The sequence below is a fragment of the Paraburkholderia diazotrophica genome (assembly GCF_038900755.1).
Lineage (GTDB): Bacteria > Pseudomonadota > Gammaproteobacteria > Burkholderiales > Burkholderiaceae > Paraburkholderia > Paraburkholderia diazotrophica_A.
The window spans coordinates 56,541-114,211 of record NZ_JBBPEN010000016.1; the positions used below are offsets into that span (position 1 = coordinate 56,541).

A 57,671-nucleotide genomic window follows, 5' to 3' on the forward strand; every position below is an offset into this window, starting at 1 on the left:
TGACATGAGCTGAACCGCCCACCTGTCCCAACGCAGCGGCGCGCCGGCGAGCGAGGCGAGCCGCACCTGAAACTTTCGTCGCGCGCCGTCCGATATCATCAGCGCGCCAAACCAACAATTCCGACGCCCGTTTCTTCCGTGCTTTCATTTCTGCTCAGACTGCGCACGCGCGCAGCCAACCTGTTCCGTCTGTCCGATGCGCACACGATGCTGGTGTGGTCGGTGATCGTCGGCATCGCGGGCGCTTTCGCGACGATCGCGTTTCGCGAAGGCATTGCGCTATTGCAGCGCGTGTTTACGGGGCAGGACGGCAGCCTCGTCGAAATGGCACGGCGTCTGCCTGTCGCGATGCGTATCGCGCTGCCCGCGTTCGGCGGCCTGATCGCGGGCGGGCTGCTGTTGCTCGCGCAACGCGGCGTCGACAAGAAGCTGCATACCGATTACATGGAAGCCGTCGTGATCGGCGATGGCATCGTGCCCGTGCGCGTGAGCTTGTGGCGCAGCGTGTCGTCGCTGTTCACGATTTCGAGCGGCGGCTCGATCGGCCGCGAGGGCCCAATGGTGCAACTCTCGGCGCTCGGCGCATCGTTGATCGGCCGCCTCGTGCACTTCGATCCGCCGCGTCTGCGCCTGCTCGTCGCGTGCGGCGCGGCGGCGGGTATCACGTCGGCGTATAGCGCGCCTATCGCGGGCGCGTTCTTCGTCACCGAGATCGTGCTCGGCTCGATCGCGATGGAAAGCTTCGGGCCCGTCGTCGTGTCGTCGGTGGTCGCGAACATCATGATGCGCGAGTTCGCCGGCTACAAGCCGCCTTACGAGATGCCCGTGTTTCCGCCCGTTGCGGGCGTCGAAGTGCTGCTCTTCGTCGCGCTCGGCCTGCTGTGCGGCGCGGCCGCGCCGCAGTTTCTGCGTCTCATCGACACCAGCAAATCCGCGTTCCGGCGCCTGCCCGTGCCATTGCCCATCCGCCTCGCGCTCGGCGGTCTGATCGTCGGCGTTCTGTCGACGTGGACGCCCGAAGTGTGGGGCAACGGCTATAGCGTCGTGAACTCGATCCTGCATTCGCCATGGACGTGGACGGCGCTCGTCGTCGTGCTCGCGTTCAAGGTGATCGCGACGGCGGCGACCGTCGGCTCGGGCGCTGTCGGCGGCGTGTTCACGCCGACACTCTTCGTCGGCGCGACGCTCGGCTCGCTGTTCGGACTGGGCATGAACGCGCTCTGGCCGCATGCGACATCCGCGCCGTTCGCGTACGCGATGGTCGGCATGGGCGCGTTCCTCGCGGGCGCGACGCAGGCGCCGCTGATGGCGATCCTGATGATCTTCGAAATGACGTTGAGCTATCAGGTCGTGCTGCCGCTGATGGTGTCGTGCGTGGTCGCGTACTTCGCGGCGCGCGCGATCGGCAAGACGTCGATGTATGAGATCACGCTGCACCGCAATCGCGAGGAACAGGAACGCATGCGTCTGCGCTCGACGCAGATGCGCGAGCTGATCCGCCCGCCGCAAACCGTCGTGCGGCCCAACGCGACGGTGCACGACATGACGCGCGTGTTCCTCGAGTACCCGGTCAAGTATCTGTACGTGACGGACGAAAGCGGCTGCTTTCTGGGTGTCGTCGCGCTGAAGGACATCACGTCGGATCTTCTGGACCGGACCGACACGTCCGCCAGGACGGCCGCCGACTATCTGCAGCCGCACTTCGACGTGCTCACGCCCGACATGCCGCTCGGCGTCGCGCTTCAGCACTTCATGGCGTTCCAGGGCGAACGGCTGCCCGTCGTCGAAAGCACCGCGCGGCCGACGCTCGCGGGCGTCGTCTACAAGACGTCGCTGCTCGATGCGTATTTCCGCATGAACCCCGCGCGTTAGACGTCTATCCGATTGCGCCTCGCTGCGCTTGTCTGCGCTTATCTGCGTTTTCCCGCCTGCGCATCGCCCGTTCGGCGCATGGCAAAGCGCGGCAATTTCTCTACAATGAATTGACCATAGACGAGCCGCAGGCCGCATCCCGGATACACGGCGCTGAGCAACGCCGGCGGCGATGCCGCGCGCTACGAACGGGAGCGAAGATGAGCGAACCGTCCATCGATGCCGTGCGCCGCGATCATGCAGGCTGGATCTTCGTGCACATCGAAGGCGAGCCGTACGACCGTGGCGAGCAGCACGGCCAGTTGCTCGCCGCCGAAATCCAGAACGCGATCCGCACTGCGCGCTATCTCGCGAAATGGGACACGGGCGAAGATTTCGACACGTTCATCAGCGCCGCCGTCGAGCAGTTCGCGCCGCACCTCGATCATGAATTCGCCGACGAAATCCAGGGCATCGCCGACGGCGCGAAGCTGCCGTTCACCGAAGTGCTCGCGTGGAATGGCTACATGGATCTGCTGCAAAGCTGGTGGCCGCAGCACGCCGCGCAACAGAAACCGCAACTCGGCCTCAAGCCGTGGCGCGGCCGGCGCGGGCATCATTGCAGCGCGTTCATCGCGACGGGCAGCGCGACGCGGGACGGCCGCATCGTGATGGCGCACAACTCATGGGACCGCTACGCGGCAGGCGACGCGTTCAACGTCGTGTTCGACATCGTCCCCGAAACAGGCAACCGCATTCTGATGCAGGGACTGCCCGGCTGCATTTCGAGCCTGACGGATTTCTGGGTCACGTCGGCGGGGCTGATGGTGACGGAAACCACGATCTCGAACTTCGCGGGCTACAACGCGGCGGGCGCGCCGGAGTTCTATCGATCGCGACACGCGACGCAATATGCGAACAGCATCGGCGAATGGTGCGAGATATTCGCGCTCGCGAACAACGGCGGCTACGCGAACAGCTGGCTGCTCGGCGACATCAAGACGGGCGAGATCGCCCGCTATGAACTCGGCCTGCACTATTCCGGGTTCGAAAGCACCAAGGACGGCTTCTACAGCGGCTACAACACGGCGACCGACCTGAAGATCCGCAACCAGGAATGCACGGGCGAAGGCGAGGACTACACCGACGTGCGCAGGAACGGCGCGCGGCGGCTGCGCTTCATGCAGCTGGAAGAAACTCATCGCGGGCGGATCGACGTGGAACTGGCGAAGGCCATGATCGCCGATCATCACGACGTCTACCTCGACCGCCCCGATAACCCGTGCTCGCGGACAATCTGCGGCCACCTCGAACTCGACGACCAGCGCTTCGGCGGCTCGGATCACGGTCCGTTCAATCCCTGGGGCGCGAACGACGGCAAGGTCGTCGACAGCGAGATGGCGCGCGAAATGGCATTCGACGCACGCTGGGGCCACCCGTGCGGGCGCCCGTTCGACGCACAGGCGTTCATGAAACGCCATCCGCAATGGAACTGGCTGAACGGCTATATGCGCGACCGGCCGTCATGGCCGTGGACGCGCTTCGACGTGCTGCGCTGAAGGCCTCCACGCTCACGCCCGTTGAACTGCACGCAACGCGAGGCTACGGGGTTAACGCCAACCGCTTTCTACATACCTGATGCGCGACGCAACGCGCGGCCTTGCGCCCGCTGAATTGGCGGCACGACCGCTCGCGACGAAATCTTCAGAGAAATCAATGTCAGGCCCGCGACGGGCGCCCTGCCTTGATGCGCCATCAGCGCTTGTAAAAATAACTGGCGTAAGATGGGGAAAATGCGCGGCGCTCGCAGACGGCAGCCGCGCCAGGCGGGCGCCAATCCGTCGCCATCGGAATGGCATAACGCTTGCGTGATGTTCCTGCGCTGCCTGGAAAAGGAGGTCGAGCGATGAAAACCTCGACGCTGTTGACCATGGTGACGTTGTCGGCCTCGTGTTTCGCCGCGCCGGTGCATACGGCGACGGACGGCACGTTCGACATAGCCGCCGCCCGCGCCAATGCCGCCCCCGTCGCGCCCGCCGCGCCGGACGTCGCGGCCCAGACCGATATCCGGCCGGAGCGATGGCAACATATCGCGCTGCCCAAATCACGGCATCTGGAGCGCGGCTTCAAGGCGCAGGACGAGCATCTGCAAACGTGACGGTACGTACGGGATCGACAGATCGTCCCCTTCGTGACGATAACTTTCAGAACAATGGAGCGCGAGCATGACGGGATCAGCCATCCCCCGCGAATCGATCGATCTGCAGATCGCCGACGTTCTGCGCGGCGTCAGCTATCCGCTGAACAAGGACGCGCTCGTCGACGCAGCGCGCGACGCGGGCGCAAGCAACGAAGTGCTCGCGATGCTCGACGGCCTGCCCGAGCAGGACTACGCGGATATCGACGCCGTGACGAAGCTGATCGGCAGCAATTTCGGCCCCGGTCTTGGCATCTGACGGGCTGACGATGCGGCACGAGCGAGGCGCGCGCGAGGCGTCCGCGATGCAGGCGTTGTCGCGGCCGGCAGAGCAGCGGCCCGCGCTGGATTTTCACGGCAAGCGCGACTGGATTCGCCGCGCGCCCGCACAGCGCGGCGTCGAGCGCATCGAGGCCTTTTTCCAGCACAACGGCTACGCGCTGCATCGGCACGATACCTATGCGATCGGCCGCACGCTCGCGGGCGTGCAAAGCTTCCACTATCGACGCAGCGTGTGCAACAGCCTCCCGGGCGGCACGATCGTGCTGCACCCGGACGAGGCTCATGACGGCCAGGCCGGCACCGATGAAGGCTTTCGCTACCGGATGGTGTACGTCGCGCCAGCGCTCTTTCAGGCGGCGCTCGGCGGCAAGCCGCTGCCGTTCATCGAAGGCGGGCTGTCGGACGATCCGCGTCTTGCCGCCGCGACGCAGGCGCTGCTGCAACGCATCGACGCTGCGCTGGACCCGCTCGAACAGGACGACGCCCTGTACGATCTCGCGCATGCGCTCGAAGCCGTGTCGGGCGCGCGACCGCTGCGCGCCTCCGCCGACTTCCGCGCGGCGCTGCTCGCGCGCGATTATCTGCACGCGGCGCTCGAGCGTCCCGTCACGCTCGACGAACTGGCTGCTGCAAGTGGCCGGGATCGCTGGAGCCTGTCGCGCGATTTCCGCGCGTTCTTCGGCACGAGCCCGCATCGCTATCTGACGATGCGCCGCCTGGACGCCGTGCGAGAAGCGCTGCCGCGCGGCGAGACGCTCGCGGACGCGGCGGCCGCCGCCGGTTTCGCGGATCAGAGCCATATGACGCGGCACTTCATGGCCGCCTATGGCGTGACGCCGTCGCGCTGGCTGAAGATGCTCGAAAGCCAGTCCCGCTGAAAACGGGTTCGGCACGGGACCAGCGCGGGTTCAGCACTCCGGGCGTGCACAAACGTTCAAGACGCCCGCGAGGGCATCCGCCTACACTGCATCGCGTGGACTTCAACTCAACGGAGCAGACATGCCCGCAACCGATCAGCCAACCCGATTCGAGCCCATCAATTTCGCCGACAAACTCGCCCGCATTCACGAGCAGTGGCAGCCGCGCGTCGTCGCCGAGATGAACGACTACCAGTTCAAGATCGTCAAGATCGAAGGCGATTTCATCTGGCACGACCACGCGGAGACGGACGAAACCTTCATCGTGCTGGAAGGCGATCTGCGCATTGACTTTCGCGACGGCGCCGTGCAGCTGTCGGCGGGAGAAATGTTCGTCGTGCCGAAGGGCAAGGAGCACAAGCCCTACGCGGAAAAAGAGGTGAAACTGCTGTTGATCGAGCCGCGCGGCGTGAAGAACACGGGCGACGAGAGCAGCGACCGGACGGCCGCCAACGACGTGTGGATCTGAAATCGATCTGAGCGCGTCGCGCTGCGCCGGATGAAGCACGGCGCGAGCAGCCGCGCCTCGGCCGCGCTTCAATAGCCGGACCGATGCCGGCCGTCCTCTACCCCATCGTCCTGCCGAACACGACCCGCGCGAAGAAGTTTCCCAGCACCTCTTCCGCGCGCTCACCCGAGATGTTCTGCGGATCGACGGTGAAGAAAAACTGCATGCCGTCGCACAGGCCCATCAGCCCGAGCGCCAGCGTTTCCGCGGGCAACGGCAGCGGCGTGCCGACGCGCACCGAAAACTCGGTGATGTATTCGCTCAGCTGCTCGAGCTTCTCGTGCAGGAACGCGTTGAAGCGCACGCGAAATCGTGCGTCGCGCGCGGCGAGCAGCTTCGCTTCGACCCATAGCAGGAAGTACTTGTTGTCGCGCGGCAGACGGCTGTAGTAACGCAGCACGTTCGCTTCCATTTCTTCGCGCGTCGCGTTTTCTTCGAAGATGCTGTGCAGTTCCGCCTGCATCGACTCATGGTCGCGCCGCAGCAGTTCCAGAAAGAGTTCGGGCTTGCTGCGGAAGTTCGAGTAGAACGCGCCTCGCGTGTAGCCCGCCGCCTCGGCGATGTCTTCGACGCTCGCCGCCGCAAACCCCTTCTTCATGAAAATGGCCTGCGCAGCATCCAGCAGACGCAGGCGCGTCTGGTCTTTGCTCTGTTCTCGCGTAAGTCGTTTGCGTTTCATATTTAACAGTCTAGCATCGATCCGCCCCGAGATTCAGCTTTGCATTCAGATACAGCTATGTATTAGAATGCACGTCACCATCTCAATCAATGAGTGAAATTACGGCCTCGATGCGATGCGAGTTGAATTGCAGCGCTTGCAGGCCGGTTTGCAGCACACTTCACCACACATTCAGCAGCACGTCGTCGGTAGCCTCTGGCCTGCCGTATTCGTTTGCTTCTCCAGCCCGGAGGCATCGTGAATCGTTCCCGTCGTGGCGCGTCGTCTCGCGCGCGCAAGCTGTCCCGCCTCGCTTCATCTCCCTTGTCCCTGCCGTTGCTTCGTCATGCGAAGATCGGCGCGCTCGTCGTCGCAGGCACGCTGACGCTCGCCGCGTGCCACCACAAGGAAGCCGCCGCGCCCGCGCCGCGCCCCGTGGTAGCCGTCGCCGTGCATGCGGACGGACTGCCGCTTGCGGCGTCGCTGCCGGGCGAAGTGCAGGCGCGTTATTCGACGCCGCTGTCGTTCCGGATCGCGGGCAAGATCATCGAGCGCCGCGTGCGTCTTGGCGACGTCGTGCAGAACGGCCAGGTCGTCGCGCGGCTCGATCCCGCCGACGCTCAGAAGAACGCCGCGAGCGCCGCCGCGCAACTCGAAGCCGCGCAGCACCGGCTCGTCTATGCAAAGCAGCAGCTCGACCGCGACCGCGCGCAGGCGCATGAGAACCTGATCGCGACGACACAACTGGAACAGACGGAAGACGCGTATGCGTCGGCGGCCGCGCAGCGCGACCAGGCCGCCCAGCAGGCTGCGCTCGCGAAGGACCAGTTGCAATACGCGACGCTCGCCGCCGATCACGCCGGCGTCATCACGGCCGAACAGGCGGACACGGGACAGAACGTATCGGCGGGACAGGCCGTGTACAACCTCGCATGGTCCGGCGACGTTGACGTGGTCTGCGACGTGCCCGAAGGCGCGCTCGCGTCGCTGCGTGTCGGACAGGCGGCGACCGTCAAGCTGGGCGCGCTGCCCGGCCGCACGTTCAATGCGCGCGTGCGCGAACTGTCGCCCGCTGCCGATCCGCAGAGCCGCACGTATCGCGCGAAGCTCACGCTCGATCATCCGGGCCCGGACGTGCGCCTCGGCATGACGGCCGATATCGACTTCGCCCGCGACCACACAAGCAGCCAGCCCGCGTCGTTCACGCTGCCCTCCACCGCGCTCTTTCATGACGGCACGACGCCCGCTGTGTGGGTCGTGCGCGCGGGCAGCGATCAGCTCGAACTGCGCCGCGTGCGGGTCGCGCACTACACCGAACGGACCATCGCGGTCACGCAAGGCTTGAACGAGGGCGAGCGTGTCGTGTGGCAAGGCGTGCATACGGTAACGGCGGGAGAAAAAGTCCGCGTCGTGCCGCCTTTGCACCCCGAGGATTTCGCGTCATGAGCACAGCGCAGAATGAGGAAGGACGCTTCAACCTGTCCGCATGGGCGCTGCGCCACCAGGCGCTCGTCGTCTTTCTGATCACGCTCGCGACGGCATTCGGCATCCTCGCCTATACGAAGCTCGCGCAATCGGAAGACCCGCCGTTCACGTTCCGCGTGATGGTGATCCGCACCTTCTGGCCCGGCGCGACCGCGCGCCAGGTGCAGGAACAGATCACCGACCGCATCGGCCGCAAGCTGCAGGAAACGCCTGCGATCGATTTTCTGCGCAGCTACTCGCGCCCCGGCGAATCGCTGATCTTCTTCACGATGAAGGACTCCGCGCCCGTCAAGGATGTGCCCGAGACCTGGTATCAGGTGCGCAAGAAAGTCGGCGACATCGCGCAGACATTGCCGCCCGGCATTCAGGGCCCGTTCTTCAACGACGAATTCGGCGACGTGTACACGAACATCTACACGCTCGAAGGCGACGGCTTCTCGGCGGCGCAACTGCACGACTACGCGGACGAATTGCGCACGGTGCTTTTGCGCGTGCCGGGCGTCGCGAAGGTCGACTATTTCGGCGATCCCGATCAGCACGTCTACGTCGAAATCGCGAACACGCAGCTCACGCGCCTCGGCATTTCGCCGCAACAGCTCGCGCAGGCGATCAACTCGCAGAACAGCGTGTCGCCGTCCGGCACGCTGACGACGCACGACGACCGCGTATTCGTGCGTCCGACGGGGCAATTCAACGATCTGAACGCGCTCGCCGACACGCTGATCCGCATCAACGGCCGCTCGTTCCGGCTCGGCGATATCGCGACGATCAGGCGCGGCTACGACGATCCGCCCGTCACGCAGATGCGCTTCCAGGGCAAGCCCGTGCTCGGCATCGGCGTGACGATGCAGCCGGGCGGCGACGTGATCCAGCTCGGCAAGGCGCTCGACGCGAAGATGACGGAGCTGCAGGCGCATCTGCCTGCGGGACTGAAGCTCGTCGAAGTGTCGAGCATGCCGCACGCGGTCGCGCATTCCGTCGACGATTTTCTCGAAGCCGTCGCCGAAGCCGTCGCGATCGTGCTCGTCGTGAGTCTCGTTTCGTTGGGCGTGCGCACGGGGATGGTCGTCGTGATCTCGATTCCCGTCGTGCTCGCCGTCACCGCGCTGTGCATGTATCTGTTCGATATCGGCTTGCACAAGGTGTCGCTGGGCACGCTCGTGCTCGCGCTCGGCCTGCTCGTCGACGACGCGATCATCGCCGTCGAAATGATGGCCGTGAAGCTCGAGCAGGGCTGGAACCGCACGCGCTCCGCGGCGTTCGCGTACACGAGCACGGCGTTCCCCATGCTGACGGGCACGCTCGTCACCGTGTCGGGCTTTCTGCCCATCGCGCTCGCGAAGTCGAGCACGGGCGAATACACGCGCTCGATTTTCGAAGTGTCGGCGATTGCGCTGATCGCATCGTGGCTCGCCGCCGTCGTGCTGATTCCGATGCTCGGCTATCACATGCTGCCCGAGCGCAAGCGTGAGGCGCACGAGCCCGACGACCACGAGCACGACATCTACGGGACGCGCTTCTATCGGCGGCTGACGGGTTGGATCAGCTGGTGCATCGAGCGGCGCTTCGTCGTGCTCGCGATCACGGTCATTCTGTTCGTCGTGTCGCTGGCGGGCTTCACGCTCGTGCCGCAGCAGTTCTTTCCGAGCTCGGACCGGCCCGAACTGCTCGTCGATGTGCGCCTGCCCGAAGGCGCCTCGTTCGACGCGACGCTGCGCCAGGCGCAGCGGATCGAAAAAGCGCTCGAAGGCAGGCCCGAAATCGATCATTCTGTGGACTTCGTCGGCTCGGGCGCGCCGCGCTTCTATCTGCCGCTCGACCAGCAGTTGCAGACGCCGAACTTCGCGCAGTTCGTGATCACCGCGAAGAGCGTCGAGGATCGCGAGAAGCTCGCGCGCTGGCTCGAACCGAAACTGCGCAACGACTTCCCCGCGATCCGCACGCGCCTGTCGCGCCTCGAAAACGGCCCGCCCGTCGGCTATCCCGTGCAGTTCCGCGTGAGCGGCGACGATATCGCGACGGTGCGCTCGATCGCCGAAAAAGTAGCCGCGACGATGCGCGCGAATCCCGGCACGGCGAACGTGCAGTTCGACTGGGACGAACCGGCCGAGCGCTCGGTGCGCTTCGAAGTCGACCAGAAGAAGGTGCGCGAGCTGGGCATCACGTCAGCGGACGTATCGAGCTTTCTCGCGATGACGCTATCCGGCTACACGGTCACGCAGTACCGCGAGCGCGACAAGCTGATCAGCGTCGATCTGCGCGCGCCGCAGAACGAACGCGTCGACCCGTCGCAGCTGCTGACGCTCGCGATGCCGACGCCCAACGGCTCGGTGCCGCTCGGCACGCTCGGCCGGCTGCGCAGCGATCTCGAATACGGCGTGATCTGGGAGCGCGACCGTCAACCGACGATCACCGTGCAGTCCGACGTGCGCGGCAACGCGCAAGGCATCGACGTCACGCATGCCGTCGACAGACAGCTCGCGCAGATTCGCGCGGCGCTGCCCGTCGGCTACCGGATCGAGATCGGCGGATCGGTCGAGGAAAGCGCGAAGGGACAGACGTCGATCAACGCGCAGATGCCCATCATGATCATCGCGGTGCTGACGCTGCTGATGATCCAGTTGCAGAGCTTCGCGCGCGTGCTGATGGTCGTGCTGACGGCGCCGCTCGGGCTGATCGGCGTGGTCGCGACGCTGCTGCTATTCGGCAAGCCGTTCGGCTTTGTCGCGATGCTCGGCGTGATCGCGATGTTCGGCATCATCATGCGCAACTCGGTGATTCTCGTCGATCAGATCGAGCAGGACATCGCGCAGGGACACAAGCGCTTCGATGCGATCGTCGGTGCGACGGTGCGGCGCTTCCGCCCGATCACGCTGACGGCGGCGGCCGCCGTGCTCGCGCTGATCCCGCTGTTGCGCTCGAACTTCTTCGGCCCGATGGCGACGGCGCTGATGGGCGGCATCACGAGCGCGACGGTGCTCACGCTGTTCTATCTGCCCGCGCTTTACGCCGCGTGGTTCCGCGTGCGCGGCGACGAACGCGATCCGCGGCCCGAGCCGTCCGAACATTCGGGGAATTGATCATGAGCCTCCCTTCGATCACCCGCGGCGCCATCGCGTTGGCCGCAGCTTCGCTGCTCGCCACGGCGTGCTCGTTCGGCCCGAACGGCACGCCGCCTGCGATGCCCGAGCCCGCGCACTACGGCGCCGATGCGCTGCCGACGCAAACGGTGCCCGCGCAGGGCGTCACCCAGCGGTTCGTCGCCGGCGCGAAAGCGGTGCCGCAGTGGTGGCGCACGTTCCAGTCGGACGAACTGAATGCGCTCGTCGATGAAGGCTTGCGCAACAGTCCGACACTCGCCGCCGCCGACAAGAACCTGACGGCCGCGCGCGAGCAGTTGCGCGCGCAGATCGGCAGCAACATGCTGCCGTCCATCGATGCGGGCGGCCAGGTCACGCGGGAACGCGCGCTCGGGATTCCTCAAGCCGGGCCGAACACGTTTCTGTACAACGTGTTCGTCGGCCAGTTGCAGGCGCAGTACACGTTCGACATCTTCGGCGCATCGCGGCTTGCGAATGCGGCGCTCGCATCGCGCGTAAACGTGCAGGCGTATCAGTTCGACGCAGCACGGCGCGCGCTGGCCGCGAACATCGTGACGGCGGCGATTTCTGCGTCGATGCTCGATGCGCAGGTCCAGACGACCGAACGTCTCGTCGCGCTCGCCAACGATCAGGCGCGCGACACGCAACGCCGCTACGAACTGGGCGCGGTGCCGCATGGCGATCTGCTCAACGCGCAGCAAAGCGCGGCGTCGCTTGCCGCGAGCCTGCCCGCCGCGCGCCAGCAGTTGGTGACGACGCGTCACGCGCTCGCGGTGCTGCTCGGCCGCACGCCGGACCAGGCGCCGCCGCCTCTCGATCTCGCGTCGCTGCACGTGCCGGAACAGGTGCCCGTGTCCGTGCCATCCGATCTGCTCCAGGCGCGCCCCGACATCGAGGCCGCTGACGCGACGCTCAAGGCGGCCGCCGCTGAAGTTGGCGTCGCGACGGCGCAGATGTTTCCGAGCCTGACGCTGAACGCGTCGATGGGACAAGGCGGGTTCAGCTGGCCCGTCGCGGTGTCGGGGGCGGGCGCGATCTGGAGCCTCGGCGCATCGCTGACGCAGCCGATCTTCCACGGCGGCGCATTGTTCGCGCAACGGCGCGCCGCCGTCGCATCGTATGAAGCCTCCGTGTCGCAGTACAAGCAAACCGTGCTGACCGCGTTCCAGAACGTCGCCGATACGCTTGCCGCGCTCGAGCACGACGCTCAGTCGCTCGATGCCGCCCATATCGCGGCGCAAACGGCGCAGCGTTCATTCGACGAGACGTCGGCGCGCTATCGCCTTGGCGCCGTGCCCGTGACGGCGGCGAGAGCGAGCGAGCAGCAGTATCGCAATGCGCGGCTCGACGAGATTCGCTACACGGGCGCGCGTTTGAACGACACGGCCGCGCTCTTTCAGGCGATGGGCAATCCGCCCGTCGACGATGCGCATGCGGCGTCGGCATCGACGGGCGCTGCGACGATTGCGCAGTGATCGGGCCGCGTGCAGTTATCCCCAGTTTCTGGGGACGAGTTTGTTGAGAACAGCGGGACAAGCGGCATAAGACATTGACGCGACAGCGGTTTTGTCTCGCGATGCGGATTACGCAGCGCTTGCCCGAAAAGCGCTCAACGGGGCGCTCGCGCCTGTTATTGGCTGTTATCGCTTGTTATCAACAGATTCCGTGCACAGCCTTGTTGATAACACCTGGACAATCGCGCTAACCCGTTGAGCGCGCACCTTAATCCCCCGCTGATCTCCTGCTCGCGCACACGCAAAAAAACGCGCCCGTGATTTTCATCACGGGCGCGTCGTTCATCGAGGCTCAAACGATCAAGGCTTGTTCGACTCGAACAGATCCATGATCTGCTTTCTCTCCGTCGTCGTGACGTTCGGAGGCGGCGGCGCAGGCGGCGTCATGCCCGCCGGACCCACGGTGCCGACGGCATCGCCGCCGCTCGCCAGCGGATTCGCCGAATCCATCCCGATGCTCGCGATGAAGCCGTTGCCCGGCGTCATGTCTGCATAGAACAGCTCGCCATCGACGCTTGTCACGCCTGAGGGCATTTCGGGCTCGGCCTGCGGCACGCCGCGCAGCGCGCGCTGCATGTAGTCGACCCAGATCGGCAGCGCCAGCTGTGCGCCGAATTCGCGGCTGCCGAGCGACTTCGGCTGGTCGTAGCCCATCCATGCGACGGCCACGAGCGATTGCTGATAACCGGCGAACCAGCCGTCCTTCGCATCGTTCGTCGTACCCGTCTTGCCCTGCAGGTCGCTACGATGCAGCACGTTCGTCCCCGCGCCCGTGCCGCCCGTCGCGACCGAGTGCAGCAGGCTGTTCATGATGTACGCGTTGCGCGGGTCGAGCGTGCGCGGCGCGTCGCGGCCCGCCGTCAGCGGCTGCGCGCGAGAAATGGGCTGGCCGTGTGCATCGTCGACTTCGGCGATCAGATACGGATTGATCCGGTAGCCGCCGTTCGCGAACACGCTATACGCGCCCGCCGATTGCAGTGGCGTGACGAGCCCCGCGCCGAGCGCCATGGGGAGATACGGCGGCGTCTTGTCGGCGTCGAAGCCGAAGCGCTGCGTCACGTAGTCCTGCGCGTACTTCGTGCCGATATACGACAGGATGCGGATCGACACGAGGTTCTTCGACTTCTGCAGCGCGACGCGCATCGGCATCGGACCGTCCGGCTGGTCGTCGTCCTTTGGCTCCCACGCGTCGCCGCCCGGCGCGCTCGGCGGGAAATACAGCGGCGCGTCGTTGATGATCGTCGCCGGTCCGAGCCCCTTGTCGAGCGCCGCCGAATAGATGAACGGCTTGAAGCTCGAACCCGGCTGGCGCCACGCCTGCGTGATGTGATTGAACTTGTTCTTGTTGAAGTCGAAGCCGCCGACAAGCGCGCGGATCGCGCCGTCCTGCGGCGTCATCGACACGAGCGCGCCCTCCACCTGCGGCAACTGCGTGATCTGCCAGTTGCCGTTCGCATCCGCGATCAGGCGGATGATCGAGCCCGGGCGCATGCGCTGCGCCTGCGCCGCGCGCGGCGACAGCGAAGCCGCCGCAAAGCGCAGCCCGTCGCCCTTGATGCTCGCCTGGGTGCCGTCGAGCAGTTGCGCCTTCACTTCCTTCGGGGTCGCCGATGTCACGACGGCGGCCACGATCTCGCCGTTGTCGGGGTGATCGTTGAGCGCGTCTTCGATCGCCTCGTCGCGCTCGTCGCCGGCCGCCGGCAACTCGACGAAGCCTTCGGGACCGCGATAGCCGTGACGGCGCTCATAGTCCATCACGCCCTTGCGCACCGCGTGATAGGCGGCTTCCTGGTCGGCGGAATCGATCGTCGTCGTGACGCTGAGGCCGCGCGTATAGGTCTCGTCCTTGTACTGCGCGTACATCATCTGGCGCACCATTTCCGCGATGTACTCGGCGTGCACGCTGTACTCGTTGCCCGCCGTCTTCGTGTGGATCTCCTGCTTGACGGCCTGGTCGTACTGTTCCGGCGTGATGTAGCGCAGATCGAGCATCCGCTTCAGGATGTACTCCTGGCGGATCTTCGCGCGCTTCGGATTGACGACCGGGTTGTACGCGGACGGCGCCTTCGGCAGGCCCGCGAGCATCGCCGCCTCGGCGAGCGAGATGTCCTTCAGGTCCTTGCCGAAGTACACGCGCGCGGCGGCCGCAAATCCGTAAGCGCGCTCGCCCAGATAGATCTGGTTCATGTACAGCTCGAGAATCTGGTCCTTCGTGAGCGCGCGCTCGATCTTGTACGCGAGCAGCATTTCATAGATCTTGCGCGTGTACGTTTTCTCGCTCGACAGGAAGAAGTTGCGCGCGACCTGCATCGTGATCGTGCTCGCGCCCTGCGACGAGCCGCCGTGCATGATGTCCGCGAAGCCCGCGCGCAGGATGCCGATGAAGTCGACGCCGCCGTGCTCATAGAAGCGATAGTCTTCGATCGCGAGCACGGCTTTCTTCTGCACGTCGGGGATGTCCTGGAAGCGCACGAGGCTGCGCCGCTCTTCGCCGAACTCGCCGATCAGCACGTGATCCGCCGTATAGATGCGCAGCGGCACCTTGGGACGGTAATCGGTCAGCGCGTCGAGCGACGGAAGTTGCGGCCCCATCACGACGAGCGCGTAGCCGACGATCAGCGCGCCGACCACCGCCAGCGTCGCGAAGAGTCCGGCGAACCACAGCGCGATCGTGCCGAAGATCGAGCGGCCACCACGCCGGCCGCGGTCGTCGCCGTCGTCTTCTTCTTCGCGCTGCGCGTAGCGATAGTCGCGGCTCGGGTTGTCGTTGTTGCCGAAGGATGGCTCGCGGCCAGGGTGGGACGAATGCGGTCGTTTGATGATTGGCATGACTGGAATGATTGGCGCTTTCCTACACGCCGGCTATGCACGCGCGGTGCGCTCGAATCGTGGTCGTGGCGTGCGTCGCGCGCCCGAATGGACGGCAGCGGCACCGTTGCGCGCCGGAGCGACGTCATCCGCCGACGCGGTGGCCTTCGCGCAGATTCTCGGCGCCACCGGATGCGGCGCTGCCGGCGGCCCTGCAATGATACTTGGCGCGGCGCCCGTTTCTGCCAGGCGACTGCCACCGCGCGGCGCCGCATGTTTTACCCCGTTCCGGCCGGTCGCACGGCGCGCCCTGACAGTTTCCTGGCGCAACGTAACAGCGCATTTTAAAGAAATCAAGCCGCGTGGATCGTGATTTTTTTGTAAGAATTCCCTCATGATCGTGCCCTGAAGTGCAAAAACACCGCGCGGCCCCCGCCGTGGCGCGCTTGTGCGGTTATCAACAGAAATTGTGCAAAGCCCTGTGGACAATATCCCTGCAACCCGGGCAACCCGTTGATGCGACAGCCATTTTGCAGGCCGCCCGATTTGCAGCGGCGCGCCACCGCGCGTCACGATTTAGTCTTATGATGGTTCGACGCGCGCCATGCAGGCCTCGCACCCTGCCCGGATTCCTCCGCAGTTCGACACCAACAAAGAACGCGAGCCGATCTATGAACAAGCCCAGCGAACGCATCGTCGTCTTCGTGACGCCCGCCCAGAAACGCGCCATCTCCGCGACGGCGGACAATCTCGGCATCAGCGTCAGTGAGCTGATGCGTCGCGCGGTGCTCAGCTTCGGCGCGACCAGCGAGCAGGTGAAGGCGGCGAGCATCGTCGACCGGCTGCGCGCGCCGCGCGAACCGGACGCGCTGAACGAAGCGCTGCAACGCGTCGCGCGCTCGAGCAATCGCGCGCGGCAGGCGGCGCCGGCGGCACCCAAGCCTCGCGCCGGGTCGTCTGCTGTGTCATCTGCTGCATCGTCTGGCGTGTTACGTGCCGATGCCTCCGCCGAATCCCCTGCCGACTCTTCCCCCGCGCGCGAGCCGGCCGCATCGCCGGAAAACGATGCCGCGCTCGACGCATCCGGCAAGCTGAGCCAAACACTCCCGCCGCTCGGTCTCGCGCGCCCCGCCGATTGCGCCGCCGTGCTCGCGGCCGTCGGCATGCTCGAAAGCGCGGACGACGATAACGACGCGCAAGTTGCCGCGCGCGTGGCAGCCGCGAAAGCCGCCGCCATCGCGCACGATGCGGATACGGACGATACCCCGGCAACGGGCAGCGACACGCGCACGCCATCCCGGACCGCCACACTGCTGTCGTCGAAACGCAGCGCCGCCAGCAAGCGCCAACGCGAGCATGAAGAGGACGAACCGGACATCGATCCCACCGAAGGCAACGGCCGCTTCGCGTGAACGCCGCGTGTCGATGCTTGCCCATGCGGTGGGCGGGCAGAGCCATGCATCGTCGGCTATCCGAAAGAATTCTCTCATCTGCATTTCGACAATTTTGCGCATCCGTTCGTTCTTCGATTGCGTCGATTGCGCTCGGCGCGCAAGCCGCACGACACTGCGAACGAACCCGCCGAAACGCGCACGAAATCGCGCTTTAAGACCGTTTTAAGGGTACGCGTGGTGTAATATCCGCGAGCTGTTGAATACCCGTTCGCGTCCATCCGCGGGCTGCTTGAAGTGTCCGGCATCGCGCTGCGTCAAGGTTAAATTTTCATGGCGCTATTGCAATCCGTGCAGGCGCCCCGATGTCATCGCGAGCATGCACGCGAACGCGGTCCGCGGTGGCATGCGGCATGATCCGCAGTCTCGCGCAGGGCGGCGTAAACTACGTGCAGTCGACGTGATTACGCACCTATGCAGCGCGCCGGGTATTCAGCGTCGATTTCATCCAATGGAGGTATTCATGTCGCTTTTTGACAGCATCACGCGAACGGTCAAAGGTCTCTTGAACGACGCAGCCGATTCCGTGCAGGACCCGTCGCGTGATGCGCGCCAGATCGTGCGCGAACTCGACGATAGCATCGCCAAAGCAGAGAACTCGCTGGTCGAGATCCAGGCGCAGGTCGCCACGCAGCAGAGCAAGCGCGACGTGGCAGCCGACAAGGCGAAGAAGTACGAGGACGGCGCAAAGCGCGCGCTGCAAGCCGGCGACGAAGCGCTCGCGCGCGAGGCGCTCGGCGCGCAGGCGACGGCCGAAGCGGAGCGCGATGCGCTCGCGAAGGAACTGGCGACGCTCGAACCCTCGGTCGAGCAGTTGAAGAAGCAGATCGACGACATGCGCGAGCGCCGCAACGATCTCAACGCGCGCTCGAACATCCTGCAGGCGAAGCAGCAGATCGCGCAGGCCAAGGACACGGCGGCGACGGCGCTGGGCGGCATCGGCGGCAAGAATCTTGCTGAAGATTTCCAGAAGCTGGAAGACAAAGTGTCGCTGTCGAACGCACGCTCGGACGCGCGCCTGAATTCCGCTGACGAGAAAAGCGGCAAGGCCCTCGACGACAAGCTGGCGGATCTGAATCGCGGTCCGTCTGTCGAAGACCGTCTTGCAGCGCTGAAGAAGCAGCTGGACACGCCTGCGCAGTAACGGCATTGCAGGCGATGTGCCGCGCGGCGTCCGGGCGCATCGACGGGCGCGCGGCACTGCAACTCGATAGCCATGGAGACGGGCGTCAATCCGCCCGGCCCGCATCATGAAAAAATTCCTCGCAGCAGCCTGTGTTTCGCTGATGCTCGTATCGGGCGCCGCTTTCGCGCTGCCGACGGCAACGCAGATCGAAACGTCGATTCAACAAGGTAACTGGCAGCAAGCCGATTCGCAGTTGAACGAAGTGTTGAAGGCGCATCCGAATAACGCTCGCGCGCACTATCTGTACGCGCAGGTGCTCGATCGCGAAGGCCGCTCGGCCGACGCGCTCGCGCAGCTTCAGCAGGCGAAGACGCTCGATCCGCAGGTCCGCTTCACCGATCCCACGCGTTTTGCGCAGACGGAAGCGCGCCTGCGTGCCGACGCCGCGCGTGTCAGCGGGGGCACGGCGGGCAGCCTCGCGGCCAACGGCGGGCATCGCACCGCCAATCCGTTCGCGCAGCAGCAAGCCGCGCCCGTTTCGCCGTCCGCGCTCGAACAGGCGCCGCAACGCCACGGCCCGTCGATGGGCATGTGGATCGGCATCGCCGTGCTGCTCGGCGCGATTGCGCTGATTCTGCGCTGGACGCTGCGCCGCGCGCGCTCGCAGGAAGATACGCGCGCCAACGACGATCGCCGCGTGCAACTCAAGCGCGCCACCGATCTGCTCAACGACGTGCGCTCGCTGAAGCTGGACGTGAAGCTGTCGACGGCGCCCGGACACGAGGCGCTCGAACGCGAAGTCGAAGGCATGGAGACGCAACTGCGTCAACTGGTCGAAGCGCTGTCGAACAGCAAGAACCCCGTGCCGCCGTATCAGGTGGAAGATCTCGAACGGCAGGTGGCGAGCCTGAAGGCGCGCGCCGACGGCCGGCCCGATCCGAACGCCGCGCCCGCGGCATCGACGGGCACGGGCGACTCTCCGTATGCACGCGAAGCGAACGAGGCATTCGGGCGCGGCCAGCAACAGGGTTATCCGCCGGGCTATCCGCCGCAGGCGCCCTACCCGTATCCGCAGCAACAGCAGCCGCCCGTCATCGTGCAGCAAGGCGGCGGTTTCGGCGGTGGCATGGGCGGTCTGCTGACGGGCGTGCTGCTCGGTGAAGCGCTGAGCTCCGGGCGTGACCGCGTGGTCGAGCGCGACGTGATCGTCGACGACGAAGCACGCAAGCGCGCCGGCAATGACGCCGGCTCCGTCGACTTTGGCCAGGGCTCCAACGACTGGAGCGATGGCGGTGGCGACGGCGGCGTCGACATGGGCAGCGACGATTCGGGCGGCTGGAACGACACCTGATAGGCCTTGCTTCGCTACGATCGGCGCGAGCCGTTCGACGAATCTGCGGCTAGCGTAAAGGGCTCCTTCGCGGAGCCCTTTTTCATTGCAACTACGCCGAACCCTGCGCGTCATGCTGCGCGAGCGCGACAGCACCCACGAACAGCCTGGTGACGAAACGTTCCGCATAGTCGATCAGCGCACCACGCTGCGCGGCGTTGCCGATGTATTCATGCGAGAGGTGGAAAAGCTGCAGCACGATCTGCGTGCAGATTTCCTCGACGGTTTCGCGCGACAGCGCGGGCATCAGGTTCAACTGCACGACGTCCTCGGCCATCTCTGCCGATACCTCATGCAGGTTCACACGCACCGCGTCGCGCAACAGCGCCGACGTGCCGTGATATTCGGCCAGCGCACTCAGAAACGCCTCGCGGTTTTCGAGCGCAAACGCGAAGAACGCCGAACATGCGCGGCGCGGCACGCTGTGCGGTTCATCATGCGCCGCCAGCCAACGCTCGCCCCGTAACATCGGACGCAGACGACGGCTAACCCAACCGGCGGCTTCGCGCGCGAGATCGTCGAGCGTATCGAAGTGCCGATAAAACGTGTTGGGATTGAGGTCCGCCTCGCGCGCGAGTTCGCGCAAGCCGAGCGTCGCGAAACTGCGGCCGCCCGCCGTCAGGCGCAACGCGGCCTCGATCAGCTTGCGCTTGCCCGGTGCGAGTTCCGATTCCGTTTTCGATTGCATGAGCGTCTTGTTCGAATGCGTTGAGGCCGACGGGCGTCATGATCCAGGAGTCAGCACTTTACAACGATCTTGACGGGCTGTGTACGGTTGTCTACCCTGCGCTTTAATCGTCACAGACAGACGTAGACAACTCTTCTTTCCTCTTAATTTCGGTCGCGAGCTTTGCTGACTCCGCAGACCTATTCGAGCACTGCGCATATGCCCTCATCCCGTCTTGCCGATTTACGTATCGCCATTGTCGGAAGCGGCTTTGCGGGCATCGGTATGGCCATCCGTCTGAAGCGCCTCGGCTATACGTCGTTCACGATCTACGAGGCGGCGGGCGATCTGGGCGGCACCTGGCGGGACAACACGTATCCGGGTGCCGCGTGCGACGTGCCGTCTCATCTGTATTCGTTCTCGTTCGAAGCAAACCCGTCGTGGTCGCGCGCATTCAGTCATCAGCACGAGATACTCGCGTACCTGAAGCATTGTGCAGTCAAGTACGGGATCTATAGTGCAATGCACTTCAACGCACGCGTGACGGCCGCGCGCTTCGACGAAACGCAACTCGTGTGGCACCTTGATGTCGAGCGCAACGGCCTGCATCAGCCAGTCGAAGCCGATGTCGTGATCGCGGCGAGCGGCCCGTTGTCGCGTCCTGCGATGCCGGAAATCGACGGGCTCGACACATTCGGCGGCAAGATATTTCATTCCGCACGCTGGGATCATGACTATCCACTCGAAGACAAACGCGTCGCCGTGATCGGCACGGGCGCCAGTGCAATCCAGTTCGTGCCGCAAATCCAGCCGCGCGTCGAGAAACTGCTGCTGTTCCAGCGCACCGCGCCGTGGGTCCTGCCGAAGCCCGACAAGCCCGTCAGCGAACGCGCGCGCTGGTTCTTCAGGCATCTCCCCTTTACGCAGCGCTGCGTGCGCAACGCGATCTACTGGCAGATGGAGTCGCGCGGCATCGCGTTCTTCGTCAACCCGAAGCTCATGGAGCCGACGATGAAGTTCGCGCGCGCTTACCTCGAGCGGCGCGTGAAAGATGCTGCATTGCGCGTGAAGCTCACGCCGAACTATCGGCTGGGATGCAAGCGCGTGCTGCTGTCGAGCGACTACTATCCGGCGCTCGGCAAGCCGAACGTCGAAGTCGTGACCGCGCCGATCTGCGCAATCGTGCATGACGGCATCGTGATGTCAGACGGTACGCATCATGCCGTCGACGCGATCATTTGCGGCACGGGATTCCAGGTGAACGACGCGGGCGCGCCATTCGACGTGACAGGCATCGGCGGCGCCGATCTCGGCGCATTGTGGTTGAGCGACGGTCCCGAAGCGTACCTCGGCACGAGCATCGCTGACTTTCCGAATTTCTTCATGATGGCGGGGCCGAACACCGCTCTCGGCCATAACTCGATGATCTACATGATCGAGTCGCAGATGCAATACATTGCCGGCTGCTTGCGCGAACTACAGCGACGCGGCGCACGCACGATGAATCTGCGCCCCGACGTGCAACGCACGTTCAATGCACGTCTGCAACGCAACATGCAGCGATCGGTATGGACGAGCGGCTGCCACAGCTACTACCAGACGAAGAGCGGCAAGGTCACGGCGATCTGGCCTGGCTTCACTTTCAGCTTCCGCCGGCTCACGCGACGCGTTCGTGCAACCGAGTACATCTTTTCGCGCTAGCGAGTGTGCATCGGAAGCGGTTGAACCGACGCGGTACAACATTGGGGCGACAAAACGTCGACACGACGCAGCCTGCGCATGCGCCTCTGCCGCCCTGTTCCCGCTTGCGGCGCAGGTCGGGATCACGATGCGTGCCACCTGATTCGGTTCCACTGCCACGACGGGATGCCCCGCCTCGAGAAAGAGCCGGGCCGAGATGCCTGTGCCCACGCCGATATCGGCAACGCGGGCGCGTTTCGCAAGCCCGCATGTGTCATGCAGGAACGTCACGACATCGCGCGGATAGCTGGGCCGGCACTTCACGTAATCGGTCACGCGGTCGGTGAAGCGCTGAGTGGAATCGTGTGTCATGCGATCGGAGACGCTGGAGAAGTTCGTTACATGAGGTCGCGACAGGCAATGCAATCGGCTTCATACGTTACCGTGGTTTATCTTCTATTCGATGACGATGCACTGAATGGCGCCTCAGCCGCCACCCAGCAGGCGCAACAGATTCCACAGGAACTTGCAGAGCAGCACGATCAATTCCCACAGATACACCAGTTGGTCCCAGCCCGACACGCGCGCGAAGGATTCAATCATCGGTCATTGATTGTTTGATTCGACAGACGCGAACTACGACTCGCGCACGCAGTCGATCCTACCCGAATCGACTGCGGGATAGTCCCTATCAAGCGGCCCCGTAAGGCGCCGTAGAAAAAACGAAGGCGTGTTCGACGTGCAATTCATGTGCCGCAGTTCATCCGCAGAGCCGTTCATCGTCCGATCCGCGACAGATGCACCGCATGTAGCACACGCACACGGCGCATGCACGAACGTGCACATTCAATGGACATTGGGACGACGATGCGAACACAATCGCCGCGCCGTCAGGGAGCTTTCGCGATGACAGGTTTCTTCGCTCGGCGCACGCGCCGCACAGGCAGCGCTTCATCGGTCGTCGGCAATATCGCCGCGCAGGCGGGCAAGCTCGGCATCGAAATCTGCGACGTGTCCGGCCATATCGAAGAGGTCGCGGCGCGCGCGAAGCGACAGGCCGACGTCTGCCAGACGCTTCGCCAGTCGGCTGCCGCAACGCTCGCCGGCAATCACCGGATCGCCGCTGCGGCGCGCGAAATGCACACTGTCACCGCCCAGGCCGCCGACGAAGTCGGGCGCTCACAGCAAACGCTCGAAGCGTCGCTGTCCGATATTCATGGGCTCGTCGAAGGCGTGACCGTAATCGAGAGCCAGATCGGCGCGTTGCGCGCAGCCCTTTCACACGTGAGCCGCGTGTCCGAGGAAATCTCGCTGATCGCCCGGCAGACCCATCTGCTAGCACTGAATGCCGCCATTGAAGCAGCACGCGCAGGCGAATTCGGAAAGAGCTTCGCTGTTGTCGCGGCTGAGGTGAAGATGCTGTCGGCGAAAACGGCGCAGGCCACCGATCAGATCGAGACGACGCTTGCGGAACTCACGGGGCAGACCGAGAAGCTGATTGCCGAGGGCGCCGAAAACACCGCACGTGCGCAACGCGTACGCGAAGGCACGCGGATGATCGGCGACGTCGTGCACTCGACGGGTCATGCAATCATGCAATTGAATGCAGAGGCGAACCAGATTGCGGCGCTCTCCGGTGAAATCGAAGACCAATGCAATGCATTCGAATCGCAGGTGATGGAAATTGCATCGGACGTCGAGCATTCGGGCGAGAACTTCGTGCAGGCGAAGGACCGGCTCGGCCATCTGTTGGGCGTATCGGAGAGCCTGATCGAATTGACTGCGGCCACGGGTGTCGAAACGGCCGATACGCCGTTCATCGACGCCGTCGAGCAGGCCGCTGCCAAAGTCGGCAAGCTGTTCGAGGCTGCCGTCGCACGCGGCGAACTGTCGATGAACGATCTGTTCGACGACCGCTACGTACCCGTACCGGACACGGATCCGCCGCAATTCATCACGCGCTTCACCGGGTTCACCGATCGCATGCTGCCTTTGATTCAGGAGCCGATGCTCGGCCTCGATACACGCGTCGCCTTCTGCGCGGCCGTCGACGTGCGCGGCTACCTGCCGACCCACAACCTCAAGTTCTCGCAGCCGCAGCGCAACGATCCTGTCTGGAATGCAGCAAACTGCCGGAATCGCCGGCTCTTCAATGACCGCACCGGTCTCGCTGCCGGAACGAACACGAAACGCTTCCTGCTGCAGACCTACCGGCGGGACATGGGTGGCGGCGAATACGCGCTGATGAAGGACGCGTCAGCGCCCATCTTCGTGAACGGCAGGCATTGGGGCGGACTCAGAATCGGATATCGGGTCTGACAACGGGTTGTCCGCATAAAGGCGATCACGGTCGATGACGCTCGATCGGTAAGAGCATGCAGCAACAAGACAGAACGGCCGGTGCTCATCGGAAGCACCGGCCGTTCTCTCTTGCGGGTTACGCCTCCCGACGCTTGCGCGACTAGACCGCCATCGCCAGCCGCCGCTTTTCGGCGCGCTGCATGAAGTGGTTGGCCACCACTACGCCAACGGTGACGACTGCAATGAACAGCGTCGCCAGTGCATTCATCTCCGGATTCAGGCCGAGTCGCACGCGCGAGAATACGACCAGCGGCAGCGTCGTCGATCCTGGGCCCGACAGGAACGCGGACAGCACCAGATCGTCGATCGAGAGCGTGAACGACAGCAGCCACCCCGCCACCAGCGCCTGTGAAATCAGCGGCAACGTGATGAAGAAAAATACACGCAGAGGCGTTGCGCCCAGGTCCAGTGCAGCTTCCTCGAGCGACGGATGCAGGTCACGCACGCGCGACTGCACGATAATCGCGACGTAGGAAATACACAGCATCACGTGGCCGATCCAGATCGTGAAGATGCCGCGTCCCGCCGGCCAGCCCAGCCATTTCCCCATTTCGATGAAGAGCAGCAGCAGCGAAATGCCCTGGATCACCTCGGGGATCACGAGCGGCGCGTTGATCATCCCTGTGTACAGCGTGAACCCGCGAAAACGCCCCATCCGCGCGAGCACGAAGCCCGCCCACGTGCCGATGAACACCGACGCGAACGCCGTCAGCAGCGCGACGCGCAGCGACAGCCATGCGGCGTTGATGAGTTCGTCGTCCTGCAACAGAGCGGCATACCAGCGCGTCGAAAATCGCGTCCATACGGTGACGAGTTGCGACTCGTTGAACGAATACACGACCAGGCTGATGATCGGCACATACAGAAACGCGAAGCCGATGGCGAGTGCAATAAATTGCAGAATGCGGTTCGGCTTCATCGTTTCTCCTCCAGTTCCTTCGCCTGCGAGTACTGGAAGAGTGCCATCGGCACGAGCAGCAGCAGCACCATCGCGCATGTGACCGCGGATGCCATCGGCCAGTCCGCGTTGTCGAAGAACTCATTCCACATCACGCGGCCGATCATCAGCGTATTCGCGCCGCCGAGCAGTTCAGGAATCACGTACTCGCCGACGGCGGGAATAAACACCAGCAGGCAGCCCGCGATGATGCCGTTCTTCGACAGCGGCAGCGTGATCTGCCAGAACGCCTTCCACGGCTTCGCGCCGAGATCGTAGGCGGCTTCGAGCAGCGTCAGGTCCATCTTCACGAGGTGTGCGTAGAGAGGCATCACCAGAAACGGCAGATACGAATACACCATGCCGATATAGACGGCCGTGTTCGTGTGATACAGCTCGATGGGCGTGTGGATCAGCCCGATCGACATCAGGAAATTATTCAGCAGGCCGTTGTTCTTCAGGATGCCGATCCACGCGTACACGCGGATCAGAAACGACGTCCAGAACGGCAGCATCACCGCCATCATCAGGAGGTTGCGCGTGGCGGGGTTCGAGCGCGCGATGTAGTACGCCATCGGATAGCCGAGCAGCAGACACAGCAGCGTCGAGATCGCCGCGACGACCACCGAGTTCACGTAGGTCGCGAAGTACAGGCTGTCCGTCAGCAGAAACGCGTAGTGCGACAGGTCGAGCGCGACGTGAACGACGCCGTCCTTGAAGGTCGTCAGTTCCGTGTATGGCGGAATGCCCAGTTGCAAATCCGCGAAACTGATCTTCACGACCAGCAGGAACGGCACGAGGAAGAACAGCAGCAGCCACACGAACGGGCCCGCGACGACGGCCGTGCGCCCCGTCAGATTGAAGCGCCGCACCGGCCATATCATGAGGGATTGCAGCGCGCTCTTCATGACGTCAGCACCACGCCCGCCGATGCGCTCCAGCGCACATAGACTTCGTCGCCCCACGTCGGCGTTTCGATTTCCGTCAGCGCGAGGCTCGACACGTTCGCGATCACCGTCTTGCCCGCGTCGAGCTTCACGTGGTACAGCGAGTAGCCGCCCATGTACGCGATGTTCGTCACGACGCCCTTGCCCCAGTTGAACGCGCCTTCGGGCGGCTTGCGCGTGAGCGCGATGCGCTCGGGCCGTACCGAGATCGTCACGGGCATCCCGAGCGGCCCCGTGATGCCGTGGCTCACGTACATGCGCACAGGCAGGTCGGGCGTTTCGATGTACACGTGATCCGGCTCATCCTCGACGACATTGCCGTCGAACAGATTCGTCGAGCCGATGAACTCCGCCGAGAAGCGGCTGTTCGGATACTCGTAGACTTCGCCCGGCGTGCCGAGCTGGACGATCTCGCCTTCGCTCATCACGGCGAGGCGGCTCGCCATCGTCATCGCTTCTTCCTGATCGTGCGTGACCATGATGCAGGTGACGCCGACCTTGTCGAGAATATTGACGAGCTCGATCTGCGTGCGCTGGCGGATCTGCTTGTCGAGCGCGGACATCGGCTCGTCGAGCAGCAGCAGCTTCGGACGCTTGACCAGCGAGCGCGCGAGCGCGACGCGCTGCTGCTGGCCGCCCGACAGCTGATGCGGCTTGCGCTTCGCGAAGCGGCCCATCTGCACGAGATCGAGCGCGGTCTGCACGCGCTCCTTCAGCTCGGCCTTCGGCACGCCTTCCTGCTTGAGACCGAACGCGACATTCGCTTCGACCGTCATGTGCGGAAAGAGCGCATACGACTGGAACATCATGTTGACGGGCCGCCTGTATGGCGGCATCTGCGCGAGGTCTTCGCCGTCGATCAGAATCCTGCCCGACGTGACCGTCTCGAGGCCCGCGAGCATGCGCAAGAGCGTCGACTTCCCGCAACCGGAACTGCCGAGCAGTGCGAACAGCTCGCCCTTCTTCACCGACAGGTTCACGCCCTTGACGGCAACCGTCTCGCCGAATTTCTTCACGACGTCGACGATCCGCACGAAGTTGTCCGCTGCCTCCTGTGCAGCGGCGGAATTGCCCGAGGACGACAAGCCGGCCCCTGCCAGTGCATTCGACTGGTCACTCATGATCTGCTGCTTCTCTCCCTGCATTTGACGAACAAAGCCCCCGGTTGTGTGCCGAGGGCTTCATGATGATGCATTCCTGCGCAGCCGTCCGGTGCGGACTGGCTTAGCGGCCGGACTTGAACTCGGTCCACAGCCGCGTCTGCAGACGCTGGATTTCAGGCGGCAGCGGCTTCAGCAGGAACAGCGTCTTGACGACGTCCGCCGGCGGATACACGGCGGGATCGTTCGCGACATCCTTGTCCACGTACTTGCGCGCTTCGAGATTCGCGCTCGGATAGTAGACGGCGTTCGTAATGGCCGCGTGGACCTGCGGCGTCTCGATGTAGTTGATCCATTCGAGCGCGGCTTCCTTGTTCTTCGCGTCCTTCGGAATTGCCATCACGTCGAACCACACGGGCGCGCCGCCCTTCGGAATGTAGTAGTCGATCTTGTACGGCTTCTTCGCTTCGAGCGCGCGGTGCTTCGCGATCACGACGTCGCCCGACCAGCCGTATGCGAAGCAGACGTCGCCGCCGACCATGTCGTTGATGTAGCCCGACGAGTTGAACTGCGTGATGTACGGACGGATCTTCTTCAGCATCGTGAGCGCGGCGCGATAGTCTTCCGGGTTCGTGCTCATCGGGTCCTTGCCGATGTAGTGCAGCGCGGCCGCGAACATCTGGTCGGGCGCGTCGAGCACCGACACGCCGCATGCCTTGAGCTTCGAAATGTTTTCCGGCTTGAAGAGGATGTCCCAGCTGTCGAGCGCGACGCCCTTGCCGAGAATCTGCTGCGCCTTCGTCACGTTGTAGCCGAGGCCCGTCGTGCCGTACGCCCAGGGCACCGCGTACTTGTTGCCCGGATCGGCGCCCGCGACGAGCGCCATCAGCGACGGGTCGAGGTACTTGAGGTTCGGGATCTTCGACTTGTCGAGCGGCGCGAAGATGCCCGCTGCGATCTGCTTGCCCGCGTAGTTGCTGGTCGGCACGACGATGTCATAGCCGGAGTTGCCCGTCAGCAGCTTGGCCTGCAGCGTGTCATCGCTGTCGTAGTTGTCGTACTTGACCTGGACGCCCGTCTGTTTGGTGAAGTTCGGAATCGTGTCCTTGGCGATGTAGTCCGACCAGTTGTACACATTCAGTTGCGTATCTTTTGCAGCCGCCGACATGAAAGGCGTAGCGCACAACACCAGCGCAGCCAGTTGGCCCACCACCAGTTTTTTCATTCCGTTCTCCGTTCTGACCGGCGGGAAAACCGGTCGCTACCCCGCCTCAAGCCGCTCCATGCCACGGGCGGCTACCCTTGAAAAACCCGAAAGCTACCATCAAACGATGCCCGATTCAAAAAAAACCGCCCGATGTCGCGCAAAGGGTACAGCGCGCGGTGTTCGTTCAGGTTTCCTGTGCGCTCATGCGCACCGATCCGGGCATCACCCGTTACGGCCGACTACTACCGATGACTTGCCGTCGACTTGCCAATGGCCGGCGATCGCCGCTGCGCCGCGCATTCTTTGCGTGAAGCGCGCCGCGACGGCCGTCATGCGGCTGCAAAATTGGCCGCAATTTTATCGGGTTATCGCGTCCTGTCCACCCGAAAAAAACCTCCTTCCCGATACGGCAGAAACATCGCGCATCGCGTCGCCGCCGACGGCGCTCGCACGCTGCCGCCATCCATCTCCGTTTCCCGATACGCGCCTTTCAACATCACTATAGACTGTCAAATCAGCCCAGATAGTGGCGGGTACGCGGCGCACCGCGAATGCGTGGCAGGCAGCTTGCTGCATCGAAAGCTTTACGCCCGCCAGCCCGTCACACCGCGATGAACACGAATCCGTTCGCCCTCGATCGCTGTCGCCGCCGACGCCGCGGCGACCCGGGACGGCCGCGCCCGGAAAACTGGCTGACGTTCGTCGGCGCGGGCGCGCTCGTCGCGGTCGGCTACATGGACCCCGGCAACTGGGCGACGGCGCTCGCCGGCGGCGCAGGCTATGGCTATCAGCTGCTCAGCGTCGTGATCATGTCGAGTCTGATGGCCATGCTGCTGCAGTGGCTCTCTTCCCGGCTCGGCGTCGTGACGGGGCGCGACCTCGCGCAGCTCTGCCGCGAACGCACCGGCCGGCGCACGACACTCTTTCTGTGGATCACGAGCGAGATCGCGATCATTGCCTGCGATGTCGCCGAAGTGGTCGGCAGCGCCGTCGCGTTGGAACTGCTGTTAGGCGTGTCGCTGACAGCAGGCGTACTGATGTCGGCCGTCGGCACCTTCGCGATGCTCGCGCTGCAGCGGCACGGACGGCGCACGCTGGAAACGGCCGTGGTCGCGCTGATCCTGTTCGTCGGAATGTGCTTCGTGGTGGAACTCGCGCTCGCCAGGCCCGACTGGCGCGCGGCGCTGGCGGGCGCAGCGCCCAACCCCACGCTGTTGCGCGACGCGGGCATGGTGTGGCTCGCGGCGGGCATCCTCGGCGCGACCGTGATGCCGCACAACCTTTATCTGCACTCGGCGCTCGTCAGGGGGCATGCGCGCTCCTCCAGCAACGCCCACATCGCTCGCGCGCTGCGCGGCGTCAACTTCGGCACCTTCAGTTCGCTTTCACTGGCTTTCGTGATCAACGCGGCGCTGCTGATCGTGTCGGCGGCCGTGTTCCATGCGAGCGGCCACCACAACGTCACCGATCTCGCCGACGCACATCGGCTCATCGCGCCGATCGTCGGCTCGCGCTGGGCGGCTGTCCTGTTCGCGGCCGCGTTGCTCGCATGCGGCCTCAGCGCGACCGTGACGGGCACGCTTGCAGGCCAGGCAGTGATGGAAGGCTTCCTCCAGATTCGCCTTCCGCGCTGGCAGCGCGCGCTGCTGACGCGCTCGCTCGCGATCGGCCCGGCGCTCGTCGCCGTTGCGCTGTTCGGGCCGCATGGCTCGGCGCAACTGCTGGTGGCGAGCCAGGTCGTGCTGAGCCTGCAATTGCCGCTCGCGGTGGTGCCGTTGATCCGCTTTGCGTCGGACGCCCGGCTGATGCACGGCTGGCGCGTGCACGGCGTGCCACTCGCGCTCGCGTGGGCTTGCGCTGCAGGGATCATCGCGCTGAACGGCGCGCTGATCTGGGAGACGATGACAGGATGAACGCGAGTGCTTGACTGCTTGCGGTGCACCGGCTCGTGGCGCGATGTTCGGTGACGCAGTCGGAGTGGACCATGCGTGGAAGCACTCGAGCGCAGCCGCCTCCAGCACTGAAGCGGCGCCGGAAGCCGATTATGCTTTTGGTTTACCATAGCGGACCGCTCGCATTTCCGATCCAAGGTAACTCGATGTCTTCGAATCTGCACGACCTCCCCGATAGTCCCTGCATCGGCGTCTGCTCGACGCTTTTCGACGAGATCTGCAAGGGCTGTGGCCGCACGGCGACGGAAGTGTCGAACTGGGTGTTTCTCAGCGATGAGGAAAAGCGCGTCGTGTGGGAACGCATCGAACGCGAAGGCACGGCGATGCGATTCAAATACGACAAGCTGTGATTCGCATAGGCCTCGATGCAATTTATTGCACGAGGCCTTGGCGAAAGCGACAAAACAGAACGCCGGCTTGCGTGTGAAAGCCGGCGTTTTTTATTGCATCGACATCTGTGCGCGTTGCGCCTAGAACTTCATGCCGACACCCATGCCGACGATCAACGGATCGATATGCAGCGTGCCGAGCGACGTGCCGTTGAGTGATGCATCCGTTTTCATCCAGACCTTCTTGACATCAAAGTTGGCGAATAGCGATTTCGTCACTTGCACGTCGACGCCCATCTGCAGCGCTGGACCGAAACTGCTGCGCTTGATCGAGATGTCCTGACCGGCCGCATGCAGTCCGTTGTTATAGAAGTACGTATAGTTCACGCCCACGCCGACGTACGGCCGAACCTGCCCCTGATGGTTGAAGTGATATTGCAGCAGCAACGTCGGCGGCAGCACGTTGACGCCGCCCAGTCCGCCGAGGCTCGACGTCAGTTGATGCCGCGACGTGGCGAGAATCAATTCCACGCCGATGTTGTCGCGGATCATGTACGTGAAATCGAGTTCGGGCACGGTTGCGTTGTTGACGTCGACGTTGAGCGTCGACAACGTATCGCTGGTGCGGACCTGCGGCACGATCGAGATGGCGCGCAGACGCACGAGCGTGTCGCCTGCATGAATGCCTGAAGTCGAATCGCTGTCTGCTGCGAAGGCGTGTGGAGTCGTCAGCGCGATCCCTGCTGCGCAGAGAGCGGCCGCGATCAATCGAGTGTTTCCGGTCATAAGCTACCCTGATTTTTTTGTGATTGCGCGACCAATGTGGTAACGCGCAATCGATTGTCGAAGCTCGTCAGGGTGTGCTCATTGACCGCCGTCAACCCAGGGAAAATGCCAGGCGTCCTGCGACAGCCGGTCGCGTAACGCCCGTCAGCAGTAGCTCCAGAAGATCGCGCACGCTGCGAATTGCATTGCCGAATGGCAGCGCTTCGCGTCCACGGAAGAACAAGCCATTGGAAACATCGCCGCGGAGTGCAGCGGCCAGCCGCGTATCGATGCAGAAGTGTCCGAATTTTTCGATGCCGTCGCGCAAACCACATGCACTCAGACACTCGAGTGCAGTCGGGCACGCACGTTTGAGTGCACCGATCTTCGTGCGAATGCGCGTCTCGTTGCGCAGATAGCGATCGAGCCACGGCGTCTTCACGGCACGCGCGGGAAGGCCCGTTACGCTGACGAATTCCACAATATCGTCGGGCTTCGCATCGGCCAGCACGCGCTTGAAATTGGGATGGGCATCGCCCTCCTCGGTGACGGCGAATGGCGTGCCGATCTGCACGCCGTTTGCGCCTGCTTCCAGACAGGTGCGCACAGCCGCGTGACTGTTAATGCCGCCTGCAACGATCACAGGCACTTCGGTTCGGCTAATCTGCAACGAAGTGAACAGTTCGTCGATTTCCTGCACGACCCGCGCGAACTCGAAGCGCGCATCGTGCATGTCGTTGAGATTCGTTACACCGAGATGGCCGCCCGCGTAAGCGGGATGTTCGATCACGATCGCATCGGGCAAGCGGCCTTTCTTGATCCACTTCTTCAACACGACGCCGACACCGCGGCTATCGGACAGGATCGGGATCAATGCAATATCGTGCCCCTGCGTCATATCCGGCAAATCGAGCGGCAGACCGGCGCCCATGACGATTGCATCGGCGCCCTGCTCGCAGGCGATCCGCACATAGTCCGCGTGCGCGTTGACCGCCTTCATCACGTTGACGGCGATCATTCCGCGCCCTTCGCTCAACGTGCGTGCGGCTTCGATTTCGCGCGCAAGCGCAGTGCGATTCGCGTCTTCCAGCGTTGCGCGATCGGGTGTCGCGCGGCAGCGTTCGAGCAGATCGGGATGATGGTGGCGCAGGTCAATACTTGCGATCGTGCCCAGCGCGCCTTCGCGCGCAACGCTGCCAGCAAGGCGGTGCGCAGACACGCCGACGCCCATGCCGCCCTGCACGACGGGCAACAGCGACCGCCCGCGAATCACGAGCGGTGCAAACGGATGAGAGGGAAACATGAGAGGCCTCCGTCGTCGATGGGATTCGACGCAAAGCCTCGATGGTCGCAACTGGCGAATGCAGTATGTTGAGTGAAGTCAAACAAAAGTGCGTGCCCGTCGAGGGCACGCACTTTTGTTGCGCTTCGTCATCTGCAGTGCACGCGCCAACGAGATAAATCGCTGAACATCGCGCTCATGCAGCTGGGTGCAGGTCTACGCGGGCTTGTTGACCTTTAATTGCATCGACTTGTACTCGAGATACTCTTCGAGTCCGTACGCGCCGTTTTCGCGGCCGTGCCCGGACTGCTTGAAGCCACCGAACGGAGCGGCCATGTTCCACGCGCCGCCGTTGATGTCGACCTGGCCCGTGCGGATGCGCCGCGCCACGCCGATCGCGCGCTCGTCGCTGCCTGCCCAAACCGCGCCACCAAGACCGTACAGCGAGTCATTGGCGATGCGCACCGCTTCGTCTTCGTCCTTGTATGTGAGGATCGTCAGCACGGGCCCGAAGATTTCCTCCTGCGCGATCGTCGCTTTCGGGTGCACACGGCCGAACACTGTCGGCTTGACGAAGAAGCCTTTGGATACACCGTCAGGCACGCCCGGACCACCCGTCACGAGATCCGCGCCTTCCTCGATGCCGCGCGCAATATAGTGCTGCACGCGCGCTTGCTGTGCAGCCGAAGCGAGCGGACCAAGACGCGTCGTCTCGGCACGCGGGTCGCCGGCGGCGAAGCCTTCGGCCGCCTTCTTCGCAAGCTCACGCGCTTCGTCATAGCGCGACTCCGGCACGATCATGCGTGTATGCGCGGAACACGTTTGCCCCGAATTCAGGAAACAAGCGTTCACTGTGCCCTTGATTGCCGCTGCAAAATCCGCATCGTCGAGAATCACCGACGCCGACTTGCCACCCAGTTCCAATGCGACACGCTTCACCGATGCCGCCGCCAGTTGCGATACGCGCTTGCCCGCGCGCGTGGAACCCGTGAACGACACCATGTCCACGGACGGATGACTGGCAAGCACTTCGCCGACCACCGGTCCATACCCGCAGACGAGGTTGAATACACCCGCGGGTAGCCCCGCGTCATGAATTGCTTCGGCGAGCACGAACGCATTGAGCGGTGCGACTTCCGACGGCTTGAGCACGATAGTGCAGCCCGCGGCAAGCGCCGCTGCAACCTTCAGCGTGATCTGGTTCAGCGGATAATTCCACGGCGTAATCGCGGCCACGACACCGACCGGTTCTCGCACGACGAGCGAGTTGCCGACCCGCTCTTCGAACTGGAATTCACCTGCGAGCTTCGCGTAGGCATTCCAGTTGTACACGGGACCACCGACCTGAATTGCACGCGCGAGCTTGATCGGCATGCCGACTTCGCCGCAAATATAGCCGGCGAGTTCATCGGTGCGCGCCTTCAGGTTGTCGGCAATCTTTTGCAGGTATCTGGCGCGCTCCATGAGTGGCGTCGCCGCCCAACTGTCGAATGCGGCACGCGCAGCGTTGATCGCCTCTTCGGCATCCGCTTCGATGCCTTCGGGGATGCGGCCCATGATCTCCTCGGTGCCCGAGTCGATCACGTCGATCGTGCCGGTGCCACACGGCTTGATCCATTTGCCATCGATGTAGAAGTGCTCGAAGGTCTTCATGTGTTCTGTCCTGTCGCACGGATAGTGGATTTATTTTACTCGTCGACGTAGGACGCATTCAGACACACGCAAGACCAATCGGCCCAGGCAACACCATAGCGTTGCGCACGAAATAAAAAACCCGCTTCGTCTGAAGCGGGTTTTCGCAAGAAGCCGCGCAGTAACGCTTGCTTACTGCACGCCCTGGCTCGCCAGGAAGTCTTCGTAATTGCCGCCGAAGTCGTTCAGCGTGCCGTCCGTCTTCACTTCGATGATGCGGTTCGCGAGGCCGCTCACGAATTCGCGGTCGTGCGAAACGAAAATCAACGTACCGTCGTATTTGTCCAGTGCGATCTGCAGCGATTCGATCGATTCCATGTCCATGTGGTTGGTCGGCTCGTCCATCAGCAACACGTTATGGCGGCCCAGCATCAGCTTGCCCCAGATCATGCGGCCCTTCTCGCCACCCGACAGCACCTTCACCGACTTCTTGATGTCGTCTGCATTAAAGAGCAGACGACCGAGCGTGCCGCGCACCATCTGCTCGTCGTCACCTTCCTTGCGGTAGTGGTCGATCCAGTCCATCAGCGTGATGTCGTCCGGAAATTCTTCGTACGTGTCTTGCGGCATGTATCCGACGTTCGCGTTTTCAGCCCATTTGATCGTGCCGTGGTCGACCGTGAGATTGCCGTACAGCGAGCGCAGCAGCGTCGTCTTGCCCGCGCCGTTTTCACCGATGATCGCAATGCGCTCACCCGGTTGTACGCTGAAATTGAAGTTCTGGAAAATGGTGCGGTCGTACTTCTTCGTGATGTCTTCCGCGACCACTGCAATATTGTGCAGTTTCTTCTCGTACTCGAAGCGAATGAACGGGTTCTGACGCGACGACGGCTTGAATTCCTCGATCTTGATCTTGTCGATCATCTTCAGACGGCTGGTTGCCTGACGCGCCTTCGACTTGTTGGCCGAGAAGCGGCGCACGAAGTCCTGCAGGTCGGCGACGCGCTCCTTCGCCTTTGCATTCGCGGCCTGCTGACGCTCGCGCGCCTGCGTGCTTGCGAGCATGTAGTCGTCGTAGTTGCCCGGGTAGACCTTCAGCGTGCCGTAGTCCATGTCCGCCATGTGCGTGCAGACCTGGTTCAGAAAGTGACGGTCGTGCGAGATGATGATCATCGTCGAGTCGTACTCGTTCAGCACGTCCTCGAGCCAGCGGATCGAATTGATGTCCAGGTTGTTGGTCGGCTCGTCCAGCAGCAGCACGTCCGGCTTCGAAAACAGTGCCTGCGCCAGCAGCACGCGCAGTTTCCAGCCCGGGGCGACATTGCTCATCGGACCATTGTGCAGGTCGATCGCGATGCCGATGCCGAGCAGCAGTTCACCCGCGCGCGCTTCCGCCGTGTAGCCGTCGTATTCGGCAAACTTCGCTTCGAGTTCCGCTGCGTGCATGTAGTCGTCGTCAGTGGCTTCCGGGTTCGCGTAGATCGCATCGCGCTCGGTCATCGCCGCCCACATTTCCGCGTGGCCCATCATCACGACGTCGAGCACGCGCACGTCTTCGTACGCGAACTGGTCCTGGCGCAACTTGCCGAGTCGAACGTTCGGCTCGAGCATCACGTTGCCGGAACTCGGCTCCAGGTCGCCGCCCAGAATCTTCATGAACGTCGACTTGCCGCAACCGTTCGCACCGATCAGGCCGTAGCGGTTGCCTTCGCCGAATTTGACCGAGATGTTCTCGAACAGGGGTTTCGGCCCGAATTGCATGGTGATGTTGGCAGTAGACAGCACGGCGCGTCCCTTTGAATGTAGATCGGCGAAAAACCAAATATTTTAGCAGGTTATCGCATCTCGCGCGCCGCGCCCCGGGCCGCCGCGATACCCCGCTACGCTTTTTTACGCGGCGTGTGCAACACGTCGATGAAACCGGACAGATCGGCGTCCGCGAGCCCCATGGCTGCACCCAGGCGCAATAGCTGCTGCACTGTGCCCGAAACCGGCATTGGAGTGCCGGTTTCATATGCAGCGGCTGCAATCGTATCGACGTCCTTCTGGAACGTGCTCAACGCGCCGATGGGCGGCTGGCCCGCTTGCATCATGCGCGGCACGAAGGTCTGCAGCAGCACCGAATCCGCCCAGCCGCCCGTAAGCGCTTGAGTCAGGCGCGCGGCGTCGATGCCGCTGCGTTGCGCAAGGCTGACGGCCTCGGCGATCGCCGCCACCGTCGATGTGACGATGGCCTGGTTGCACAGCTTGGTCGTCTGTCCCGCGCCCGCCGCGCCCATGTGAGTGACGCGCGCAGCATAGGCTCCGATGACGTGCGTGACCGCCTCGACATCGGCGGCGTCTCCGCCCGCCATCACGGCGAGCGTGCCCGCGATTGCGCCTGCAACGCCGCCCGACACGGGCGCGTCGATCCAGCCGATACCCGCTTCGGCGGCCCGCCTCGCGAAGACGCGTGTCGCGGACGGCGGAATGCTGCCGTGATCGACGATCCAGCGGACAGGACTCGCGCCGTTCGACTCGTTGACACCCTGCACGACGCCGTTCGTGCCAAACACGACTTCTTCGACAGCCGCTGCATCCAGCACGCACAGGAAAATGGCTTCAGCCCGACCAGCCAGTTCCGCAGGCGTCGAAGCGACGGTCGCGCCGTCAGCCATCAGCGCGTCCGCCTTGGCGCGCGTGCGGTTCCACACCTGCACTGCATGTCCTGCACTCAGCAGATGCCGGATCATCGGCGCACCCATCAGCCCCGGTCCGCAAAAACCGATCTCCACTTCTTTCTCCTCTTTTCGATGCAATCAAACAAACGCACCGGATTGCAGCCGCCGTTGGGCGGCACATGAGCCGTCAATGATACCGATGGCATCGCCAACGCATCATGCCGGGCACGCGACGTGCAGCATGAATTCTGGTTCGTTCACACGACAGGCATTGCCTATACTTTTTCGATCACAGGAGGTGAATCATGAGCGACCACGTGTACAAGCAGATCGAGCTGACCGGTTCGTCGACGAAATCCAGTGACGACGCCATTCGTTGCGCGATCGAAAAAGCCAGCAAAACACTGCGCAATCTGCACTGGTTCGAAGTCGTCGAAACGCGCGGCCAGATCGAAGACAACAAGGTCTCGCACTGGCAGGTGACACTCAAGGTCGGCTTGCGCATCGAGGATTGATGCCGGCGTCGGCCAGCATACGGCGGCCGTGAAAGCGCGGTCGCCCGATTCGCGTACCTCATGAAAAAAGCTGCATAAGGCCCGCAACCCTATGCAGCTTTTCGAGTTCACACGCGCTGGGTAAACCGAGTGCACATCGATTCACGCGCCGCGTCAAATCCCGCATGCAGCGCGCGGTTTACATCGTCGTGTCACATCGTCATGTCACACCGGCACGTCAGCTCACCACGTCACTTCGGCAACGAGCCGTCCACGCCCTCGACGTACCAGTTCAGGCGCTGCAGTTCCGGATCGGTCAGCGCCTTGCCGGCCGGCACCTTCACGGCGCCCGTCTGATCCTTGATGGGACCCGTGAATACGTCCCACTTGCCGCCTGCCAGTTGCGTGCGCTTCGCTTCGACCTCCTTCTGCGCATTGGCCGGAATCGCCGATGTATTCAGGTCTTCGAGATTGACGGCTTTCTGCGGAATGCCCCACCAAACCGGGTCGTTCTTCCACTTGCCGTCCAGCACCTGCTGGATGGCGGCCGAGTAATACACGCCCCAGTGCGCGACCACCGAGCCGAGATGCGCATCGGGACCGAACTTCTTCATGTCCGAATCCCAGCCGAATGCGTGCACATGCTTTTCGGAAGCCGTTGCGAGCGTCGCGCTGGAGTCGGTGTTCTGCAGCAACACGTCGGCGCCCTGACCGATCAGCGTTTCAGCCGCCTGCTTTTCCTTGCCCGGATCGAACCAGCTGTTGATCCAGATGACCTTCGTGTGCACCTTCGGATTCACCGAGCGCGCGCCGAGCGTATATGCATTGATGTTGCGCACCACTTCCGGAATCGGCACCGACGCGACGAAGCCGAGTGTATTCGTCTTCGTCACGTAGCCGGCGGCGACGCCTGCGAGATATGCACCCTGGTACATGCGCACGTCATACGTGCCGAAGTTCGCTGCCTTCTTGTAGCCGGTCGCATGCAGGAAAACGGTGTCTGGAAAGTCCTTCGCCACCTTCAGTTCGAAATCCTGGTAGCCGAAGCTGGAGCCGAAAATGATCTTGTTGCCCTTGTTCGCCAGATCGCGGAACACGCGTTCCGAGTCCGCGGATTCCGGTACGTTTTCGATGCGCGTGATCTTGATCTTATTGCCGAACTTCGCTTCCGCTTCCTTCGAGCCCTGGTCGTGCGCAAACGTCCAGCCCGCGTCGCCCGGATTGCCGAGGTACACGAACGCGACGCCGGGCACATCGGCGGCCTGCGCCGTCTGCGTCAGCGCGCCACCGGCAGCCAGCGACGCAGCCGCCAGCGCCAGTGCGCTCAGCATGATTCTTTTTTTCATGTTTTCTCCTGTCGTTGGGTTTCGATTGATGAACCGGGACGCATTTGCCCCGCGTATGGATCCGTCCAGACGTTCAGCCTGCCGCGAAGAACGGCTTGCCGAGAGACGCAGGTGCATTCAGGCGGATCGTGTTCGGGTTGCGCGAAATCAGCACGAGTACGACGACGGTCGCCAGGTAAGGGAGCATCGCGAGAAACTGCGTCGGCACTGGAACGCCGATCGCCTGTGCATAAAACTGCAGGCCAGTCACTGCACCGAACAATAGTGCACCGATCAACAGCCGCCCCGGACGCCACGTCGCGAATACGACGAGTGCAAGCGCGATCCAACCGCGACCTGAAGTCAACTGTTCCTGCCACAAGTGCAGATTGACGATCGAGTAGTAGCCGCCGGCGAGCCCCGCCATTGCGCCGCCGAAGAGCGTCGCACCGTAGCGCGCGCCGATCACGGGAAAACCGACCGAGTGCGCGACCTGTGGCGACTCGCCGACCGAGCGCAGCACGAGCCCGGCGCGCGTGCGGTACAGGAACCAGCCGACGACGGCGAACATCACGAACGCGAGATAGTCGAGCGGCGTGAGGCTGAAGAATGCCGGGCCGAACACGGGAATCTTCGAGAGGCCGGGAATGACCCATGTGCCGATCGACTCGCGCACGGCCGCCGACGTGTAGGGCTTGCCGACGTACGCCGAAAGGCCGATGCCGAAGATCGTCAGCGAGAGGCCCGTCGCGACCTGGTTCGCGAGCATCGACAGCACGAGGAACGCGAACAGCAGCGACATCGCGATGCCCGCGCCGATCGCCGCGAGCACGCCGAGCCACGGGTTGCCCGTAATCGACGTCACCGCGTAGCCCGTCACAGCACCCATCAGCATCATCCCTTCGACGCCGAGGTTGAGCACGCCCGACTTCTCGGTCACGAGTTCGCCGATGCCCGCGAACATCAGCGGAATTGCCGCGACGACCGCGCTCGACGTCAGCGCGCTAGCTTGTTGGATATCCATGTTGATCCGGTTTCGAGCGTTGTTACGATGCCGCGATGCCGCGACGGCGCACGCGATAGTTGACGAACAGATCGGCGCCCAGCAGGCAGAACAGCAGCAGCCCCTGGAATACGCCGGACAACGCTTGCGGCAGCTGCATCGACGTCTGCACGGCCTCGCCGCCGAGGTACAGCAGCGCCATCAGGAGACTTGCGAGCACAACGCCGACGGGATGCAGCCGTCCGACGAATACGACGATGATCGCCGTGAAGCCATAGCCCGGCGACCATGTCGCCTGCAACTGGCCGATGGGGCCCGCGATCTCGCCCATGCCCGCGAGACCCGCCAGCGCGCCGCTGATGAGCAGCGACGTCCAGATCGTCTTCTTGTCCGAGAAGCCCGCGTAGCGCGCGGCGAGTGGCGCCAGACCGCCGACGTTCATCCGGAAGCCGGCAAAACTCTTGCGCATGAAGAGCCACACGAGCGGGATCGCGACGATCGTCACGAAGATCGACGCGTTCAGCCGTGTGCCGCGCATGAATTTCCAGTGCCAGTCGCCGTAGAACGTCGGGTACAGCGCGTCACCCGTGAACATTTCGGAGAGCGGGAAGTTCATGCCCTGCGGGTCGCGCCACGGGCCGCTCACCAGATAGATCAGCAATTGCGTCGCGACATAAGTGAGCATCAGGCTCGTGAGGATTTCGTTCGTGTTGAAGCGGCTCTTGAGCAACGCGGGAATCGCCGCCCACGCCATGCCGCCGAGCATGCCCGCGATCATCATCGTCGGCAGGATCCACCAGCCCGTCGCCTGATCGAAATAGATCGCGACGCCGCTCGCAGCAATGCCGCCCAGCACCATCTGTCCTTCGGCGCCGATGTTCCACACGTTCGCGCGATAGCCGATCGCAAGACCGAGGCCGATCAGGCACAACGGCGACGCCTTCAGCAGCAGCTCGGACCAGCCGTTGACACTCGAAAGCGGCTCGATGAAAAACGCGACCATCGCCTGAACGGGATCGCGGCCGACGAGGCTGAAGATCAGAAAGCCGATCACGAGCGTCAGAAGCGCGGCGATCAGCGGCACGGCGAGCTGCATCGTTCGCGAGGGTGTCGTGCGTGCTTCGAGTCGATACGGAAGAATCATTGTGTGCTGGGTCGATGAGGTGTCTGGTGCTTCATCCGGGCTCGCGTGAGGCGCCTCGAGCCGCGCGTGTGCCGATAGCGTGTGCCGATCATCTGTGCCGTCATGCATGTGCCGTCATGCATGTGCCGGCTGGCCGGCCGACGGCGGCGTACCTTCGCGATCACCGAAAAGACCGGCCATCCAGCGGCCGATTTCCTCCGCGTTCGTATCGCCTGTCTTGCGCGACGGCGACAGACGCCCGCGCGCCAGCACGGCCAGTCGATCGCAAATGTCGAACAGTTCTTCGAGCTCCTCGGAGATGACCAGAATCGCCACGCCGCGCGACGACAGATCCAGCAACTGCTGCCGGATGAAAGCGGCCGCGCCGACATCGACGCCCCATGTCGGCTGCGCGACGACGAGCACCTTCGGCGCCTGCAGGATCTCGCGGCCGACGATGAACTTCTGCAGATTGCCGCCCGACAGGCTCTGCGCGAGCGCGCCCTCGCCGCCGCAGCGCACGTCGAAGGCTTCGATGCAGCGCTTCGCGAACGCACGCATCGCGCCCGCGTCGACCCAGCCCGAGCGGACCATCTGCTGCCGATGCGCCGTCAACAGCGCGTTCTCCGCGAGCGACATCGCGGGGACCGCGCCGCGTCCCAGACGCTCTTCGGGCACGAACGCGAAGCCCAGCTTGCGGCGCGCCGCGGCGCCCAGCTTGCCCGCTGGCTTGCCGCAGATCGTCACGGCATCCGCGCGATGGTTCTTGTTGCTCTTGTGCTCGCCCGACAGCGCCGCGAGCAGTTCCGCCTGCCCGTTGCCCGACACGCCCGCGATGCCGAAGATCTCGCCCGCATGCACGCTGAAGGACACATCGTCGAGCGACGTGCCGAACGGGTCGTCGCTCGCCGACGACAGATGCTTCACGTCGAGCAGCACGTCGCCCGGCATGTGCGCGCGGCGCTCGTAATCGGGCAGCGAATGTCCGACCATCAGTTGCGCCAGCGACGCGTGCGTTTCTTCGCGCGGCTTCACGTGGCCTGTCACCTTGCCGCCGCGCATCACGGTCGCCGTGTCGCAGAGCTCCTGGATTTCGTCGAGCTTGTGGCTGATGTAGAGAATGCTGCACCCCTCCGACGCGAGACGGCGCAGCGTCTCGAACAGCTTGCGCACGGCTTGCGGCGTGAGCACGGAAGTGGGCTCGTCCATGATCAGCAGACGCGGGTTCTGCAGCAGGCAGCGCACGATCTCGACGCGTTGCCGCTCGCCGACTGTCAGGCTGTGCACGTGACGCTGCGGATCGATGTCGAGCCCATAGTCCGCCGACACCTCGCGGACGCGTTTGCCGAGCGCCTTCAGATCGAAAGGCTCGTCGAGCGCGAGCGCGATATTCTCGCCGACCGTCAGTGTCTCGAACAGTGAGAAGTGCTGAAACACCATGCCGATGCCGAGCTTGCGCGCGGCGGCGGGACTCGCGATCTCGACGGGCTGTCCTTCCCAGCGGATTTCGCCCGCGTCCGGCCGCACCGCGCCGTAGATGATCTTCATCAGCGTGCTCTTGCCCGCGCCATTTTCGCCGAGTACCGCGTGAATTTCGCCGGGCGCGACGACCAGCGTGACGTCGTCGTTGGCACGCACGGCGGGATACTGTTTGCTGATGCCCGCGAGCGCGAGGCGCGGTGTGGCGCCGCCGCTACGGTTTGCGCCGTTTGCGTGTGCGCTGCCGCCCGTCGGGCTGACTGAAGATGTGTCGCTCATGTTGTTCCGTATTCCGCGCGATGCCGCCAGCACGTGGCCTCACGCGTTTCCCCGATTGAATTACCCGCTTGGGACGCACGTGTCGTGGTGCCGCAGCCGATCGACGATACCGAAATCGACCCCATCAGTCGAGCCGCCAAAATTCCCGCAGAGCCGCGCCACTGCACGGTTTGCGGGTATCCCTCCCTTGACGCCCCCTTATCTCTATATTAAAACGCATATAGCCCCACACCAGTTCGATCAGCCTGAACATATATTTCGGAGAAGTCATGAGCCAACAACGCGAGGCGATCGACACATACCTGCTGCGCGTCTTGCACACCCTTTTGATGGAGCGCAGCGTCACGCGCGCCGCCGTCAAGCTGAACCAGTCCCAACCCGCGATCAGCGCTGCGCTGCGACGGCTGCGCGACATCACCGGCGATCCGCTGCTCGTGCGCGGCAAATCCGGCATGGTGCCGACCGAGTACGGGCTGCGACTGCTCGAACCCGTTCAAAATGCGCTGCGCGAGATCGAACGCATTAAATTTCAGCAGCACAACTTCGACCCGGCGACGTCGATCCGCTGCTACCGGATCGGCTGCCCGGACTACCTGAACGTGCTGTTCGTGCCGACCGTCGTCGAGCGCTTCCGCCAGGCCGCGCCGAACGCGACACTCGAGTTCCACTCGCTCGGGCCCGCGTTCGACTATGAACTGGCCCTCGAGGACGGCAAGCTCGATATCGTCGTCGGCAACTGGCCGGAACCGCCCGAGCAGTTGCACCTGTCGAACCTGTTCGTCGACCAGATCGTGTGCCTGATGAGCAACACGCACCCGTTCGCGCGGCGCGGCGGCCTGACGCTCGATCAGTACCTGAACGCGCCGCATCTCGCGCCGACGCCCTACTCCGTCGGCCAGCGCGGCGCGATCGACGTGCATCTTGCGCGCGAGCGCCTGAAGCGCCACGTCGTCGTCACGTTGCCGTACTTCAACCTCGCACCTTACGTGCTGATCAAGTCCGATCTGATCTTCACGACGACGCGGCTGTTCGCCGACTACTACGCGAAGTTCCTGCCGCTGACCGTCGTGCCCGCGCCGCTCGACTTCCCGCCGATGCAGTATTACCAGTTGTGGCACGAGCGCGTGCACTACTCCGATGAAGTGCGCTGGCTGCGCAGCCTCGTCGCGGAGGCGACCAAGACGCTCGTCGACAAGTAAAGCGCGACGAAGAAAGCACTATGTTGCAGGCGGCGGTTGTCAAACCGCCGCTTCTCTTTTCAAAGTGCCGCTTCTTTTTTAAGCGGCACTTTCGTACAGCGACTTCGCCAGGCTGTTGTGCCGTTCGATCACGGGGCCCAGATTCACTGTCGTCAGCATGCCGTCCTTCACAACGATCTTTCCGCCGATCACGCTCGTCGATACCTGCGACGGCGCGCAGAACACGAGCGCCGCGACGGGATCATGCAGTGCGCCCGCAAAAAGCGGCTGACGCAGATCGAACGACGCGAAATCCGCTGCCATGCCGGGAGCCAGCGCGCCGATATCGTCGCGGTTCAGTACCTTTGCACCGCCGAGCGTCGCGATTTCGAGCGCTTCGCGCGCGGTCATCGCGTCAGGCCCGAAGCCGACGCGCTGCAGCAGCAACGCCTGACGCACTTCGGCGACCATCTGCGCGCCATCGTTCGAAGCCGATCCGTCGACACCCAGCCCGACGGGCACGCCCGCCAGCCGCATCTTCTTGACGGGCGCGATGCCCGACGCGAGCCGCATGTTCGAGCAAGGACAGTGCGCGACGCCCGTGCCTGTGCGCGCAAACAGGTCGATGCCTGCATCGTCGAGTTGCACGCAGTGCGCATGCCATACGTCGCGGCCGATCCAGCCCAGGTCCTCGGCGTACTCGGCCGGCGTCATGCCGAACTTCTCGCGGCTGTACGCAATATCGTTCACGTTCTCGGCGAGGTGCGTATGCAGCGACACGCCGTAGTGCCGCGCCAGTGCGGCCGATTCGCGCATCAGGTCGCGGCTCACCGAAAACGGAGAGCACGGTGCGACGACGACGCGCAGCATCGCGTAGCGCCCTTCGTCGTGATACATCTCGATCAGCCGTTGCGTGTCTTTCAGGATATCCGCTTCGCTTTCGACGACGGAATCGGGCGGCAGGCCACCGTCCTTCTGTCCGACGCTCATGCTGCCGCGGCTTGCATGAAAACGCATGCCGATGCGGCGCGCGGCGGCGATGCTGTCGTCGAGACGGCTGCCGTTCGGATAGATGTACAGGTGATCGCTCGACGTCGTGCAGCCTGAGAGCAGCAGTTCCGCCATCGCCGTCAGCGTCGAAATTTCGATCATCTCTGGCGTGAGATTCGCCCACACCTTGTACAGATTCGTCAGCCAGCCGAACAGCTCCGCGTTCTGCGCGGCGGGAATCGCACGCGTCAGGCTCTGATACATGTGATGGTGCGTGTTGACGAGACCGGGAATGACGAGATGCCCCGTCATGTCCAGAATCTCGTCGGCCGTGTCCGGCAGTTCCGCTGTCCGGCCGACGGCAACGATCCGGTTGTCTTCGATATAAAGGCCGCCGTCGCGCACTTCGCGCCGCTCGCCGTCCATCGTCACGAGCACGTCTGCGTGCCGAACCAGCATTGTTTTGCCGCGCTGCGCGGTTGTTCGCGTTGCGCCCGTTGCTTGGGTTTGCATCGTCATTCGTTTCTCCAGTGCCGCCCTGTTCGCCGCTGCGCGATGCCGCTGCCGCTGCATTCCGCTGCATAAGATTGCATGCCGTCACTTTCTGCTGCATCGATCTGCACCGGATCACTGTCCGCAGTGGTCCGGGCGAGTGCAAAAGTCGTTCGAACGCGATGTCACCGGCACGCCACCGCGCCGCCGCGTTCCGTTCGAACGCCGTTGGCCCGGTTACCCGGCGTGCTCCGCCGTCTTCGGGATGCACGGCCGCGCCGTGCATGGACGTAACCTTCGGGCGACAAAATTGCGCTGGCAACTCGGGCGGTTGCGATATCCGGATTCACGCAGCGCATATAGTCGGTATTTTTGGCGCCGGTACGATCGAGCAAGCGCGGCCATGCCGTTCCGGACTGCACTCGACTACCTGTGCAGAGGCTTTCAGCGGACCGTCATGCGGCAGCGATTATCTTTCCTATCGCTCGCTCGCGCAATGAACAATGTTTCTACAATGGATGTCACGGCGCTCGCTTCAATCCGCCGACGGGTATGTAGCCACTGACGTGGAGCCTCGATCCGCCGCAAACTGTGATGGATCGGGCGCCGCTGAAACCTCGCATCTACACAAGGACAATCGCGAATGGGCAAGCTCACTACCCACGTCCTCGACACGGCAAACGGCCGTCCCGGCGCCGATATCAAGGTCGAACTCTTTGCGCTTTCCGGCGATACGCGCCGTGCGCTCAAAACCACTACCACCAATCACGATGGCCGCTGCAACGAGCCGCTGCTCGAAGGCGATGCACTAACCGTCGGCGAATATGAACTCGTGTTTCATGCGGGCGACTACTTCGCGTCGATCGGCACCAAAGTGCCGGAGCCGCGCTTCGTCGATCGTGTCGTCCTGCGTTTCGGCATCGCCGATGCCGGCGCGCATTATCACGTGCCGCTGCTGGTGTCGCCGTGGTCGTACAGCACCTATCGCGGCAGCTGACGCTCAACGAAGCAGCGCCACGTACAGGGGCGCGTGCGTTCCGCCGATGACACGGAGACATTCGCGAAGCGCAAGCCAAACAGACGCGACCCATCAGCACCCGAGTTCATCTTATTGTCGTTGCATGCACTGAACCGCTCGCGGACATGCAGCAGCGCAACAGCATCGCATTGCGCGCAGTACACGAGATGCTGCGCGAACAACGAATCAGGAGTGGAGGAGTTTCATGGAAGGCTTTATTACCGACTGGCTGAATCTCGCGATTCGCTGGTTTCACGTGATCGCCGCAATTGCCTGGATCGGCGAATCGTTCTATTTCGTCGCCCTCGATAACAGCCTGAAGCCGCCCACGGACCCGAACCAGCGCCGGCGCGGCGTGTTCGGCGAACTGTGGCATGTGCACGGCGGCGGCTTCTACAACATGCAGAAGTACACCGTCGCGCCGCCCGAGATGCCCGATGACCTGCACTGGTCGAAGTGGCCGTCGTACACGACGTGGCTTTCCGGTTTCGGGCTTTTCACAGTGCTGTACCTGTTCGCGCCGAATACGTATCTGATCGACAAGAACGTGCTCGACATGGGCCCGGTCGTCGCGATCTTTTCGGCACTCGGCTTCCTCGCGGCAGGCTGGATCGTCTATGACTCGCTGTGCCGCATCCTCGGCAACCGGGACAAGCTGCTCGGCATCTGCGTCGGTATCTACGTGCTGATCGCGGCCTTCCTTGCATGTCATATCTTCGCGGGCCGCGCGGCGTATCTGATCATGGGCGCAATGCTCGCGACGATCATGTCCGCGAACGTGTTCTTCGTGATCATTCCCGGCCAGCGCAAGATGGTCGACGCGATGCTCAAGGGCGACACACCGAACCCGATCTACGGCAAGCGCGGCAAGCAACGCTCCGTGCACAACACGTATTTCACGCTGCCCGTCGTGTTCGCGATGCTGTCGAACCACTACGCGATGACGTACACGCATCCGTACAACTGGGCTGTGCTCGTCGTGATCATGCTGGCGGGCGCGCTGATCCGCCAGTTCTTCGTGATGCGTCACCGCGGCCAGGTGCTGTGGTATCTGCCCCTCGCCGGCGTCGCGCTGATGTTCGGCGCACTGTTCTGGACGATGCCGAAGCCGGTCGTGCCCGTCGCGGAAGCTGCGAATGCACCCGTCATCAAGGTCGCCGATATCGTGCCCGTGCTGCAGCAACGCTGCGTCGCGTGCCACTCCTCGCATCCGACGCTGATGGGGAGCGCCCCCGCCGGCGTGCTGCTCGACACGCCCGATGAAATTTCGATGAACGCGCAACGCATCTATCAGCAGGCGGTGACGCTCAAGGCGATGCCGCTCGGCAACGTCACGCACATGACCGACGGCGAACGGCAACAAATCGCTGCGTGGTTCCAGGGCGGCGCGGTGAAATAAGAGACGAGGTGTCGATGACGGGCGCAAGCCCGTTTCTTCGAGGTTGGCGGGCTGTTCGCGCAAGCGGCAGCCCGCTTTTTTTGCGTGTGGCGAATGAGCGGCGGCTGCACGTATGCATGCGGACGAATCGATGCCGGTGTGTTCGCAGCCCAACGCTATAGCACGCGCATTTAGCAGCTGTTTTGCAGCCCCGAACCGACAAGCCGGATACTGCGGCTTGTCGGTTCGGGGCTTCAATTACTGGCAAATCGCTTCGGCGCAAAGTCTGCTTGAAGACACAACCTGCTCGATCTATTTTCGCGAAGCATCTTCATTGCGGCCGATGCGCAACGCAGCACATCAGTCGCCGCCGCTCAGCAGAAAGAAGAGCATGCGGCTCAAACGCTAGTCGAAGTCGAATGCAATCGAAGCGCCAGATCTCAGCGAGCCCGCCAACCAAAAGAAAAGCCCACCGCGGACATTCATCCGCGATGGGCTTTTCTTGTATCGCCGAAGCACCGCGCACGACGCGATGCATGCCACCACACTCAAACCGCTACAGCGTTCAAAGCCTCTTCAGGGAGCCAAAGCGACGCCGCGAGATCCTGCTCGTTGAGATTGAGCCCTTCGCCACCGCGATCGACGACGATGAAATCGCTCACTTCGCCCAACGCGATCAGCGGATGGTGCCACACGCCTTTCGCGTAGTTCACGCCCTGCCAGCCGCTCGTGACGAACGCGCGAATCTGCGACTCGTCGAGCGCGCCGGCCGGCGCGACCACGACCAGATACGGCTTGTCGTTCAACGGAATAAACGCCTGGCTGCCGAGCGGATGACGTTCGAGCATCTTCACTTCGAACGGCAGCACGCGTGGCTGCCCGCGAAACAGATTGACGAGCGTGCGGCCGTCCTGATCGGCGACATCGACTTTCGCGAGATCGTGATAACGGATCGTCGTGCCGAGGTTGATCGGAATCTGCTTCGCGTTTTCCAGTTCAATCACGTCGCCGAACGGCGCGAACGCTTCGCGTGTCAGCGGTTCGATGGCGAGTGTTTTCATGATGCGAGCGTGCCCCACAGACGCAGACGCGACACGCCACCGTCCGGAATGATGTTGAAGCGAACATGCGTGACAGGGCCCAGCGCCGCTATCTCGCTTTCGAAGAAATGCTGCTTGTCCATCTGCAGCTTCTGTTCGCCGAGCAGCACCGGCCAGAACATCGCCTGGGTGATCAGCGAACTGTCCGTACCGCCCGTCACGTATGCAGCCTGAAGCGAGCAGCGATCGGGAAAGTTGCCCTTGAAGTGCGCCGTATCAACTTCGATCTTCTTGATGATGCCCGGCTGCGCGAGAGCGACGATCGCCCAGTCGTTGCCCGGCTCACGACGTCGGCGCGTTTCCCAGCCGTCGCCCATGTTCACGCCTCGGCCCGGCATCATGAGCGTCGACGCCGCACCGAAGTGCTGATTGTTCGCGGCCACCAGGTACGCGCCGTTTTCCATCGCGGCCAGATCGAACAGATCGGTGCGGCTCGCGCCCGCCCAGTCGACTTGCGGCTGACCGTACACGCGCAGGCGCGCGATGCCGCCGTCCGGATAGATGTTCACGCGCAAGTGCGTGTATGCGTTCGTGTCGCCCACTTCGACGTAGTGGTGGCTATTGCCTTGAAGCGTCGTCGACGGAACGATCTCGGTCCATCGCGTCGACTGGTTCGGCGCGCCGTCCGTCACGCGCGCGGCTTCCACCGATGCCGCCGGCGGAAAGTTGCCCGTGAAGTGGCTCGTGTCGATATCGAGTCCCTTGATGACGCCCGGACGCGCGAGCTTCACGATGCACCAGTCGTAGCCCGTCGTGCGCTTGCGGCGCGTTTCCCAGCCGTCCATCCACTTGCCGTGCTCGTCGTACTTGCCGGGGATGAAGACGGCCGGCTCCGGATTCAGCATGCGTTCCTTCGGCGCGAAGAAATCGTCGCTGGATTCGAGCGCCTGTGCGCCGAGACGCGGGTCCGCGAGATTCACGAAACGGCGGGTGAATTCGGGTGCGTTGGGATCGAGAATCGGAAGTGCCATCTTTGTCGTCCTTGCTGTCGGGTTGTTGCTTTGTGTGGGTGCGCCGTGTGAATACCGAGGGCGCGCGATGTGTCGCGATACAACGGCAATCACGCGGCAAGCGCGGCGCTCACGCGCTGATCAGATCGTCGAGACGAAACCGCGCGATGCGATAGATCTGGTCGAGGCTTGCGCGCAGCTCGTCGGCGCGGCTGTTGCTCACACGCGATTCGAAGTTCGCGATGATCCCGTGCCGGTCGTAGCCGCGCACGGCGAGAATGAATGGAAAGCCGAACTTCTCGCGATACGCCGCGTTCAGGCGCAGCAGCTTGTCGAACTCTTCCTGCGTGCATTGATCGAGACCGGCGCCGCTCTGCTCGCGCGTCGATTCGGCCGTCAGCTCGCCGCGCACGGCCGCCTTGCCCGCGAGTTCCGGGTGCGCGTTGATCAGTGCGAGCTGCTTCGCTTCGCCCGCTGTTTCGACGGCGTTCGACATCGTCGCGTGCAACGCGTCGATGCTCGCGTAAGGACGTTGCGCGGCCGCCGCTTCGGCGACCCACGGCGAGTGCTCGAAGATGCCCGACAGCGCCGCAACAAACGCGTCGGTCGAAATCCTGTTCAATTGGTCGAGTGTGTATTGCATCGCCTTCATGCCGCAGCCCCGCGGTTGTCCTGTGGTTGATAGGGGTGATGCTCGCGCCAGTGACGCGCGATATCGACGCGCCGCGAGACCCACACGCGCTCGTGCTTTTCGATGTGATCGAGAAAGCGCTGCAGTGCGCGAAAGCGCCCGGGGCGGCCGAGCAGACGGCAATGCATGCCGATCGACATCATCTTCGGCGCTTCGTCGCCTTCTTCGTACAGCACGTCGAATGCGTCGCGCAGATACGTGAAGAAATGGTCCGCTGTGTTGAAGCCTTGCGGCGTCGCGAAGCGCATGTCGTTGGTGTCGAGCGTGTACGGCACGATCAGTTGCGGCACCTTCGCGCCGCCCGTCACCTCGACGTCCATCCAGAACGGCAAGTCATCGCCGTAGTTGTCGGAGTCGTACAGGAAGCCGCCGTATTCGGCCACGAGGCGCCGCGTATTGGGACTGTCGCGGCCCGTGTACCAGCCGAGCGGCCGCTCGCCCGTCACGCGCTCGATCGCTTCCATGCCGAGGCGCATGTGCTCGGCTTCGCGTTCGGGCGACATGTCCTGATAGTGAATCCAGCGATAGCCGTGACACGCGATCTCATGGCCCAGCTCGACGAACGCGCGCGCGACTTCCGGATGTCGTTCGATCGCCATGCCGACGCCGAATATCGTCAGAGGCAGGCCGCGCTTTTCGAACTCGCGCAAGATGCGCCATACGCCGGCACGCGAGCCGTATTCGTAGATCGACTCCATGCTCATGTGACGCGACGGATACGCCGTCGCGCCGACGATCTCGGACAGGAACTGTTCGGAGCCCGGATCGCCGTGCAGCACGCAGTTCTCGCCGCCCTCTTCGTAGTTGAGAACGAACTGGACCGCGACGCGCGCGCGTCCTGGCCAGTCAGCCTGCACGGGATGACGGCCGTAGCCGATCAGATCGCGTGGATAGTTCGAATCGAGTGACATGATGTGAGTGACGCAGCGGTTGACGTGAGCGGTTGCAAGTCTGCGCCGGCGGACGTCGTGAAAGCGGGGAAACGCGCTACGGCAGGGCCGGCAGGGTTGAACCAGTGTAGCGAAAACACCCGGGTGCGCCCATACACCCGGGCAGATAGTGCGTGTCAGACGGAATGTATGTGCGGCGCAATATCGGCGGCCGGGTCGGCGCGCAGCGCGCTCGCGTTGACCCGCAGCAGCGCGCCGTTGGTGCCCGTCACGTCATTCGCGCCGGGCGCGGCTTGTCGCCCGCATGCCGCGTCGGCGGGCGCATCGCCCGTCGGACTGAAGCGCGCGAACTCACCGTCGTAGTGCTTCGCGAGCGGTCGCGCATAGTCGCCGCGCTTGGCCGTCGAGAGGCGCAACGCGACGAGCGCCTCGACCCACTTGACGGCGGCCGTCACGCCTTCGATCACGGGCGCGCCCAGCGCATCTTCGATCTCTGCGCACAATTCCGCCATGCCCGCGCAGCCGAGCACGATCGCATCCGATCCGTCCTCGTCGAGCGCGCGACGGCATTCGTCGGTAATGATCCGTCGCGCCGCCGAGCCGGGTTGATCGAGTTCGAGCACGGCGACATCGGTGGCGCGAACGTTGCGGCAGAAGCGCTTCATGCCGTAACGCTCGGCCAGATGCCAGGCCATCCCGCAGGTACGCGAAAGCGTCGTCACCACCGAAAAGCCCGGCGCGAGCACGCTCGCGGCATGCATCGCCGCTTCCGCGATCCCGATCACGGGACCGCGCGCCAGTTCGCGCGCCGCATAGAGACCGGGATCGCCGAAACATGCAATCACGTAGCCGTCGAAGCCCTCACGCTCGCCCGCCTCAATTTCGGCCAGCAGCCCCGGCGTGGCGAGCGCTTCGTCGTAATAGCCTTCGATCGACGGCGGGCCCATCGTCGGGCTCACCGCCACCAGTTCCGTCCCCGGCGCGACGACGCTGCGCGCACAACGGCCCATGGCCTCCGTCATCCGTTGCGTCGTGTTCGGGTTGATCAGTTTGATACGCATGTCGACTCCTGTGTCGACCAGAGCTTCTTACTCCGGTCCCATGCAGATGATTGCATTGCATCCTTTTGATGAACTGTCATGTGCGTTCATGCACCGCGTTGCAGCTTACGGGCAAGCACACCATAGAACACTGCACCGAGTCCCGCGCCGATGAACCACGAGAAGTTCGCCAGACCGTCCAGCGACGGCACCATCACGCAGATCACCGCGATCAGTGCAGCCGGGAGCAGCGCGGCCACTGCACGATAGTTCACGCCCTTGTGATACCAGTACGCGCCCTTCTCGGACACCGTGTACAGATCGTCGAGCACGATCTTCTGACGCTTCACGAGGAAGAAGTCGACGATCAGGATGCCGTACAACGGTCCGATGAAGCTGCCCAGCACGTCGAGCGTGTAGTGGATCACGGCCGGGTTGTTGAACAGGTTCCACGGCGTGATGAAGATCGACGCGACGGCAGCGAGCATGCCGCCTGCACGCCAGCTGATGAGCTTCGGCGCGACGTTCGAGAAGTCGAATGCAGGCGATACGAAGTTGGCGACGATGTTGATGCCGATCGTCGCGATGGTGAACGTCAGTGCACCGAGAATCACAGCCGTCGGATAGTCGATGCGGCCCACCGTTTCGACGGGATCGGTGATGAGCTCGCCGAACACGGGCAGCGTCGCGGCCGTCGTGATGACCGTCACCAGCGAGAACGCAAGGAAGTTGACAGGCAGGCCCCAGAAATTGCCGCGCTTGACGCTGCGAAAGCTCTTGCCGTAGCGCGAGAAGTCGCCGAAGTTCAGCATCGGGCCCGAGAAGTACGACACCACCAGCGAGATCGCCGTGATCATCACGGGGATCACTTCCATTCCGTGATACTTCACGCCGCCGAGGTTGATGCCGATGTTTTGCCAGCCTGCGCGCCACACCATGTAACCGGCCAGGATGAACATCACGACATACACGGCCGGGCCGGCGAAGTCGATGAACTTCTTGATCGTCTCCATGCCGTTCCAGAACACGAATGCCTGCAGCACCCACAGCAACATGAAGCCGGCCCAGCCGACCGTCGACAGTCCCATGAAACCGTGCCGATGCACATCCGCGTATGGCAGAAGCTGCGGAAAGAACTTGAGCACGACGATGACGAGCGCGCTCGATGCAAGATACGTCTGGATGCCGTACCACGCGACGGCGATGAGACCGCGAATCACGGCAGGAACGTTCGCGCCCAGCACACCAAACGTCGCGCGGCACGCAACGGGATACGGCACGCCGTTCAGCTGGCTCGGCTTCGCGATCATGTTGCACAACAGGTTCACGATCGTGATGCCGACGAGCAGCGCGATCAGCACCTGCCAGCTCGTGAGGCCCAGCGCGAACAGGCTGCCCGCGAACACATAGCCGCCGACGCTGTGCACGTCCGACATCCAGAACGCGAAGATGTTATAGGCGCCCCACGTCTGATGCTTCAACGGCGCGAGGTCTTCGTTGTACAGACGCTCGCTGTAGCCCGCTGGAAGCGAATGACCGCTTTGCGCGCCGCTCTCGTAATCGGGGATGGTCGAACTATCCGGTGCTGCACTGAACTGAGCCATGGATTCCTCCTAAGATGGGAACGTCGACGGGAATCGACGAGCATTGCATCGTGCATGCCAGGCATGCGACCGGCCTACCATGTGGGGTCGTGCCAATGCACAGCGCCTGCACGTTGCCGCGGGTGTCTCCGTACTTACGTACTTGTTTTGATGGCCCGGCAGGCTTTCCGCGAATGCCTGCAAGGCTTTGCCGCGTCGGCATGGCCGCTTGATGAGCGCTCATGCCTTACGGTCTATCAGTCTCGATACGCACCGGGTGCGGCTCGTATCGGTTCATGTCCCGGTCGGCCTGTCCGCCGACTTGGTGATCAAACACAGTTCACTTCAGTGCAGCGCGCACCGCCTGCGAGCGCGGGCGGATCTCACGCAAGCACTCTGATTCAGCCGACAACCAACTTGGGCGCACGCATGCCGAATACTTCATGCAGATCGGTTCCGCCGCCTGCCGGCCGGTCCAGCATCTTCAACTCGACGCTCTGCAGATGGCGCGACATCAGCGCGCCCGCTGTCTTCGCATCGCCCGCGTCGATCGCCGCGAGAATCGCTTCGTGATCTTCAAACGAACAGGGGCTGCGGCCGAGCGATTCGTACAGCGCCGAAATCAACGTCGAACGCGCGACCAGGCCGTTCAAGCAGTCGCATAGCACGGTGTTGCCCGTCAGCGATGCAAGCTCGGTATGAAACTCGCCGGAGAGCCTGATCCACGCCGGGAAGTCGCGCGACTCGAACGCCCTGCGCTCGCGGGCGATCATCCCGCCAATGCTCTTCAACCGCCGTGAGCCTTGGCCCGCGCAAATCTTGTCGACGACGGCCAGCTCGATGATCCGGCGCATCTCGAACACTTCATGCACTTCCTGCAGCGACGGACTGGCGACAAACGCGCCGCGGTTCGGCTCCAGATCGACGAGCCGGTCGGTGGCCAACTGGGCCAGCGCCTGCCGGATCGGTCCGCGCTTGACGCCGAACACGTCGCACAACTGGGCTTCCGTCAATTTCGCGCCGGGCGCAAGTCTATGCTCGAGGATCGCGGCGCGAATGCGCTCGGCGATCGCTTCGGGTTTCATGCTGCTGGCGGCGACGTTAGATGTCTCTGACATGATGAGGGTGCTGTTATGGGATCCATCTTAGGACGGACATAAAAATTGTCAACAATTTAAGGCACCGATTTTCGACAATTTCAGTTTGGACTGACCAGCCGAAAACTATCTAAACGCTCTCTGGCGGCCTTTCTGTGCGCGTGGGCGACCAAGTGCTTCGACCAGCGGCATCCTCGTCTGACGAACGTTTTGTCAACAAAACTTGCGGCGACCAGGGCAGCGGCAATTGGCGGAGGCGGAAAGAAAATTGACCGTTAGTTGCGCATGGCGGTCAAAACGAAGGCGAGTCGCCTCGCCTTTTCTCCGACGCAATGCGAGGCGTTGCCCGCCCCAGCGTCCCCTACGTCCGTTATCCGAGCACGGGATGTCCGGACACCGTCAGCTTGAATCCATGAGCGCCCGCGACGAGATGCGCCTGTGCGCCGACGGGCAGCGTCACCATGTCGGGGATATGGCCGAACTGAAGGCCCGTCACGACGGGAATGCCGACCACCGACCTCACCTGCTCGATCATCGCGTGAAGGTCGTAGCCGTTGTCGTAGTCGAACGGCTTGCCGCCCGAAAAGTCGCCGAACACGAGCGCCTGCTGCCGCTCGAGGATGCCCGCGAGATGCAGTTGATAGATCAGGCGCTCGATCCGGAACGGCTGCTCGTTGACATCCTCGATGAACAGAATGCCGCTCTCGACAGGCGGCATATACGGCGAGCCGACCAGCGACGCCAGCACAGCCAGATTGCCGCCCCACAGCGTGCCCTTGACGTCGACGGCACGCGCTTGCGGGACTGTGCTCGAAATCGTGTAGGTATCCGAAGTCAGCGCGCGCCAGAAGTGCGTCATCGTGAAGTCGCTGACGTTTTCCGCGCCGAAATCGACCGCGAGCATCGGGCCGCCGAACGTCGTCACGCCCGCCTGCGACAGTAGCGCCATCTGGAGCGCGGTGAAATCGCTGTGACCCACGAACGCGATCGGCTGGTCACGCAAGCGGCGTTGCAGGCCCGCGTAGTCGAGTCCGTGCAGAATGCGCACTGCCCCGTAGCCGCCGCGCACGGCGAGCACGATGTCGGGCAGCTCGCGCGATGGGTCCGCCAGCCGGTTCAGCTCTGCTGCGCGTTCGCCGTCGGTGCCTGCAAAGCGCTGGTAACGCCGCTGCGTCGCGCCGATGTTCTCGACGTGGTGCCCTTGCGCGCGCAACCGTTTCAGCGCGAGATGAATTGCGCCCGGATCGTGCGGATAGCCCGAAGGCGCGATCAGTTCGATGGTGCGATGCGTGGCCATATCAGCCTGTCGTTCTGTTGACGGAATTTGTGTCTTAGAGTGGTTCGGACGCGTCGGGTTCGCCGTGGCACGCGGCGGCGGCGCGCTTTTCCCGCGCGGCGCGCCGGCGATCCGCGAAGAACGAGCGCAACGCATCACCGCATTCGTCTTCGAGCACGCCGCCGATCACGTTCGTGTGATGGTTCAGTTGGGGATTCGCAAACGCATCGACGACGCTGCCGCATGCGCCCGTTTTCGGGTCGCGCGCGCCGAACACGACCCGCGCGATGCGTGCGTGCATGATCGCGCCCGCGCACATCAGGCAGGGTTCGAGCGTCACGTAGAGCTCGCAGCCCGGCAGCCGGTAGTTGCCGAGCATTTGCGCGGCGGCGCGCAGCGCGGCCATTTCGGCGTGCGCGGAAGGATCGTGTCCGCTGATCGGGTGATTGAAGCCCTTCGCGATCACGTCGTCGCCGCGCACGAGCACCGCGCCGACGGGGACTTCGCCCGCGGCGCGCGCTTCGTCGGCGGCGGCCTGCGCGAGCCCCATGAAGTGGAGATCGCGTTCGGAGATATCGGTGCGTTCTGCGCGAACGGCTGCTTCGGCATTCGAAGTGCTCAAAGCGTTCCGAGCGGCTGTCACAGGCACGGCAAGCGGCGGCCGCGCGCCCGTCTGATCGGCAGCCGGCTGGACCGGCGAACCGGCGGGCAAATCGGCTTGCGACGCGGAAGGATCGCCGTCGATGCTCACGCCGGCCCCGCCTCGGCGGCCGGGTCATCGGCGGCGCGCTCAGAAAGACGCTCGGCGATCCGGCGGCAGTACTCGCGCGGCATCACGAGCGGCCCCCCGCGCAACGATTCGAGCGCCATGTCGAGCGCCAGCATCTTTGCCTGCAGCCGGCAGCGGGTCGACCGGTCGCTGACGGCATCGAGTTCGTTCTGCAGGTCGCGCAGCGCCCGCAACTGTTCGACGGCCGGCGGCACAAAGCCCGCATTCTTCAGAATGCGATTCGCGACTCGAACTTCTTCAGGCACCAGTGCGTCGTCGTCGAGCATCTGGGGCGCGCCGGCTCCCGGCAAATCGTCGAACTCGCCGCGCGCAGCCGCGGCGGCAATCCGTTGTTCGACAAGTGCATCAAGCAATTTCATTTGCAATCCACTACGTTGCGGCCCGGGCATTTTATCAGGACCGGCGAAATGCATTTGTCAGACGCCTAGAGTGTGCAATCAGGTCTTAAGAAATGTCGTAGGGAATGGCGTTCTGCATCGGGATACGGCCGTCGATCTTCGTGCTCGTATGCCGCGATCGGCAGGCCGTTTTTCTACGACGCGCAATTTACACACTGTTACGCAGGGCGCGCGTCAATAACGACGCGCGCTTCCCTATACTCGTCGCCGTCCACAGCTGGTGGCGCCACGACAATCACGCAACATGACCCACTCCCGTTTTGCTCGCCCTTTCGTCCGAACATCGCTGA

General features: G+C 63.5%; 50 protein-coding genes (2 of these 50 cut by a window edge). 23 read left to right on the forward strand and 27 right to left on the reverse strand.

What is annotated here, in order from left to right:
* The 7 genes from AABE10_RS32085 to AABE10_RS32115 all read left to right on the forward strand — a co-directional run.
* Positions 1-3 carry the 3' portion of a glutathione S-transferase gene (locus AABE10_RS32085; RefSeq protein WP_342937126.1) on the forward strand. It extends 735 nt beyond the left edge of the window, so 3 of the gene's 738 nt are visible here — the last part of the coding sequence; the start codon falls outside the window, past its left edge; its stop codon occupies positions 1-3.
* Between the two features lie 135 nt (positions 4-138).
* Positions 139-1,872 (forward strand): ClcB-like voltage-gated chloride channel protein, encoded by a 1,734-nt coding sequence (locus AABE10_RS32090; RefSeq protein ID WP_342937127.1) that lies wholly within the window; start codon positions 139-141, stop codon positions 1,870-1,872.
* Between the two features lie 200 nt (positions 1,873-2,072).
* Positions 2,073-3,410 carry a C45 family peptidase gene (locus AABE10_RS32095; protein ID WP_342937128.1) on the forward strand — a complete coding sequence of 446 codons (1,338 nt, stop codon included), beginning with the start codon at positions 2,073-2,075 and terminating at the stop codon, positions 3,408-3,410.
* A gap of 347 nt (positions 3,411-3,757) precedes the next feature.
* Complete coding sequence (locus AABE10_RS32100; RefSeq protein WP_342937129.1) at positions 3,758-4,009, forward strand: hypothetical protein; 252 nt, start codon at positions 3,758-3,760, stop codon at positions 4,007-4,009.
* Between the two features lie 67 nt (positions 4,010-4,076).
* Positions 4,077-4,307 (forward strand): DUF2795 domain-containing protein, encoded by a 231-nt coding sequence (locus tag AABE10_RS32105; protein ID WP_342937130.1) that lies wholly within the window; start codon positions 4,077-4,079, stop codon positions 4,305-4,307.
* A 46-nt stretch (positions 4,308-4,353) separates the two neighbouring features.
* A complete protein-coding gene (locus tag AABE10_RS32110; RefSeq protein WP_342937173.1) occupies positions 4,354-5,208 on the forward strand; it encodes an AraC family transcriptional regulator in 855 nt (284 codons plus the stop codon).
* Positions 5,209-5,329: 121 nt separating this feature from the next.
* The gene (locus tag AABE10_RS32115; RefSeq protein ID WP_342937131.1) at positions 5,330-5,716 is read left to right on the forward strand and encodes a cupin domain-containing protein; all 387 of its coding nucleotides are present in this window, start codon (positions 5,330-5,332) and stop codon (positions 5,714-5,716) included.
* A gap of 97 nt (positions 5,717-5,813) precedes the next feature.
* Here AABE10_RS32115 and AABE10_RS32120 read toward each other — a convergent pair whose 3' ends face one another.
* The gene (locus AABE10_RS32120; protein WP_342937132.1) at positions 5,814-6,434 is read right to left on the reverse strand and encodes a TetR/AcrR family transcriptional regulator; all 621 of its coding nucleotides are present in this window, start codon (positions 6,432-6,434) and stop codon (positions 5,814-5,816) included.
* A gap of 315 nt (positions 6,435-6,749) precedes the next feature.
* Here AABE10_RS32120 and AABE10_RS32125 point away from each other — a divergent pair, with 315 nt between their 5' ends.
* The 3 genes from AABE10_RS32125 to AABE10_RS32135 are packed head-to-tail and all read left to right on the forward strand — an operon-like array spanning position 6,750 to position 12,474.
* The gene (locus AABE10_RS32125; RefSeq protein ID WP_342937174.1) at positions 6,750-7,859 is read left to right on the forward strand and encodes an efflux RND transporter periplasmic adaptor subunit; all 1,110 of its coding nucleotides are present in this window, start codon (positions 6,750-6,752) and stop codon (positions 7,857-7,859) included.
* Positions 7,856-10,978: an efflux RND transporter permease subunit gene (locus AABE10_RS32130; protein WP_342937133.1), complete on the forward strand. Its 3,123-nt coding sequence runs from the start codon at positions 7,856-7,858 to the stop codon at positions 10,976-10,978. Before AABE10_RS32125 ends, AABE10_RS32130 begins: the two co-directional genes overlap by 4 nt.
* Before the next feature lie 2 nt (positions 10,979-10,980).
* On the forward strand, positions 10,981-12,474 hold the full coding sequence (locus AABE10_RS32135; protein WP_342937134.1) for an efflux transporter outer membrane subunit: 1,494 nt from the start codon (positions 10,981-10,983) through the stop codon (positions 12,472-12,474).
* 339 nt (positions 12,475-12,813) lie between these two features.
* On the opposite strand, the gene AABE10_RS32140 is transcribed toward AABE10_RS32135, so the two are convergent.
* Positions 12,814-15,342: a penicillin-binding protein 1A gene (locus AABE10_RS32140; protein ID WP_342937135.1), complete on the reverse strand. Its 2,529-nt coding sequence runs from the start codon at positions 15,340-15,342 to the stop codon at positions 12,814-12,816.
* 389 nt (positions 15,343-15,731) lie between these two features.
* Here AABE10_RS32140 and AABE10_RS32145 point away from each other — a divergent pair, with 389 nt between their 5' ends.
* The 3 genes from AABE10_RS32145 to AABE10_RS32155 all read left to right on the forward strand — a co-directional run bounded on the left by AABE10_RS32145 (position 15,732) and on the right by AABE10_RS32155 (position 19,249).
* Positions 15,732-16,733 carry a plasmid mobilization protein gene (locus AABE10_RS32145; RefSeq protein ID WP_342937136.1) on the forward strand — a complete coding sequence of 334 codons (1,002 nt, stop codon included), beginning with the start codon at positions 15,732-15,734 and terminating at the stop codon, positions 16,731-16,733.
* Between the two features lie 502 nt (positions 16,734-17,235).
* The gene (locus tag AABE10_RS32150; protein ID WP_342937137.1) at positions 17,236-17,916 is read left to right on the forward strand and encodes a PspA/IM30 family protein; all 681 of its coding nucleotides are present in this window, start codon (positions 17,236-17,238) and stop codon (positions 17,914-17,916) included.
* Between the two features lie 106 nt (positions 17,917-18,022).
* Positions 18,023-19,249 carry a tetratricopeptide repeat protein gene (locus AABE10_RS32155; protein WP_342937138.1) on the forward strand — a complete coding sequence of 409 codons (1,227 nt, stop codon included), beginning with the start codon at positions 18,023-18,025 and terminating at the stop codon, positions 19,247-19,249.
* Between the two features lie 91 nt (positions 19,250-19,340).
* On the opposite strand, the gene AABE10_RS32160 is transcribed toward AABE10_RS32155, so the two are convergent.
* On the reverse strand, positions 19,341-19,976 hold the full coding sequence (locus AABE10_RS32160) for a TetR family transcriptional regulator (protein ID WP_342937139.1): 636 nt from the start codon (positions 19,974-19,976) through the stop codon (positions 19,341-19,343).
* A gap of 198 nt (positions 19,977-20,174) precedes the next feature.
* Here AABE10_RS32160 and AABE10_RS32165 point away from each other — a divergent pair, with 198 nt between their 5' ends.
* Positions 20,175-21,656, forward strand: a complete 1,482-nt coding sequence (locus tag AABE10_RS32165) for an NAD(P)/FAD-dependent oxidoreductase (protein ID WP_342937140.1) — start codon at positions 20,175-20,177, stop codon at positions 21,654-21,656.
* 885 nt (positions 21,657-22,541) lie between these two features.
* Positions 22,542-23,954, forward strand: a complete 1,413-nt coding sequence (locus AABE10_RS32170; RefSeq protein WP_342937141.1) for a methyl-accepting chemotaxis protein — start codon at positions 22,542-22,544, stop codon at positions 23,952-23,954.
* 142 nt (positions 23,955-24,096) lie between these two features.
* Here AABE10_RS32170 and AABE10_RS32175 read toward each other — a convergent pair whose 3' ends face one another.
* The 4 genes from AABE10_RS32175 to AABE10_RS32190 all read right to left on the reverse strand — a co-directional run bounded on the left by AABE10_RS32175 (position 24,097) and on the right by AABE10_RS32190 (position 28,205).
* Positions 24,097-24,915, reverse strand: coding sequence for an ABC transporter permease subunit (locus AABE10_RS32175; protein WP_087735317.1), 819 nt, complete (start codon positions 24,913-24,915; stop codon positions 24,097-24,099).
* On the reverse strand, positions 24,912-25,841 hold the full coding sequence (locus AABE10_RS32180; RefSeq protein WP_342937142.1) for an ABC transporter permease subunit: 930 nt from the start codon (positions 25,839-25,841) through the stop codon (positions 24,912-24,914). The genes AABE10_RS32175 and AABE10_RS32180 overlap by 4 nt, the downstream gene beginning before the upstream one ends.
* Positions 25,838-27,001, reverse strand: a complete 1,164-nt coding sequence (locus AABE10_RS32185; protein ID WP_342937143.1) for an ABC transporter ATP-binding protein — start codon at positions 26,999-27,001, stop codon at positions 25,838-25,840. Before AABE10_RS32185 ends, AABE10_RS32180 begins: the two co-directional genes overlap by 4 nt.
* A gap of 103 nt (positions 27,002-27,104) precedes the next feature.
* Positions 27,105-28,205 carry a polyamine ABC transporter substrate-binding protein gene (locus tag AABE10_RS32190; RefSeq protein WP_342937144.1) on the reverse strand — a complete coding sequence of 367 codons (1,101 nt, stop codon included), beginning with the start codon at positions 28,203-28,205 and terminating at the stop codon, positions 27,105-27,107.
* A gap of 252 nt (positions 28,206-28,457) precedes the next feature.
* Between AABE10_RS32190 and AABE10_RS32195 the strand changes: the two genes are divergently transcribed.
* The 3 genes from AABE10_RS32195 to AABE10_RS32205 all read left to right on the forward strand — a co-directional run bounded on the left by AABE10_RS32195 (position 28,458) and on the right by AABE10_RS32205 (position 30,489).
* Positions 28,458-28,802, forward strand: coding sequence for a hypothetical protein (locus AABE10_RS32195; RefSeq protein ID WP_342937145.1), 345 nt, complete (start codon positions 28,458-28,460; stop codon positions 28,800-28,802).
* On the forward strand, positions 28,799-30,100 hold the full coding sequence (locus tag AABE10_RS32200) for an Nramp family divalent metal transporter (RefSeq protein WP_342937146.1): 1,302 nt from the start codon (positions 28,799-28,801) through the stop codon (positions 30,098-30,100). The genes AABE10_RS32195 and AABE10_RS32200 overlap by 4 nt, the downstream gene beginning before the upstream one ends.
* 185 nt (positions 30,101-30,285) lie before the next feature.
* Entirely contained in the window at positions 30,286-30,489 is a 204-nt protein-coding gene (locus AABE10_RS32205) for a DUF1289 domain-containing protein (protein ID WP_342937147.1), read from the forward strand.
* A gap of 120 nt (positions 30,490-30,609) precedes the next feature.
* Here the strand turns inward: AABE10_RS32205 and AABE10_RS32210 are convergent, their stop codons facing one another.
* The 5 genes from AABE10_RS32210 to AABE10_RS32230 form a co-directional block, all read right to left on the reverse strand.
* A complete protein-coding gene (locus tag AABE10_RS32210) occupies positions 30,610-31,254 on the reverse strand; it encodes an OmpW/AlkL family protein (protein WP_342937148.1) in 645 nt (214 codons plus the stop codon).
* Positions 31,255-31,345: 91 nt separating this feature from the next.
* Complete coding sequence (locus AABE10_RS32215) at positions 31,346-32,536, reverse strand: nitronate monooxygenase family protein (protein WP_342937149.1); 1,191 nt, start codon at positions 32,534-32,536, stop codon at positions 31,346-31,348.
* A gap of 195 nt (positions 32,537-32,731) precedes the next feature.
* Entirely contained in the window at positions 32,732-34,168 is a 1,437-nt protein-coding gene (locus tag AABE10_RS32220; RefSeq protein ID WP_342937150.1) for an aldehyde dehydrogenase family protein, read from the reverse strand.
* Positions 34,169-34,339: 171 nt separating this feature from the next.
* Positions 34,340-35,932, reverse strand: a complete 1,593-nt coding sequence (locus AABE10_RS32225) for an ABC-F family ATPase (RefSeq protein ID WP_342937151.1) — start codon at positions 35,930-35,932, stop codon at positions 34,340-34,342.
* A 95-nt stretch (positions 35,933-36,027) separates the two neighbouring features.
* A complete protein-coding gene (locus AABE10_RS32230; RefSeq protein ID WP_342937152.1) occupies positions 36,028-36,921 on the reverse strand; it encodes an NAD(P)-dependent oxidoreductase in 894 nt (297 codons plus the stop codon).
* A gap of 191 nt (positions 36,922-37,112) precedes the next feature.
* On the opposite strand from AABE10_RS32230, the gene AABE10_RS32235 reads away from it, so the two are divergent.
* A complete protein-coding gene (locus AABE10_RS32235) occupies positions 37,113-37,322 on the forward strand; it encodes a dodecin (RefSeq protein WP_342937153.1) in 210 nt (69 codons plus the stop codon).
* A 230-nt stretch (positions 37,323-37,552) separates the two neighbouring features.
* Here AABE10_RS32235 and AABE10_RS32240 read toward each other — a convergent pair whose 3' ends face one another.
* From AABE10_RS32240 to AABE10_RS32255, 4 genes are all read right to left on the reverse strand, one after another.
* On the reverse strand, positions 37,553-38,647 hold the full coding sequence (locus AABE10_RS32240) for a BMP family ABC transporter substrate-binding protein (protein WP_342937154.1): 1,095 nt from the start codon (positions 38,645-38,647) through the stop codon (positions 37,553-37,555).
* Positions 38,648-38,720: 73 nt separating this feature from the next.
* Entirely contained in the window at positions 38,721-39,650 is a 930-nt protein-coding gene (locus AABE10_RS32245) for an ABC transporter permease (RefSeq protein WP_342937155.1), read from the reverse strand.
* A 22-nt stretch (positions 39,651-39,672) separates the two neighbouring features.
* The gene (locus AABE10_RS32250; protein WP_342937156.1) at positions 39,673-40,773 is read right to left on the reverse strand and encodes an ABC transporter permease; all 1,101 of its coding nucleotides are present in this window, start codon (positions 40,771-40,773) and stop codon (positions 39,673-39,675) included.
* Between the two features lie 114 nt (positions 40,774-40,887).
* Entirely contained in the window at positions 40,888-42,510 is a 1,623-nt protein-coding gene (locus AABE10_RS32255; RefSeq protein WP_342937157.1) for an ABC transporter ATP-binding protein, read from the reverse strand.
* A gap of 269 nt (positions 42,511-42,779) precedes the next feature.
* Here AABE10_RS32255 and AABE10_RS32260 point away from each other — a divergent pair, with 269 nt between their 5' ends.
* Complete coding sequence (locus AABE10_RS32260) at positions 42,780-43,709, forward strand: LysR substrate-binding domain-containing protein (protein WP_087735332.1); 930 nt, start codon at positions 42,780-42,782, stop codon at positions 43,707-43,709.
* A 78-nt stretch (positions 43,710-43,787) separates the two neighbouring features.
* On the opposite strand, the gene AABE10_RS32265 is transcribed toward AABE10_RS32260, so the two are convergent.
* Complete coding sequence (locus tag AABE10_RS32265; RefSeq protein ID WP_342937158.1) at positions 43,788-45,197, reverse strand: 8-oxoguanine deaminase; 1,410 nt, start codon at positions 45,195-45,197, stop codon at positions 43,788-43,790.
* A 616-nt stretch (positions 45,198-45,813) separates the two neighbouring features.
* Here AABE10_RS32265 and uraH point away from each other — a divergent pair.
* Positions 45,814-46,167 carry a hydroxyisourate hydrolase gene (gene uraH / locus AABE10_RS32270; RefSeq protein WP_087735334.1) on the forward strand — a complete coding sequence of 118 codons (354 nt, stop codon included), beginning with the start codon at positions 45,814-45,816 and terminating at the stop codon, positions 46,165-46,167.
* Positions 46,168-46,393: 226 nt separating this feature from the next.
* A complete protein-coding gene (locus AABE10_RS32275; protein WP_342937159.1) occupies positions 46,394-47,587 on the forward strand; it encodes a urate hydroxylase PuuD in 1,194 nt (397 codons plus the stop codon).
* Positions 47,588-48,114: 527 nt separating this feature from the next.
* Here AABE10_RS32275 and AABE10_RS32280 read toward each other — a convergent pair.
* The 10 genes from AABE10_RS32280 to AABE10_RS32325 all read right to left on the reverse strand — a co-directional run bounded on the left by AABE10_RS32280 (position 48,115) and on the right by AABE10_RS32325 (position 57,342).
* Complete coding sequence (locus AABE10_RS32280) at positions 48,115-48,627, reverse strand: ureidoglycolate lyase (protein WP_342937160.1); 513 nt, start codon at positions 48,625-48,627, stop codon at positions 48,115-48,117.
* Positions 48,624-49,637 (reverse strand): allantoicase, encoded by a 1,014-nt coding sequence (gene alc, locus AABE10_RS32285; RefSeq protein WP_342937161.1) that lies wholly within the window; start codon positions 49,635-49,637, stop codon positions 48,624-48,626. The genes AABE10_RS32280 and alc overlap by 4 nt, the downstream gene beginning before the upstream one ends.
* A gap of 109 nt (positions 49,638-49,746) precedes the next feature.
* Positions 49,747-50,268, reverse strand: coding sequence for a 2-oxo-4-hydroxy-4-carboxy-5-ureidoimidazoline decarboxylase (gene uraD, locus AABE10_RS32290; RefSeq protein WP_342937162.1), 522 nt, complete (start codon positions 50,266-50,268; stop codon positions 49,747-49,749).
* Positions 50,265-51,218 carry an allantoinase PuuE gene (gene puuE, locus AABE10_RS32295; protein WP_342937163.1) on the reverse strand — a complete coding sequence of 318 codons (954 nt, stop codon included), beginning with the start codon at positions 51,216-51,218 and terminating at the stop codon, positions 50,265-50,267. The genes uraD and puuE overlap by 4 nt, the downstream gene beginning before the upstream one ends.
* A 155-nt stretch (positions 51,219-51,373) precedes the next feature.
* Complete coding sequence (locus tag AABE10_RS32300; protein ID WP_342937164.1) at positions 51,374-52,258, reverse strand: aspartate/glutamate racemase family protein; 885 nt, start codon at positions 52,256-52,258, stop codon at positions 51,374-51,376.
* An 86-nt stretch (positions 52,259-52,344) separates the two neighbouring features.
* Positions 52,345-53,841 (reverse strand): NCS1 family nucleobase:cation symporter-1, encoded by a 1,497-nt coding sequence (locus AABE10_RS32305; protein ID WP_342937165.1) that lies wholly within the window; start codon positions 53,839-53,841, stop codon positions 52,345-52,347.
* Positions 53,842-54,221: 380 nt separating this feature from the next.
* Positions 54,222-54,938 (reverse strand): GntR family transcriptional regulator, encoded by a 717-nt coding sequence (locus AABE10_RS32310; RefSeq protein WP_342937166.1) that lies wholly within the window; start codon positions 54,936-54,938, stop codon positions 54,222-54,224.
* A 349-nt stretch (positions 54,939-55,287) separates the two neighbouring features.
* A complete protein-coding gene (gene ldcA / locus AABE10_RS32315; RefSeq protein ID WP_342937167.1) occupies positions 55,288-56,214 on the reverse strand; it encodes a muramoyltetrapeptide carboxypeptidase in 927 nt (308 codons plus the stop codon).
* Positions 56,215-56,248: 34 nt separating this feature from the next.
* The gene (gene tadA / locus AABE10_RS32320; RefSeq protein WP_342937175.1) at positions 56,249-56,815 is read right to left on the reverse strand and encodes a tRNA adenosine(34) deaminase TadA; all 567 of its coding nucleotides are present in this window, start codon (positions 56,813-56,815) and stop codon (positions 56,249-56,251) included.
* Positions 56,816-56,940: 125 nt separating this feature from the next.
* Positions 56,941-57,342, reverse strand: coding sequence for a DnaJ family domain-containing protein (locus AABE10_RS32325; protein ID WP_342937176.1), 402 nt, complete (start codon positions 57,340-57,342; stop codon positions 56,941-56,943).
* Between the two features lie 283 nt (positions 57,343-57,625).
* Between AABE10_RS32325 and AABE10_RS32330 the strand changes: the two genes are divergently transcribed.
* Positions 57,626-57,671, forward strand: partial view of a glycine zipper 2TM domain-containing protein gene (locus AABE10_RS32330; RefSeq protein WP_342937168.1) — the 5' portion only. 695 nt of this gene lie beyond the right edge of the window; only the first 46 of its 741 coding nucleotides appear in the window; its start codon is at positions 57,626-57,628; the stop codon falls past the right edge of the window.

Excerpts from the sequence above, each read along its gene's own strand:
- AABE10_RS32175 (WP_087735317.1), bottom strand. The coding sequence starts at position 24,915 with ATGAAGCCGAACCGCATTCTGCAATTTATTGCACTCGCCATCGGCTTC.
- AABE10_RS32220 (WP_342937150.1), bottom strand. The coding sequence starts at position 34,168 with ATGAAGACCTTCGAGCACTTCTACATCGATGGCAAATGGATCAAGCCG.
- AABE10_RS32310 (WP_342937166.1), bottom strand. The coding sequence starts at position 54,938 with ATGTCAGAGACATCTAACGTCGCCGCCAGCAGCATGAAACCCGAAGCG.
- AABE10_RS32255 (WP_342937157.1), bottom strand. The coding sequence starts at position 42,510 with ATGAGCGACACATCTTCAGTCAGCCCGACGGGCGGCAGCGCACACGCA.
- AABE10_RS32265 (WP_342937158.1), bottom strand. The coding sequence starts at position 45,197 with ATGACGATGCAAACCCAAGCAACGGGCGCAACGCGAACAACCGCGCAG.
- AABE10_RS32120 (WP_342937132.1), bottom strand. The coding sequence starts at position 6,434 with ATGAAACGCAAACGACTTACGCGAGAACAGAGCAAAGACCAGACGCGC.
- AABE10_RS32135 (WP_342937134.1), top strand. The coding sequence starts at position 10,981 with ATGAGCCTCCCTTCGATCACCCGCGGCGCCATCGCGTTGGCCGCAGCT.
- ldcA (WP_342937167.1), bottom strand. The coding sequence starts at position 56,214 with ATGGCCACGCATCGCACCATCGAACTGATCGCGCCTTCGGGCTATCCG.
- AABE10_RS32305 (WP_342937165.1), bottom strand. The coding sequence starts at position 53,841 with ATGGCTCAGTTCAGTGCAGCACCGGATAGTTCGACCATCCCCGATTAC.
- AABE10_RS32140 (WP_342937135.1), bottom strand. The coding sequence starts at position 15,342 with ATGCCAATCATCAAACGACCGCATTCGTCCCACCCTGGCCGCGAGCCA.
- AABE10_RS32245 (WP_342937155.1), bottom strand. The coding sequence starts at position 39,650 with ATGGATATCCAACAAGCTAGCGCGCTGACGTCGAGCGCGGTCGTCGCG.
- AABE10_RS32170 (WP_342937141.1), top strand. The coding sequence starts at position 22,542 with ATGACAGGTTTCTTCGCTCGGCGCACGCGCCGCACAGGCAGCGCTTCA.
- AABE10_RS32130 (WP_342937133.1), top strand. The coding sequence starts at position 7,856 with ATGAGCACAGCGCAGAATGAGGAAGGACGCTTCAACCTGTCCGCATGG.
- AABE10_RS32155 (WP_342937138.1), top strand. The coding sequence starts at position 18,023 with ATGAAAAAATTCCTCGCAGCAGCCTGTGTTTCGCTGATGCTCGTATCG.
- AABE10_RS32195 (WP_342937145.1), top strand. The coding sequence starts at position 28,458 with ATGGCCGGCGATCGCCGCTGCGCCGCGCATTCTTTGCGTGAAGCGCGC.
- AABE10_RS32110 (WP_342937173.1), top strand. The coding sequence starts at position 4,354 with ATGCAGGCGTTGTCGCGGCCGGCAGAGCAGCGGCCCGCGCTGGATTTT.
- AABE10_RS32240 (WP_342937154.1), bottom strand. The coding sequence starts at position 38,647 with ATGAAAAAAAGAATCATGCTGAGCGCACTGGCGCTGGCGGCTGCGTCG.
- AABE10_RS32205 (WP_342937147.1), top strand. The coding sequence starts at position 30,286 with ATGTCTTCGAATCTGCACGACCTCCCCGATAGTCCCTGCATCGGCGTC.
- alc (WP_342937161.1), bottom strand. The coding sequence starts at position 49,637 with ATGGCACTTCCGATTCTCGATCCCAACGCACCCGAATTCACCCGCCGT.
- AABE10_RS32210 (WP_342937148.1), bottom strand. The coding sequence starts at position 31,254 with ATGACCGGAAACACTCGATTGATCGCGGCCGCTCTCTGCGCAGCAGGG.
- uraD (WP_342937162.1), bottom strand. The coding sequence starts at position 50,268 with ATGAAGGCGATGCAATACACACTCGACCAATTGAACAGGATTTCGACC.
- AABE10_RS32180 (WP_342937142.1), bottom strand. The coding sequence starts at position 25,841 with ATGAAGAGCGCGCTGCAATCCCTCATGATATGGCCGGTGCGGCGCTTC.
- AABE10_RS32150 (WP_342937137.1), top strand. The coding sequence starts at position 17,236 with ATGTCGCTTTTTGACAGCATCACGCGAACGGTCAAAGGTCTCTTGAAC.
- AABE10_RS32200 (WP_342937146.1), top strand. The coding sequence starts at position 28,799 with ATGAACACGAATCCGTTCGCCCTCGATCGCTGTCGCCGCCGACGCCGC.
- puuE (WP_342937163.1), bottom strand. The coding sequence starts at position 51,218 with ATGTCACTCGATTCGAACTATCCACGCGATCTGATCGGCTACGGCCGT.
- AABE10_RS32160 (WP_342937139.1), bottom strand. The coding sequence starts at position 19,976 with ATGCAATCGAAAACGGAATCGGAACTCGCACCGGGCAAGCGCAAGCTG.
- AABE10_RS32185 (WP_342937143.1), bottom strand. The coding sequence starts at position 27,001 with ATGAGTGACCAGTCGAATGCACTGGCAGGGGCCGGCTTGTCGTCCTCG.
- AABE10_RS32115 (WP_342937131.1), top strand. The coding sequence starts at position 5,330 with ATGCCCGCAACCGATCAGCCAACCCGATTCGAGCCCATCAATTTCGCC.
- AABE10_RS32235 (WP_342937153.1), top strand. The coding sequence starts at position 37,113 with ATGAGCGACCACGTGTACAAGCAGATCGAGCTGACCGGTTCGTCGACG.
- AABE10_RS32165 (WP_342937140.1), top strand. The coding sequence starts at position 20,175 with ATGCCCTCATCCCGTCTTGCCGATTTACGTATCGCCATTGTCGGAAGC.
- uraH (WP_087735334.1), top strand. The coding sequence starts at position 45,814 with ATGGGCAAGCTCACTACCCACGTCCTCGACACGGCAAACGGCCGTCCC.
- AABE10_RS32275 (WP_342937159.1), top strand. The coding sequence starts at position 46,394 with ATGGAAGGCTTTATTACCGACTGGCTGAATCTCGCGATTCGCTGGTTT.
- AABE10_RS32300 (WP_342937164.1), bottom strand. The coding sequence starts at position 52,258 with ATGCGTATCAAACTGATCAACCCGAACACGACGCAACGGATGACGGAG.
- AABE10_RS32325 (WP_342937176.1), bottom strand. The coding sequence starts at position 57,342 with ATGAAATTGCTTGATGCACTTGTCGAACAACGGATTGCCGCCGCGGCT.
- AABE10_RS32215 (WP_342937149.1), bottom strand. The coding sequence starts at position 32,536 with ATGTTTCCCTCTCATCCGTTTGCACCGCTCGTGATTCGCGGGCGGTCG.
- AABE10_RS32190 (WP_342937144.1), bottom strand. The coding sequence starts at position 28,205 with ATGAAAAAACTGGTGGTGGGCCAACTGGCTGCGCTGGTGTTGTGCGCT.
- AABE10_RS32100 (WP_342937129.1), top strand. The coding sequence starts at position 3,758 with ATGAAAACCTCGACGCTGTTGACCATGGTGACGTTGTCGGCCTCGTGT.
- AABE10_RS32250 (WP_342937156.1), bottom strand. The coding sequence starts at position 40,773 with ATGATTCTTCCGTATCGACTCGAAGCACGCACGACACCCTCGCGAACG.
- AABE10_RS32280 (WP_342937160.1), bottom strand. The coding sequence starts at position 48,627 with ATGAAAACACTCGCCATCGAACCGCTGACACGCGAAGCGTTCGCGCCG.
- AABE10_RS32105 (WP_342937130.1), top strand. The coding sequence starts at position 4,077 with ATGACGGGATCAGCCATCCCCCGCGAATCGATCGATCTGCAGATCGCC.
- AABE10_RS32095 (WP_342937128.1), top strand. The coding sequence starts at position 2,073 with ATGAGCGAACCGTCCATCGATGCCGTGCGCCGCGATCATGCAGGCTGG.
- AABE10_RS32260 (WP_087735332.1), top strand. The coding sequence starts at position 42,780 with ATGAGCCAACAACGCGAGGCGATCGACACATACCTGCTGCGCGTCTTG.